General features: G+C 73.1%; 49 protein-coding genes (2 of these 49 cut by a window edge). 34 read left to right on the forward strand and 15 right to left on the reverse strand.

Annotation, left to right across the window (positions count from 1 at the left end; translation table 11 throughout):
- On the reverse strand, nt 1–41 hold the 5' portion of the coding sequence (locus AC3ANM_RS16400; RefSeq protein WP_488285481.1) for a glycosyltransferase family 2 protein. The gene continues 640 nt to the left of window position 1, outside the view; the window shows 41 of its 681 coding nt (coding positions 1–41); its start codon is at nt 39–41; the stop codon falls past the left edge of the window.
- 222 nt (nt 42–263) lie between these two features.
- Here AC3ANM_RS16400 and AC3ANM_RS16405 point away from each other — a divergent pair, with 222 nt between their 5' ends.
- Together AC3ANM_RS16405 and AC3ANM_RS16410 are read left to right on the forward strand one after the other, a co-directional pair.
- On the forward strand, nt 264–2,963 hold the full coding sequence (locus tag AC3ANM_RS16405) for an FG-GAP-like repeat-containing protein (RefSeq protein WP_488285482.1): 2,700 nt from the start codon (nt 264–266) through the stop codon (nt 2,961–2,963).
- Entirely contained in the window at nt 2,950–4,998 is a 2,049-nt protein-coding gene (locus AC3ANM_RS16410; protein ID WP_488285483.1) for a SpoIID/LytB domain-containing protein, read from the forward strand. Before AC3ANM_RS16405 ends, AC3ANM_RS16410 begins: the two co-directional genes overlap by 14 nt.
- Before the next feature lie 77 nt (nt 4,999–5,075).
- On the opposite strand, the gene AC3ANM_RS16415 is transcribed toward AC3ANM_RS16410, so the two are convergent.
- Both AC3ANM_RS16415 and AC3ANM_RS16420 read right to left on the reverse strand, forming a co-directional pair.
- Nucleotides 5,076–5,720, reverse strand: a complete 645-nt coding sequence (locus AC3ANM_RS16415) for a CoA transferase subunit B (protein ID WP_488285484.1) — start codon at nt 5,718–5,720, stop codon at nt 5,076–5,078.
- 3 nt (nt 5,721–5,723) lie between these two features.
- Complete coding sequence (locus AC3ANM_RS16420) at nt 5,724–6,503, reverse strand: CoA transferase subunit A (RefSeq protein ID WP_488285485.1); 780 nt, start codon at nt 6,501–6,503, stop codon at nt 5,724–5,726.
- Nucleotides 6,504–6,706: 203 nt separating this feature from the next.
- Between AC3ANM_RS16420 and AC3ANM_RS16425 the strand changes: the two genes are divergently transcribed.
- Together AC3ANM_RS16425 and AC3ANM_RS16430 are read left to right on the forward strand one after the other, a co-directional pair.
- On the forward strand, nt 6,707–8,422 hold the full coding sequence (locus AC3ANM_RS16425) for a peptidoglycan-binding domain-containing protein (RefSeq protein WP_488285486.1): 1,716 nt from the start codon (nt 6,707–6,709) through the stop codon (nt 8,420–8,422).
- Between the two features lie 45 nt (nt 8,423–8,467).
- On the forward strand, nt 8,468–10,177 hold the full coding sequence (locus AC3ANM_RS16430) for a substrate-binding and VWA domain-containing protein (RefSeq protein ID WP_488285487.1): 1,710 nt from the start codon (nt 8,468–8,470) through the stop codon (nt 10,175–10,177).
- Between the two features lie 5 nt (nt 10,178–10,182).
- Here AC3ANM_RS16430 and AC3ANM_RS16435 read toward each other — a convergent pair whose 3' ends face one another.
- Entirely contained in the window at nt 10,183–10,887 is a 705-nt protein-coding gene (locus AC3ANM_RS16435) for a TIGR03089 family protein (RefSeq protein WP_488285488.1), read from the reverse strand.
- Between the two features lie 32 nt (nt 10,888–10,919).
- On the opposite strand from AC3ANM_RS16435, the gene AC3ANM_RS16440 reads away from it, so the two are divergent.
- On the forward strand, nt 10,920–13,082 hold the full coding sequence (locus tag AC3ANM_RS16440) for a hypothetical protein (RefSeq protein ID WP_488285489.1): 2,163 nt from the start codon (nt 10,920–10,922) through the stop codon (nt 13,080–13,082).
- Nucleotides 13,083–13,226: 144 nt separating this feature from the next.
- Here AC3ANM_RS16440 and AC3ANM_RS16445 read toward each other — a convergent pair whose 3' ends face one another.
- Nucleotides 13,227–15,716 (reverse strand): bifunctional YncE family protein/alkaline phosphatase family protein, encoded by a 2,490-nt coding sequence (locus AC3ANM_RS16445; protein ID WP_488285490.1) that lies wholly within the window; start codon nt 15,714–15,716, stop codon nt 13,227–13,229.
- 132 nt (nt 15,717–15,848) lie between these two features.
- Between AC3ANM_RS16445 and AC3ANM_RS16450 the strand changes: the two genes are divergently transcribed.
- Genes AC3ANM_RS16450 through AC3ANM_RS16465 form a run of 4 tightly spaced genes read left to right on the forward strand, consistent with a single transcriptional unit; the run spans nt 15,849 to nt 20,762 of the window.
- The gene (locus AC3ANM_RS16450) at nt 15,849–17,078 is read left to right on the forward strand and encodes a glycosyltransferase family 2 protein (protein WP_488285491.1); all 1,230 of its coding nucleotides are present in this window, start codon (nt 15,849–15,851) and stop codon (nt 17,076–17,078) included.
- Between the two features lie 13 nt (nt 17,079–17,091).
- Nucleotides 17,092–18,972 (forward strand): glycosyltransferase family 4 protein, encoded by a 1,881-nt coding sequence (locus AC3ANM_RS16455; protein WP_488285492.1) that lies wholly within the window; start codon nt 17,092–17,094, stop codon nt 18,970–18,972.
- Nucleotides 18,973–19,953, forward strand: a complete 981-nt coding sequence (locus AC3ANM_RS16460; protein WP_488285493.1) for a lysylphosphatidylglycerol synthase domain-containing protein — start codon at nt 18,973–18,975, stop codon at nt 19,951–19,953.
- An 11-nt stretch (nt 19,954–19,964) separates the two neighbouring features.
- Nucleotides 19,965–20,762 carry a class I SAM-dependent methyltransferase gene (locus AC3ANM_RS16465; protein WP_488285494.1) on the forward strand — a complete coding sequence of 266 codons (798 nt, stop codon included), beginning with the start codon at nt 19,965–19,967 and terminating at the stop codon, nt 20,760–20,762.
- A gap of 150 nt (nt 20,763–20,912) precedes the next feature.
- Here AC3ANM_RS16465 and AC3ANM_RS16470 read toward each other — a convergent pair whose 3' ends face one another.
- Nucleotides 20,913–21,659, reverse strand: coding sequence for a DUF3105 domain-containing protein (locus AC3ANM_RS16470; RefSeq protein WP_488285495.1), 747 nt, complete (start codon nt 21,657–21,659; stop codon nt 20,913–20,915).
- A 99-nt stretch (nt 21,660–21,758) separates the two neighbouring features.
- Here AC3ANM_RS16470 and AC3ANM_RS16475 point away from each other — a divergent pair, with 99 nt between their 5' ends.
- Complete coding sequence (locus tag AC3ANM_RS16475) at nt 21,759–22,697, forward strand: DNA-3-methyladenine glycosylase family protein (protein ID WP_488285496.1); 939 nt, start codon at nt 21,759–21,761, stop codon at nt 22,695–22,697.
- Nucleotides 22,698–22,720: 23 nt separating this feature from the next.
- On the opposite strand, the gene AC3ANM_RS16480 is transcribed toward AC3ANM_RS16475, so the two are convergent.
- The 5 genes from AC3ANM_RS16480 to cofD form a co-directional block, all read right to left on the reverse strand.
- On the reverse strand, nt 22,721–24,367 hold the full coding sequence (locus AC3ANM_RS16480) for an MDR family MFS transporter (RefSeq protein WP_488285497.1): 1,647 nt from the start codon (nt 24,365–24,367) through the stop codon (nt 22,721–22,723).
- The gene (locus tag AC3ANM_RS16485) at nt 24,364–24,903 is read right to left on the reverse strand and encodes a MarR family winged helix-turn-helix transcriptional regulator (protein ID WP_488285498.1); all 540 of its coding nucleotides are present in this window, start codon (nt 24,901–24,903) and stop codon (nt 24,364–24,366) included. The genes AC3ANM_RS16480 and AC3ANM_RS16485 overlap by 4 nt, the downstream gene beginning before the upstream one ends.
- A 178-nt stretch (nt 24,904–25,081) precedes the next feature.
- Nucleotides 25,082–25,558, reverse strand: coding sequence for a MarR family winged helix-turn-helix transcriptional regulator (locus AC3ANM_RS16490; RefSeq protein WP_488285499.1), 477 nt, complete (start codon nt 25,556–25,558; stop codon nt 25,082–25,084).
- A gap of 63 nt (nt 25,559–25,621) precedes the next feature.
- The gene (locus tag AC3ANM_RS16495; RefSeq protein ID WP_488285500.1) at nt 25,622–26,695 is read right to left on the reverse strand and encodes a coenzyme F420-0:L-glutamate ligase; all 1,074 of its coding nucleotides are present in this window, start codon (nt 26,693–26,695) and stop codon (nt 25,622–25,624) included.
- Nucleotides 26,692–27,678, reverse strand: coding sequence for a 2-phospho-L-lactate transferase (gene cofD / locus AC3ANM_RS16500; RefSeq protein WP_488285501.1), 987 nt, complete (start codon nt 27,676–27,678; stop codon nt 26,692–26,694). Before cofD ends, AC3ANM_RS16495 begins: the two co-directional genes overlap by 4 nt.
- Before the next feature lie 306 nt (nt 27,679–27,984).
- On the opposite strand from cofD, the gene AC3ANM_RS16505 reads away from it, so the two are divergent.
- The 3 genes from AC3ANM_RS16505 (at nt 27,985) to AC3ANM_RS16515 (ending at nt 32,933) form a co-directional block, all read left to right on the forward strand.
- Entirely contained in the window at nt 27,985–28,254 is a 270-nt protein-coding gene (locus AC3ANM_RS16505; RefSeq protein ID WP_488285502.1) for a WhiB family transcriptional regulator, read from the forward strand.
- A 90-nt stretch (nt 28,255–28,344) separates the two neighbouring features.
- Nucleotides 28,345–31,479 (forward strand): glycosyltransferase family 2 protein, encoded by a 3,135-nt coding sequence (locus AC3ANM_RS16510; RefSeq protein ID WP_488285503.1) that lies wholly within the window; start codon nt 28,345–28,347, stop codon nt 31,477–31,479.
- Nucleotides 31,476–32,933: a DUF5719 family protein gene (locus AC3ANM_RS16515; RefSeq protein ID WP_488285504.1), complete on the forward strand. Its 1,458-nt coding sequence runs from the start codon at nt 31,476–31,478 to the stop codon at nt 32,931–32,933. The genes AC3ANM_RS16510 and AC3ANM_RS16515 overlap by 4 nt, the downstream gene beginning before the upstream one ends.
- A gap of 5 nt (nt 32,934–32,938) precedes the next feature.
- On the opposite strand, the gene AC3ANM_RS16520 is transcribed toward AC3ANM_RS16515, so the two are convergent.
- Nucleotides 32,939–33,385, reverse strand: a complete 447-nt coding sequence (locus AC3ANM_RS16520) for a metallopeptidase family protein (protein ID WP_488285505.1) — start codon at nt 33,383–33,385, stop codon at nt 32,939–32,941.
- A gap of 59 nt (nt 33,386–33,444) precedes the next feature.
- Between AC3ANM_RS16520 and AC3ANM_RS16525 the strand changes: the two genes are divergently transcribed.
- The 18 genes from AC3ANM_RS16525 (at nt 33,445) to AC3ANM_RS16610 (ending at nt 52,706) form a co-directional block, all read left to right on the forward strand.
- Nucleotides 33,445–33,807 carry a DUF3499 domain-containing protein gene (locus tag AC3ANM_RS16525; protein ID WP_488285506.1) on the forward strand — a complete coding sequence of 121 codons (363 nt, stop codon included), beginning with the start codon at nt 33,445–33,447 and terminating at the stop codon, nt 33,805–33,807.
- Between the two features lie 10 nt (nt 33,808–33,817).
- The gene (locus AC3ANM_RS16530) at nt 33,818–35,245 is read left to right on the forward strand and encodes a phosphomannomutase/phosphoglucomutase (RefSeq protein ID WP_488285507.1); all 1,428 of its coding nucleotides are present in this window, start codon (nt 33,818–33,820) and stop codon (nt 35,243–35,245) included.
- Entirely contained in the window at nt 35,245–35,466 is a 222-nt protein-coding gene (locus tag AC3ANM_RS16535) for a Trm112 family protein (RefSeq protein ID WP_488285508.1), read from the forward strand. The genes AC3ANM_RS16530 and AC3ANM_RS16535 overlap by 1 nt, the downstream gene beginning before the upstream one ends.
- 15 nt (nt 35,467–35,481) lie before the next feature.
- The gene (locus tag AC3ANM_RS16540; RefSeq protein WP_488285509.1) at nt 35,482–36,675 is read left to right on the forward strand and encodes an SIS domain-containing protein; all 1,194 of its coding nucleotides are present in this window, start codon (nt 35,482–35,484) and stop codon (nt 36,673–36,675) included.
- Nucleotides 36,676–36,787: 112 nt separating this feature from the next.
- On the forward strand, nt 36,788–37,813 hold the full coding sequence (locus AC3ANM_RS16545) for a cation diffusion facilitator family transporter (protein WP_488285510.1): 1,026 nt from the start codon (nt 36,788–36,790) through the stop codon (nt 37,811–37,813).
- A 99-nt stretch (nt 37,814–37,912) separates the two neighbouring features.
- On the forward strand, nt 37,913–39,346 hold the full coding sequence (gene ahcY / locus AC3ANM_RS16550; protein WP_488285511.1) for an adenosylhomocysteinase: 1,434 nt from the start codon (nt 37,913–37,915) through the stop codon (nt 39,344–39,346).
- 267 nt (nt 39,347–39,613) lie between these two features.
- A complete protein-coding gene (gene mtrA, locus AC3ANM_RS16555) occupies nt 39,614–40,291 on the forward strand; it encodes an MtrAB system response regulator MtrA (RefSeq protein ID WP_488285512.1) in 678 nt (225 codons plus the stop codon).
- A gap of 3 nt (nt 40,292–40,294) precedes the next feature.
- Entirely contained in the window at nt 40,295–42,034 is a 1,740-nt protein-coding gene (mtrB, locus tag AC3ANM_RS16560; protein ID WP_488285513.1) for an MtrAB system histidine kinase MtrB, read from the forward strand.
- Entirely contained in the window at nt 42,031–43,800 is a 1,770-nt protein-coding gene (locus AC3ANM_RS16565; RefSeq protein WP_488285514.1) for an LpqB family beta-propeller domain-containing protein, read from the forward strand. Before mtrB ends, AC3ANM_RS16565 begins: the two co-directional genes overlap by 4 nt.
- A gap of 276 nt (nt 43,801–44,076) precedes the next feature.
- Nucleotides 44,077–44,268 (forward strand): Flp family type IVb pilin, encoded by a 192-nt coding sequence (locus AC3ANM_RS16570; protein ID WP_488285515.1) that lies wholly within the window; start codon nt 44,077–44,079, stop codon nt 44,266–44,268.
- A gap of 77 nt (nt 44,269–44,345) precedes the next feature.
- Entirely contained in the window at nt 44,346–44,540 is a 195-nt protein-coding gene (locus tag AC3ANM_RS16575) for a Flp family type IVb pilin (RefSeq protein ID WP_488285516.1), read from the forward strand.
- 153 nt (nt 44,541–44,693) lie between these two features.
- A complete protein-coding gene (locus tag AC3ANM_RS16580) occupies nt 44,694–45,206 on the forward strand; it encodes a TadE/TadG family type IV pilus assembly protein (protein WP_488285517.1) in 513 nt (170 codons plus the stop codon).
- On the forward strand, nt 45,191–46,369 hold the full coding sequence (locus AC3ANM_RS16585) for a pilus assembly protein TadG-related protein (RefSeq protein ID WP_488285518.1): 1,179 nt from the start codon (nt 45,191–45,193) through the stop codon (nt 46,367–46,369). Before AC3ANM_RS16580 ends, AC3ANM_RS16585 begins: the two co-directional genes overlap by 16 nt.
- Nucleotides 46,370–46,400: 31 nt before the next feature.
- The gene (cpaB, locus tag AC3ANM_RS16590; protein WP_488285519.1) at nt 46,401–47,162 is read left to right on the forward strand and encodes a Flp pilus assembly protein CpaB; all 762 of its coding nucleotides are present in this window, start codon (nt 46,401–46,403) and stop codon (nt 47,160–47,162) included.
- A 12-nt stretch (nt 47,163–47,174) separates the two neighbouring features.
- A complete protein-coding gene (locus AC3ANM_RS16595; protein WP_488285520.1) occupies nt 47,175–48,404 on the forward strand; it encodes a CpaE/TadZ family protein in 1,230 nt (409 codons plus the stop codon).
- Nucleotides 48,401–49,774 carry a TadA family conjugal transfer-associated ATPase gene (locus AC3ANM_RS16600; RefSeq protein WP_488285521.1) on the forward strand — a complete coding sequence of 458 codons (1,374 nt, stop codon included), beginning with the start codon at nt 48,401–48,403 and terminating at the stop codon, nt 49,772–49,774. The genes AC3ANM_RS16595 and AC3ANM_RS16600 overlap by 4 nt, the downstream gene beginning before the upstream one ends.
- A 5-nt stretch (nt 49,775–49,779) precedes the next feature.
- Entirely contained in the window at nt 49,780–51,783 is a 2,004-nt protein-coding gene (locus AC3ANM_RS16605) for a type II secretion system F family protein (RefSeq protein ID WP_488285522.1), read from the forward strand.
- A complete protein-coding gene (locus AC3ANM_RS16610; protein WP_488285523.1) occupies nt 51,780–52,706 on the forward strand; it encodes a type II secretion system F family protein in 927 nt (308 codons plus the stop codon). The genes AC3ANM_RS16605 and AC3ANM_RS16610 overlap by 4 nt, the downstream gene beginning before the upstream one ends.
- Before the next feature lie 12 nt (nt 52,707–52,718).
- Here the strand turns inward: AC3ANM_RS16610 and AC3ANM_RS16615 are convergent, their stop codons facing one another.
- The gene (locus tag AC3ANM_RS16615) at nt 52,719–53,363 is read right to left on the reverse strand and encodes a response regulator transcription factor (protein WP_488285524.1); all 645 of its coding nucleotides are present in this window, start codon (nt 53,361–53,363) and stop codon (nt 52,719–52,721) included.
- Nucleotides 53,360–54,460: a sensor histidine kinase gene (locus tag AC3ANM_RS16620; RefSeq protein WP_488285525.1), complete on the reverse strand. Its 1,101-nt coding sequence runs from the start codon at nt 54,458–54,460 to the stop codon at nt 53,360–53,362. Before AC3ANM_RS16620 ends, AC3ANM_RS16615 begins: the two co-directional genes overlap by 4 nt.
- Before the next feature lie 209 nt (nt 54,461–54,669).
- Here AC3ANM_RS16620 and AC3ANM_RS16625 point away from each other — a divergent pair, with 209 nt between their 5' ends.
- From AC3ANM_RS16625 to AC3ANM_RS16635, 3 genes are all read left to right on the forward strand, one after another.
- Nucleotides 54,670–55,458: a ComF family protein gene (locus tag AC3ANM_RS16625; RefSeq protein WP_488285526.1), complete on the forward strand. Its 789-nt coding sequence runs from the start codon at nt 54,670–54,672 to the stop codon at nt 55,456–55,458.
- A 261-nt stretch (nt 55,459–55,719) separates the two neighbouring features.
- Nucleotides 55,720–56,358, forward strand: coding sequence for a ribosome hibernation-promoting factor, HPF/YfiA family (gene hpf, locus AC3ANM_RS16630; protein ID WP_488285527.1), 639 nt, complete (start codon nt 55,720–55,722; stop codon nt 56,356–56,358).
- 89 nt (nt 56,359–56,447) lie between these two features.
- Nucleotides 56,448–57,170 (forward strand): response regulator, encoded by a 723-nt coding sequence (locus tag AC3ANM_RS16635; RefSeq protein ID WP_488285528.1) that lies wholly within the window; start codon nt 56,448–56,450, stop codon nt 57,168–57,170.
- Between the two features lie 69 nt (nt 57,171–57,239).
- Here the strand turns inward: AC3ANM_RS16635 and AC3ANM_RS16640 are convergent, their stop codons facing one another.
- Nucleotides 57,240–57,498, reverse strand: partial view of a methyltransferase family protein gene (locus tag AC3ANM_RS16640; protein WP_488285529.1) — the 3' end only. 476 nt of this gene lie beyond the right edge of the window; only the last 259 of its 735 coding nucleotides appear in the window; its start codon lies off the right edge, out of view; the stop codon is at nt 57,240–57,242.

Consider the following 57,498-nt stretch of genomic DNA (forward strand, 5'->3'; position numbering starts at 1 on the left):
GGTATGACCACCCACGTGTCGTCCACGAATCGTCCCGTCATGGTGTGCAACTTCCGGGCCAAGTGTAGGCAGCGTCAGGTAACGGGCAGGCGACACCCTCGTCAATCGCCTGCGACGGGAGGGACCGGTGGGGCATGGTGTGAGTTCTATTACGTTTGTTGCTTTTGACCCTGGGGTGACCACTTGTGCGACCGCTGAAGACCAAGACCGTTGACCCGCCTCGGACCCGACGCCGTCGGACCAGATCGTGGCAGGTCGCCACCTTGGCCGCCGCGCTCAGCGCAGCACCCTTGCTCACGATCCACCTGCCCGCCCTGGGCAGCACCCGCCCCACCCCCCACCCGGTGAAGGCCTCCCGCCACGAGGTGGCCCTCCAGCGGACCTCCCTGGCCGCCGTCCGGCAGGCCGGACCAACCCGGCCCGAGGCCGGCGTCACGGACCCTGCCCGGACCGCCCGCGCCGCGGCCGTCGCCGCGCCCCAGGACGTCACCGACGGCGTGTCCGTCGTAGGGGTCACCTGGCCGCACGGCTCCGACGTCTCGGCCACGGACCAGTTCCAGATCCGCACGCTGACCGGCTCGGTCTGGAGCGCGTGGGAGACCCTCGACCGCGACGCCTCGCACCACCCCGACGACACCGGGGCCGCCGGTGCCGAGGGCCAGCAGGCCGAGGACGGCACCCAGCCCTACGTCGTGACCGGTGCCTCGAAGTTCGAGGTGCGCGCCCTCGCCAGCGACGGGACCGCCCCGACCGGGGCCCACGTGCAGGTCATCGACCCCGGCACCTCGAGCGCCGACGCCACCGTCGGGGCCCCGCAGGGCGGGACCGCCGGCTCGGCTGCGGCGGCCGCCGCGAAGCCCACCATCTACACCCGCGCCCAGTGGGGGGCCGACGAGAGCCTGCGCAAGGGGTCGCCGTCCTACGGGCAGACCCAGGTGGCCTACGTCCACCACACCGACAGCGCGAACAACTACACCGCCGACCAGGTGCCGGCCATCATCCGCGGCATCTACGCCTACCACGTCAAGAGCAACGGCTGGGACGACATCGGCTACAACTTCCTCGTCGACCGGTTCGGCCGGATCTGGGAGGGCCGCTACGGCGGCATGGACCGGGCCGTCATCGGCGCCCACACGCTGGGCTACAACTCGTGGTCCTTCGGGGTGTCCGCGATCGGCAACTTCGTCTCGACCTCGCCGTCGCAGGCCCTGGTCGACGCCATCACGCGCGTCGTCGCCTGGAAGCTCAGCCTCGCCGGCGTCCCCGCGACCGGCACGGTCTTCGCCAAGGACAAGACGTTCAACCGGATCTCCGGGCACCGCGACGCCTACCAGACCACCTGCCCGGGGCAGTACCTCTACAACAAGCTGCCGGCGATCCGCAGCGCCGTCGCCGCCCGCATGGGCAGCATGTCCAGCGCGTGGCTCACCCGGGACGTCGACCACGCCGGCGGTCCAGACCTGGTCAGCTACCCCGCCGGCGCGGCGGGCCAGTCCGTCCTGCTGCGCGGCGCCTCGACGCAGCCAGTCATCGGCGGTCACACCGTCGGCACCGGCTGGAACGGCCTGCGCTCCATCGCGGCCTCTGCCGACTTCACCGGCGACGGCAAGCCCGACGTGCTCGCCATCGACCCGGTCCGGGGCACCCTGCGGGTCTACCGCGGCGACGGCCACGGCGGCTTCGCGGGCTCGACGGCCAAGGGCACCGGCTGGGGCGGGGTCAACCGGCTCATGCCCACCGGCGACCGTGACGGCGACGGGCACAACGACCTCGTCGGCACGAGCTCCGGCGGCCGGCTGGTGCTCTACTCCGGGGACGGGCGCGGGTGGATCCGGTCGAGCACGGTCATCGGCCGCAGCGGCTGGGACGCCATGCGCTGGGTCGTCCCCGTGGGGGACGTCACCGGGGACGGCTTCCCCGACCTGTATGCCGTGCGCGCCAGTGACGGTGCGCTCCTGCTCTACCCCGGCACGGCCGGGGGAGGCCTCGGCGCGGGCGCCGTCCGCGGTGGCGGCTGGGGCTCGTTCTCGCCGGTGGTCGGCGGGGACATCGACCAGGACGGCCGGGCCGACCTGCTGGCCCGGGCCAGCAACGGGACGATGCGCTCGTACTACGGCACCGGCGGTGGGTCCTTCTACCGCTCGATGATGTGGGGCCACGGCTGGAGCGGGCTGAGCCAGCTCTCCACCGGGGTCGACTGGGACGGCGACGGCCGGGTCGACGTCCTCGCCGTCAACAGCGCCACCAACGGCGGGGCGCTCGTCCTCTACCCGGGCACCGGGGCGCGGGACTTCTCGGCGCCCCCCGTGGGCCTGACGCTGCCGGCCGGGGCGGACCTGGCCCGCGTGGTCGGCGACGTGAACGGTGACGGCTACGCCGACGTGGTCGTCCGCGACCGGTCGCTGGACCGGCTGCTGCTCTACCCCGGCCAGTCCGGCGGTCGGGTCGGATCCCCGGTCGTCCTGGGGACCGGCGGCTGGGACGCCATGACCCTGATCGAGGCGGCCGGCGACCTCAACTACGACGGGGTGCCCGACGTCATGGCCCGCAGCGGCACCGGCGCCCTGTACCTCTACGGGCTCACGCGCGGCATGGCGTTCAAGCCGCGCACCACCATCGGCAACAGCGGCTGGGGCGCGATGACCAGCGTCGTCGGCGTCGGCCGGTTCAACGCCGACTACAACGCCGACGTCGTGGCGCTGCGCACCAGCGACCACACCCTGCTGCTCTACCGGGGCAGCGGCCCGACGCCGCTGCTCGACTCGACGACCCTGGCCACGCACCAGAACGACCTGGTCCAGCTGGTCGGCAGCGGGGACTACAACGGCGACGGTCGCGCCGACATCATCGCCCGCAGCGCCTCCGGGGCGCTGTGGCTCTACACCGGCAGCGGCACGGGGGGCCTGACCGGCTCCCGCCAGCCGCTGCGCGCGGGGGAAGGAACCATCCATGTCATCGGCTAGTCGCAGGCGCCCGGGGGCGCTCCTGCGGATCTCGGCGCTCGCCGTCGGGGCCGCCCTGGCTCTCGGCACGTCCATCGTCACCGCCGGGTCGGCCCACGCCGACGAGGTCTACAACCGGCCGGCCAACGGCGTGCTCAGCCTGGCCGGCCACGGCTGGGGCCACGGCCACGGCTTGTCCCAGTACGGCGCGTACGGCGCGGCGCAGGCCGGGCTGACGTGGGACAAGATCATCGGGTTCTACTACAACGGCTACCCGGTCGTCAGCATGGGCAACCCGACGATCCGCGTCTCGGTGCCCAGCGCGTCCGGGTCGGCCTCGACGGCCGCCGTCAAGGCCGCCGACGGCCTGACCGCCACCTTCGGCGACACCACGATCAAGGCGGTCACGCTCCCGGCGAAGAACTACCAGGGCGTGGCGATCACGGACTGGGCGGTCTACGGCGCCACGAGCAAGCAGGCGGTGCTGAAGTACCACCTGGCCACCGGCGAGTGGGTCGGGCCCTACCGCACCGACAAGACCGGCCGGATCAACCTGTCCAACCCGAAGGCCGGCTGGGTCGACGCCGGCCGTGGGGTCTACCGCGGCACGCTCAGCGGCATCGTGACCAGCTCCAGCAGCAAGGCGGTCACCTCCGTGCTGGCGCTGAGCATGGACAACTACCTGCGCCGGGTGGTGCCGAGCGAGTCCCCGGCCTACTGGCCGGGAGCGGCCCTCCAGGCCCAGGCCGTGGCGGCCCGCAGCTACGCGGGCTACTACGTCAACCACCCCCGGAGCAGCTACTACAACATCTGCGGAACCGACGCGTGCCAGGTGTTCGGAGCCTCCGCGGAGCAGCAGTCGACCGACGCGGCCGTCTCCTCGACCAGTGGCAAGGTGGTCTCGGACGGCACCGGCAAGCCGGCGTTCACCGAGTTCAGCTCCTCCAACGGCGGTTGGGCGGCCGACGGCGGCAAGCCGTGGGCGGTCGCCCATGCCGACAAGTACGACGGCGCGGCCACGACCTCCAGCGGGGCCCGGGCCAACCCGTACTTCCTGTGGTCGAAGGACGTCAAGGTCAGCACCATCGAGGCCGCCTGGCCCTCGATCGGGTCGTTCCAGCGGCTGCGGATCACCCAGCGGGACACCCACGGCGACTGGGGCGGTCGCGTGCTGCAGGCCACCCTCGAGGGCTCCAGCGGCAGCATTGACGTCACCGGCGGCGAGCTGCGCTCGGCCCTGGGCCTGCGCTCGGAGTGGTTCGTCCCGGTCAACGTCGTCTCCGACCCCTCCTTCCCGCGGGACGTCACCGCGGACGGCCGGCCGGACGTCGTCGCGGTCCAGGCGTCCTCGGGGGCCCTGCTCGCCTACCCCGGCACCGGCTCCGGCGGGTTCCTGCCCACCCGCACGCTCGCCCCCTCGGGCTGGGGTGGCTACACCAAGGTGCTCACCGCCGGTGCCTGGACCGGGCACTCCCTCTCGGACCTCATGGCCACCACCAAGGACGGCACGCTGTGGCTGGTGTCGGTCGGCCAGACCGGCACCGTCTCCAGCCCGCAGCGGATCGGCACCGGGTGGGGAGGGATGGACACGATCTTCACCCCCGGCGACTTCGACGCGGACGGGCACGCCGACCTCATCGCCCGACGTCACTCCGACCAGGCGCTGTTCCTCTACCGCGGCAACGGCTCGGGCGGTTTCCTCGGGGCCCGTCAGATCGGCTGGCACTGGGGCGCGTTCACGGCCCTGGTGAGCCCCGGCGACTTCACCGGCGACGGACGCTCCGACATCCTCGCCCGCCGGCCCGACGGCAACCTGGCGCTCTACGCGGGCAACGGCACCGGTGGGCTGTCGGCGGGCAAGGTCATCGGCTGGAACTGGAACGGCATCACCGCCATGACCTCGCCCGGCGACTTCTCCGGTGACGGCCGGGCCGACCTCATCGCCCGCACCACCACCGGCGCGCTGGTCCTCTACCTCGGCGACGGCAAGGGCGGCTGGAGCGGCTCCCGCCAGATCGGCACGGGCTGGACCGGCCTGTCCACCATCGCGCCGTAGCCGACCACGCGGCATACGACGGAAGGGCCCCCGCGGGTGCGGGGGCCCTTCGTCATGCAGGCGGTATGCCGGGTGGCTCAGCCCTGCTGCAGGTCCACCAGCAGCTCGGGCTCGGTCTTCTCCCGGACCTCGTCCTCGGTCACGCCGGGGGCGAGCTCGCGCAGGACCAGGCCCTTGTCGGTCACGTCGATGACGGCCAGGTCGGTGATGATGCGCTGCACGACGGCCTTGCCCGTGTAGGGCAGGGAGCAGTCGCTGACGATCTTGTAGGAGCCGTCCTTGGCGACGTGCTCCATGAGGACGATGACCTTCTTGGCGCCGTGGACCAGGTCCATCGCGCCGCCCATGCCCTTGACCATCTTGCCGGGGATCATCCAGTTGGCGATGTCGCCGCCGGCGGAGACCTGCATGGCGCCGAGGATGGCGGCGTCGACCTTGCCGCCACGGATCATCCCGAAGCTGGTCGCCGAGTCGAAGAACGAGGCGCCCTTGCGCAGGGTGACCGTCTCCTTGCCGGCGTTGATCAGGTCGGGGTCCTCCTCGCCCTCCCACGGGTAGGCGCCGACGCCGAGGATGCCGTTCTCGGACTGGAGGACGATCTCGACGTCGTCGGGGACGTAGTTGGGCACCAGGGTCGGCAGGCCGATGCCGAGGTTGACGTAGTCGCCGTCGGCCAGCTCGAGGGCGGCGCGGGCGGCCATCTGCTCACGGGTCAGTGCCATGGGTCAGGACTCCTTCGACCGGACGGTGCGGCGCTCGATGCGCTTGTCGGCGGCCTGCTCGGGGGTGAGGGGGAGGACGCGCTGGACGAAGATGCCCGGCAGGTGCACCTGGTCGGCGTCGATCTCGCCCGGCTCGACGAGCTGCTCGACCTCGGCGATGGTGACCCGACCGGCCATGGCGGCGAGCGGGTTGAAGTTGCGGGCGGACTCGTGGAAGACGAGGTTGCCGTGGCGGTCGCCCTTCCAGGCGCGCACGAGGCCGAAGTCGGTGACGATCGCCTCCTCGAGCACGTAGGTGCGGGTCTCCCCGCCGCCCATGGCGAAGTCGCGGGTGTCCTTGGCGGGGGAGGCCTTGGCGACCGAGCCGTCGGCGTTGTAGCGCCAGGGAAGGCCGCCCTCGGCGACCTGGGTGCCGACCCCGGTGGCGGTGTAGAACGCCGGGATGCCGGAGCCGCCCGCGCGCAGCCGCTCGGCCAGGGTGCCCTGGGGCGTGAGCTCGACCTCGAGCTCGCCGGAGAGGAACTGCCGCTCGAACTCCTTGTTCTCCCCGACATAGGAGGAGATCATCCGGCGGATCCGCTTGTCCTTCAGGAGGATCCCGAGGCCCCAGTCGTCGACGCCGCAGTTGTTCGAGACGGCTTCGAGGTCGGTGACGCCCCGGTCGTGGATCTCCTTGATGAGGACCGTGGGGATGCCGCAGAGGCCGAAGCCCCCGACGGACAGGGAGCTGCCGTCGACGATCCCGTCGACGGCTTCGGCTGCGCTGGAGACGACTTTGTCCATGGCCGGGACTCTAGCGTCGGCACCGGGGTGCCGGTGCGGCCCCGGCGCCCACCGCCCCCGGGGCCGGGGTGTGGCCCGACCACAGGGCCGCCCCGGCGGGAACTACAGGGCTGTAGTTCGGCCAATCCGCTTGTCCCGCCCGGAGCGGGACGGGATAACTGATCCGGATGGTGCTCGTGGGATCGCTGTGAAGGAAGTGGCGCATGGACAACAAGGCCCGGCTCGTCGCCGTCGGCGGGGCCGCCATCGCCATGCCGGTCCTGGCGGTGTGGGCGGCGGGCAGCGCCGAGGCCGCGACGTCCGCGCCGGTGCCCGCGCCGCCGACCACGTCCCTGCCCGCGGCGCTCGACGTCCAGGTGCCGTGGCAGCCGCAGGACTCCTGCGACCCGGTCGACAAGCCGGGCGTGCGCGCCTTCGGTGACCTGATGCTGGCGACCTACAAGTCGGGCAGCTACGGGGTCAGCCGCTACTGCGCCACCGACACCAGCGAGCACTACGACGGCCGGGCGCTGGACTGGATGCTCAGCGTCAACAACCCCGACCAGAAGGCCATCGCGGACTCGGTCACCGCCTGGCTCAGCGCCAACGACGGCGCGATGGCCCGGCGCTTCGGCATCCAGTACATCATCTGGAACCAGCACATGTGGCGCGAGTACGACCCCGCCCGCGGCTGGGCCCCCTACAGCGGCAGCGACCCGCACACCAGCCACATCCACTTCAGCTTCACCTGGGACGGTGCCATGAAGCGCACCTCCTGGTGGACCGGGGTGCCGATCACCGTCCCCGACCAGGGACCCTGCCGGGTGTATGCCGGTCAGCCGGCTCCCGTCTACACCTCCCGCAACACCCAGCCCTGCCCGGTCAGCCTCCCCGCCGCCCCGACGTCGGTGCACGCCCTGGCCTTCATCGGCCAGAAGAGCGCCGACATCGCGCTGGCCCAGCGCCTCCTCGGGGTCACCGACGACGGCGTCTTCGGCAGCGGGACCCGCGCGGCGGTGCTCGCCTGGCAGCGCAGCCACGGCCTGCCGGTCACCGGAGCGCTGGACAAGGCCACCTGGGCCCGGCTCGCCCCGGGCACCCCGGTGGCGACGACGCCTTCTCCCGCGCCTGCCCCCACGCCGGCTCCGTCGCCGACCCCCTCCGTGCCGACCACGCCGGTCGGCTCCGGTGGCTACCCGACCTTCCGGCAGGGGCAGACCAGCCCGACCATCGCCATTGCCCAGCGGGCGCTGGGCGTCACCCCCGACGGGGCGTTCGGGCCGATGACCCTCAAAGCCCTCGTCGCCTGGCAGACCAGCCACGGCGTGCCCGTGACCGGCGTGCTCGACGCCGCCACCTGGGCCCGGCTCGCGCCCGCCGGCACTGCCACCCGGCCCGCCCCGGCCCCGGCACCGGCCCCCGCGCCGAAGCCGCCGACCGGCAGCGGGAGCCAGGCCGCGTCGGGCTACCCCACCATCCCGGCACCCACGTCCACGGCGGGGCGCACCCCCTACACGGCATACAAGGCCACCGTCCTGCGGACCGGGTCCACCGGCGCGGCGGTGAAGCTGCTCCAGCACGCCCTCGGCGGCGGGCTGAAGGCCGACGGCGCGTTCGGCCCGCGGACCACGGCCGTCCTGCGGGCCTGGCAGCAGGCTCACCACCTGCACGTCACCGGCACGACCGACCGGGCGACCTGGGACGCGCTGGAGCGCCGGGACTTCCCGCTGGTCCAGTGGTGGAACACGGTGCTGCGCAAGGGATCCCGCGGTCCGGCGGTCGTGGCGTTGCAGCGCGCGCTGCACCTCGAGCCGGACGGCGTGTTCGGCCCCGTCACCGAGGTGACTGTCCGGTATGCCCAGGGAAGGGCTAATCTCGCCCGAACAGGCGTTGTGGCGACCCTCACATGGCGAGCGATCGAAGCTCAGATGCACCGGTAGGGACAGCCCGCGCGCGGCACCACCCAGCAGGAGCACCACCCACGCATGTCAGGCACCCACGGCGCCCCTTCGCGCCGCTCCACCCGTCGTCAACGCCAGCGCAGCGCACGCAGCCTGAAGGTCATCGCGGGGGCCGTCCCCGTCGTGCTCGTCGGCGCCGGCCTGGCCCTCGTCGTCGCGAAGGGGGGCGTCCAGGCCACCCTCGACGCCGCCGCCTCGACGTGCGCCAACCCCACCCACGTGCGCGTGAGCACCACCCCGGAGTTCCTCCCGGTCCTGCGCAAGGTCGCCCAGGGAGTCGAGGACTCCTCCGCGGGTGACGCAGGCTGCCCGGCCTACGACGTCAGCGCGCTCGCGCCCTCGGCGGCGGTCTCCCGGATCGCCGCCGACGGCACCGACCGCCCCGACGTGTGGGTGCCGGACTCCTCGATCTGGGTCGCGCGGGCCAACGCCCAACTGGCCGGCGACACCCTGCCCGAGCCGGTCACCGTCGCCCAGAGCCCGCTCGTCGTCGCGGTGCCCGCCTCCCGGGCCGCGCACTACGCCGGCGCCGGTGTGCCGTCGTGGCAGCAGCTGCTCGGCGGTGACGTGCCGGCCCAGATGAGCGACCCGGGGGCCTCGACCACCGGGCTGCTCGCGCTGACCACGGTGCGCAGCGCCCTGGGCACCTCCCCGGAGGTCCAGCAGGCGATCGGCGCGGCGATGATCAAGCTGTCCCGCACCTACGCGAGCAACACCGACGAGCTGTTCGCCCAGGCCGCCAGCAAGCGCGCCGCCGCGCCGGGCTTCCCGGCCAGTGAGCAGCAGGTCCTGCGCTACGACGCCGGCCACCCCGAGGCGCTGCTGATGCCGGTGATCCCGACGCCGGGCACCGGCCGGCTGGACTACCCCTTCGTCTCCCTGCCCTCGCGGCAGTCCGCCGTGGCCAAGGCGGTCCTCGCGCTACGCAACGCGCTGACCTCCGACAGCGGCCAGCGCGCCGTGCAGGCCGCCGGCTTCCGCACCGCCGACGGCAAGGGCGGCCCCACGCCGACGCCCGGCGTGAACACCCCCGCGCTCAAGCTCCTGCCGGCGCCCACGCTCAAGGACGTCGACGCGGCGCTGAGCACCTGGAGCGCCGTCTCGACCGAGATGCGCATGCTCGCCGTCCTGGACGTGTCGGGCTCGATGACCGAGCAGCAGGGCGGGGTCACCCGCATGGCCGTCCTCCAGGGCGCCACCGACACCGCGCTGCGCGTCTTCCCGCCGCGTTCGCAGGTCGGCCTGTGGGCCTTCTCCACCGACAAGGACGGCCCGGGCAAGGACTGGAAGGAGCTCGTCCCGATCGGTCAGCTCGACGCCCGCGAGGGTGCGGCCACCCACCGCGACGCGCTGCTGAAGGCCAACGCCGGCATCAACACCCTCGTCGGCGGCAACACCGGCCTCTACGACACCGTGCTCGCCGCCTACGAGCGGGTGAAGCAGGGCTGGGACCCGACCCGGATCAACTCGGTCGTGCTGCTCACCGACGGCCAGAACGACGACCAGCAGGGTCTGTCGCTGGACCAGCTGATGGCCAAGCTCAAGGCCGAGTCGGACCCGACCCGGCCGATCCCTGTGATCACGATCGGCATGGGCCCCGGCGTGGACGCCTCCGTCCTGGACCAGATCTCGCGGGCCACCGGCGGCAAGTCCTACCTGGCCAGGCAGCCGCAGGACATCAAGAAGGTGTTCGTCGAGGCGCTGCTGCAGCGCGGCTGCCGGCCCAACTGCTGAGCACCTCAGCGGGGGTCGAGCGTGACCCCCTCGGCCGCGAGCCGGTCCGGCATCCGTGCCGGGTCCGGCTCGCGGACGAGCACGACCGACCCGTCGACCGCCCACGCGGCCAGCGTGGTGCGCAGCACCGCGGCGAGGTCGCCGGTGGCCAGCACCCGTGCGCCCGCGGGCCAGTCCGGGGCCGGCACGACCTGCCCGTATGCCGTGTCCTCGCCGCCCGCGACCAGAGCGAGGTCCTGCGGTCCGGGGGAGTCCCACGGGCTGAACGCATCGGCATACGTCGCGAGCTCGCGGGCCTCGTCCATGGCCCCGGCCGGCACCGGGTTCGGGTGGGAGCGGGCCAGGGCCGCCAGGGTGACCAGGACGGCTTCGCCGCCGGCCGCGAGGCGCTGCGGGTCGTCGGTGACCATGACGTCGGCGTCGCCGGGGCCGTCGACGGTGACGGTCGCGCCGACCGACCACGCGGCCAGGGCCCAGTAGAGGGCGCGCCAGTGCGGGGGCAGGTCCAGCGCGACGGTCGTGCCGGGACCGGCGTCGAGCTCCTCCTGCAGGGCGTTGGCGGCCTTGGAGACCCAGTTGGCGAGGACCTTGCCGGACAGCTCGATCCGCTCACCCCGGGTCAGGCCGGGAGCGTCGTCGTAGAAGGTGACCCGCGGGCGGGCCGGGTCGGAGGCGAGCAGGTCGGCCAGGAGCGAGGCGGGGGTACGCACGCGGGCAGCCTACGGGCGATAGCGTCACCGTCGTGAAGGCCACCGAGTTCGCCCGCCGTGCCGACGCCGTCATCTCGGGGGCCACCCTGGAGAGCGTGGGCGAGGACTCCGGCGACGTGCCGCTGCTGCGCGGTGAGCGCGTGGCGGCACGGGCGATGACCCGGGTCCTGGTGACCGTCGCGCTGCTGATCGTCCTCGGCGGTGCGGCGTGTGCGCTGCTGGCGCCGTTCGGCCTGTGGCTGCCGCTGGTCGCCCTGCCGCTGCTGCTCGTGCTTGCCGTCGTCGCGGCCCGGGTCAGCCGCCTGGCCTCGGCCCGCACGGTCCCGGTGTGGGCCGCCGCGGCGATCGTCGCGCTCGCCATCGGCTCCACGGTCTGGGCCGGGCTGACCCACTCCGAGCAGGTGCTGCCGCGGCGCGACCCGGGCAGCTACCTGCAGTCGGCCACGGCCCTGGCGACCACGCACCGCCTGCCGCTGGAGGTGCCGCCCGGCACGATCGGCGGCGCCGGGGTCCTGCGGGTGCCGGGCGTCTCGCTGGAGAGCCCGGCCTTCTTCCAGGTCGGCACCGCCGACGACCCGGCCGTGCAGCCGCAGTTCATGGTGGGCACCGCGGCGTGGTACTCCGTGGGCTACTGGCTGGCCGGTCCCGCCGGGGCGCTCTGGCTCAGCGCGCTGCTCGGCGGTCTCGGCGTCCTGGCACTGGGGCTGCTCACCGGCTCCGTGGTCGGTCCGCGGTGGGGGCCGCTCGGCGCGCTCGCGACCGCGATCTGCTTCCCGTTCCTGCACATCGACCGCTCGACCTACTCCGAGCCGCTGGCCGTGGTCGTCCTGGCCGCCGGCCTGCTGCTGCTCGTCGAGAGCACGCGCAAGGGGGCTCGCGGGCACTGGCAGCACGCCCGCCAGCTGGGCTTCCTCGCCGGCCTCCTCGTCGCGGGCGGCGGGCTGATGCGGGTCGACGCCCTGCGCGAGTCGATCCTGCTGCTGCCGGTCGCGGCGCTGCTGGTCATCCGCCGCGACGGTGGCGGCTGGCCGCTGCTCGCGGGGGCCGGCGTCGGCACGGTCGTCTCCTTCGCCGCGGGGCTGGGACTGTCCGACCAGTACCTCGGCAGCATCGCCGGGTCGCTGCTGCCCCTCGTCGCCCTCGGCGTCGCGATGGCGGGGCTGTGTGCCCTCGTCGTCGTGCTGGCGCGCCGCGGGGTGCGGCTGCCGGACAGCATACGGCGGTGGCTGCCCGCGGCCGGTGCGGTCCTCGTGCTGCTCATCGGCGCGGTGCTGGCCTCGCGTCCGCTGTGGCAGACCGTGCACCAGTCGGCCGCCGACCCCGGCTCGCACGTCGTGGCCGGGCTGCAGTCGCGGCAGGGGCTGCTGGTCGACGGCGGCCGCACCTACGCCGAGCAGACCCTGGCGTGGACCTCGTGGTGGGTCGGGCCGGCGGCGCTGGTCATCGCCTTCGTCCTGCTCGCGGGCGCGGCGCACCGGCTGGCCCAGGCGTGGGTGCGGGACGAGCCGCTGCCGCGGTGGTTCGGACCGTTCCTCGTGGCGTTCCTGTCGGCGGTGCTGACGTGGTACCGCCCCGGCATCACCCCGGACCACCCGTGGGCCGACCGCCGGCTGATCATCGTGCTGCCGCTGGTCATCGTGTCGGTGGTGGCCGCGGCGGCCTGGCTGACCCGGTGGTCGACCCGGCACCTGCCGCCTGCGGCGCTCGTGGCGAGCAGCGTCATCGTCTCCTCGGCGCTGCTCGTGCCCGAGGCCATGGCCACCTGGTCGCACGCCGGGGAGCGGGTCGAGCACGGCGAGCTCGCCGCCGTGCAACGGGTCTGCGGGACGTTCGCGCCGGGCGACGTCGTGCTGTCGGTGGACGACCGCGCCGCCAACGAGTGGGTGCAGGTGGTGCGAGGCCAGTGCGGGGTGCCGTCCCTGACGCTCACGACCGCGGTGCGGCACGACCCCGCGGCCCGGGGCCAGGCGGTGGCCGCCGTGGCGAAGGCGGTCACGGCCGGTGGTGGCCGGCTCGTGCTCCTGGCGGCCGACTCCGACGCGCCGCTGAGGGCGCCACTGCCCGGCGGGGTGCGGACCGGGGAGCCGGTCCAGGCCGTCGACGTGACGGTGCGCGAGGACGCCCGGCTGCTCGAGCGGCGCCCGGACCACCTGGTGTCGCTGCCGATCCAGGTCTGGCTGGCCTCGGCCCGCTGAGGGAAACCGCCCGACGTGGAGGGTTGTCAGGGTCAGGACCCCGACAACCCTCCACGTTGATCCGGCGGGAGCCAGAAGCGCCCGGTGGGAGGTCGTACCTCCCACCGGGCGCCTTCGTGTGCCGATCCTCAGACCGGCGGGGCCTCAGCCGTCGGAGTCACCGCCGGCCGGGGCGGAGCCGGAGCCGATCACGTGGTGCTGCGGCGCGGGCATCGGTGAGCCGGAGCCCTTGACCGAGGCCCAGATCGCCTTGTTGAACTCCTGCTCGTCGATCTGGTCCTCCTTGCCCAGTGACTGCGCGCCGGACTGGGCGGCGAGCGGGGCCGTCGCACCGTTCGTCGTGGTCATCGGGTAGCTGGGCTTGATGACCTCGTAGGGCCGGTCGTTCGGCGTCGCCGTGAACGAGGCGCTCATCGGCGTGGAGTAGGCGTCGAACTGGGTCAGCGGGCCGACGCCGGCGAGCAGGCCGATCGTGCGCACCATCGACGCGGTGTTGTAGAACGTCGAGTCCACGCGCCCCGTCTGGGTGTACGGGCTGATCGCCAGGGCCAGCGTGCGGTGCGCGTCGACGTGGTCGGGACCGTTCTGCGCGTCGTCCTCGGTCACGAAGATCGCCGTGCTCTTCCAGTCCTTGGAGTGCGACACGGTGTCGACCAGGCGCCCGAGGGCGTAGTCGTTGTCGGCCACGTAGGCCTTGGGCGTCGGCGCACCCGCCTTGGTGCCCGCGGTGTGGTCGCTGGGGAGGCGCACGAGCTGGACCTTGGGCAGGGAGGAGGTCGCCTCATACTGCTTGAACTCCTTGACCCACTCGTCGACCCGGCCGGTCGTGCCGCAGGCGGGGCTCAGGGCCTTGAAGGTCCCCGAGGAGTCCGGGCAGGACAGGTCGAAGCCGCGGTATGCCGTGTCGGTGTGCGCCTGGAGCACCGGGTCGGCGGCGTGGACGCCCGAGCCGGACAGGTCGACGTAGAACCCGTAGTTGCGGAAGGAGATGCCCTTCTTCGCCAGGCGCTGCCAGATGTAGGTGTCGTCCGGCTGCTGGCCGGCGATCTCGGGGTCGGCGTCCTCGCTGGGGTAGGGCGCCTTGCGGCCGGAGTAGTTGGCCGGCCACTGCTGCTCGGCGTAGGGGTTCGAGGTGGCCGAGGCGACCCAGTTCCAGCCCTGCGCGCTGACCTCGGCGTCGGCGTAGAAGTTGTCGATCGTGGTGAACCGGCGCGCCAGCGCCCGGGCGTTGGGCGCCGACTCGTCACCGAAGAGGTTCAGCTTCGGGTCGCCGTTGCCCTTGCCCAGGCTGCCCATCTCCTGGTCGAAGGTGCGGTTCTCCTTGACCACGTAGATGACGTGCTTGATCGGCGTCGGCCCGCCGGGCGTGCGCGGGATGACCGCGCCCTGCGCCTGGTCGGCCGCGTTGTTGCGCCGCACCTGCGCGGTCCAGCGGGCGAGCTGCTCCTGGTCGGGGGCGTCGACCGTCGAGAGCGTGCCGACCATCATCGAGCCGGAGTACTGGTCCGGGGAGGTCGGGGCGCTCGACTCCGGGTCGGGGTGGCCCGGCCCGTCGTTCGGTCCGGCGCCCAGGCCCTTGGCGTTGGTCACGAGCAGCTGCCCGTCGCGCCAGGCGACCGACGTGGGGTACCACCCGGTCGGCACGAGCCCGGCGACCGTGCCGCGCGCGAGGTCCACGACGGCGACGTCGTTGTTGCCCGAGCTGGTGACGAACAGCCGGCGGCCGGCCGGGTCGAGGGTCATCCCGCTGGGCGTCGTTCCGACCGGTGCCCCCTTGTATGGCGAGAGGCTGAGCGTGCGGCGGACCGTCGCCGTCGCGACGTCCACCTCCGAGACGGTGTCGGCGTCGCTGTTGCTGACATAGAGGGAGCGACCGTCGGGCGAGAGCACCGAGCGGTTGGGGTGGAGGCCGACCTTGACCTGCCCGGTGACCTTCGGCGTGCCGCCGGTCAGGTCGACCACGTCGACGCTGGAGGCACCCTGGTCGGTGACGAACGCCTTGGTGCCGTCCTTGGTCACCGAGACCCACAGCGGGCGGTGGCCGGCCGGGACGGTCGAGGAGGTGCCGGTCGCGGTGTCGATGACCGAGACCGCGTCGCCGAGCTGGTCGGCCACGACGAGGCGCTTGCCGTCGGGGGTCACGGCAAGGCCGGCGGGGAAGAGGGTGACCTTCTCGCCGGCCGGGTTGGTCGTCGGCAGGCTCAGCGGCGTGCCCTCGACCAGCTTGCCGTCCTGAAGGTGCAGGACTCGGACCTTGGAGTTGGCGGCGGCGCTGGCGTAGGCCGTCCGCCCGTCCGGGCTCCACGCCAGGCCCATGTAGAGCGACTCGGGGCTCTTGTAGGGCAGGGTCTGCTCGACCCGGTGGCTGGCGGCGTCGACCAGCTGGAGGCTCTGCGTGCCCTGGCCGTCGTTGCTGACGAGCAGGTGCTTGCCGTCGGGGGAGAGGGCGGAGGTCAGCGGCAGGTCCCCGAGCCGGGTCTGCTGCCCGGCCGGGGTCACGCGGAAGCCGACGGGGGTCACGGCGGTGCCGTCGGGCCGCGGCCCGGCGAGCTGGGTGGCGGCGGCCACGGCCGCGCCACCACCGACCACGGTCAGCGCGACGGCGCCGACGACGAGTGCGGGAGATCGTCTCATGCGCCGGACCGTAGGAAACCGGGACGAACCGGACACGACGCCGACGTGAACGCGGACGGGCAGGGAGCCGACGCCCGGGTCTTCGTGGCTGGGGGAGCGCACCCGGCGGTCGCGGGTAGGCTCACCCGCGAGATGAACGAGCACACCACCTCCACGCAGCCCGGCGCCGAGCGCGGCGTCGACCCCATCGACGCGCAGACCCAGGCCCTGCCGACGACCTCGGCCCTGCCGCCGGTCAGCCCCGAGCAGGTCGAGCACTCCGCCCCGCCCCGCGTGGGCGACGAGCCGACCCTGCGGATGGAGGTCCCGCCGGCCAGCGCGACACCGGCCCCGCCGGCGCCCGCCGAGCCGGTCGCCTCGACGCCGGCCAGCGCGACACCGGCCCCGCCGGCGCCCGTCGAGCAGCCGACCCCCGGCCCCGCCGCCACCCCGGTGACCGAGACGGCAGGTGAGCCGACCGCGGGCCGCGACGGCGCGCCATACGTGACGATCGTGCTGCCCTGCTTCAACGAGGGCGAGCACGTGCTCCAGGAGATCGACCGCATCTCCGCGGCGATGGAGGCCAGCGAGTTCACCTACGAGCTGCTGTGCATCGACGACGCCTCGACCGACAACACCCTGCAGGTGCTGCACGACGCGGCCACGCGCTACCCGCACATCCGGGTGATGCCGTTCCGCCGCAACGGCGGCTCGGGCACGGCGCGCCGCATCGGCACGCAGCAGGCCCACGGCGAGATCGTCGTGTGGACCGACGCGGACATGACCTACGAGAACGAGCGGATCCCCGAGCTGGTGCGGATCCTGCGCGACGACGACACCTACGACCAGGTCGTCGGCGCCCGCACCACCGAGGAGGGCACCCACAAGTGGGCCCGCGTCCCGGCGAAGTGGCTCATCCGCAAGATCGCCGAGAAGCTGTCCAACGAGAAGATCCCCGACCTCAACTCGGGCCTGCGCGCGTTCCGCCGCGAGGTGTCGCTGCCCTACCTGCGGCTGCTGCCCCCCGGCTTCTCCTGCGTCACGACGATCACGCTGGCGTTCCTGCACAACCAGCACGACATCAAGTACGTCCCGACGTCCTACGCCAAGCGCGCCGGTGTCAGCAAGTTCCACTTCGTCAACGACGCCTACCGCTACATCCTGCAGGTGCTGCGGATGGTCATGTACTTCAACCCGCTCAAGGTGCTGCTGCCCCCGGCGCTGTGGATGGTCGGCATCGGCCTGGTCAAGGCGGTCGTGGACATGTTCCGCCACCCGTTCTACTTCCCGGCCAGCACCGTCCTGCTCGTCGTCAGCGGCCTGATGATCGGCTCCCTCGCCCTGCTCGCCGACCTCGTGGTGCGCTCACGAGACGGCGTCTGACCCGGGCCGGGCGATGAGCGACTCCACCCTCAAGGTGGCCGTGGTCGGCCCGACCCACCCCTACAAGGGAGGCGTCGCCGCCCACACCACGACACTGGCGCACCACCTGGCCGAGGCCGGCCACGACGTGACGCTGGTGTCCTGGTCGCACCTCTACCCCAGCAAGCTCTACCCGGGCGAGCAGGCCGTGCCCGGCGGCGCGCCCGACGTGCCGCCGTTCCCGCGCACCGTCCGGGCGCTGTCCTGGGCGCGGCCCGACACCTGGGTGCGCACGGGCCGCCGGCTCCGCGGCTTCGACGCGATCGTCGTCGTGCACGTGATCCCGGCGGTCATCCCCGCGCACCTGGCCCTGCTGCGCGCCGCCGGGGTCGGCCGGACCTCGAGCACGGGCCTGGGGCCGCGCTCGGTCGTCATCGCCCACAACGTCCTGCCGCATGAGTCGCACCCCGGAGACAGCGCCCTGATGCGCTCGCTGCTCTCGCGCGTCGACGCCGTGCTCGTCCACAGCGCCGAGCAGGCGCGCCTCGCCCACGACCTCGGCGCGCCGCGGGTGTCGGTCGCCGCCCTGCCGCCGCACCTGCCGGGCGGCCCCGCCGAGCCCCGCGAGCCGTATGCCGGGCCGGCCCGCCTCCTCGCCCTGGGCATGGTCCGCGAGTACAAGGGCGTCGACGTCCTGCTGCGGGCCCTGACCCAGGTCCCCGACCTGACCCTGACCGTCGCCGGGGAGCTCTGGGGCTCCAGCGGCGAGCAGGTCCGCCAGCTCGCGCAGGACCCGCGGCTGCGGGGCCGGGTCAGCATCCGGGCCGGCTACGTCCCCGCCGAGGAGCTCGCCGGGCTGCTCGCCGCGCACGACGTGCTGGCCCTGACCTACCGCCACGCCACCGCCTCGCAGAACGCCCTGCTCGGCCAGGCCCACGGGATGCCGGTGCTGGCCTCGGACGTCGGCACCTTCGGCGCGCAGGTGCGCGACGGCGTCGACGGCCTGCTGGTGCCCCCGGACGACGAGGCCTCCCTGGTCACCGCGCTCAAGCGGCTCAGCGACCCCGACGAGGTGGCCCGGCTGCGCGCCGGCGTCCGCCCGCCGGACCTGTCCAGCCCGTGGGCCACCTACGTGGGCATCCTCGAGGCCCTGGCCTCGCCGAGCTCGATGGCCGCCGATGACGTCGAGGAGGTCACCCTGCCGCCCACCTCGGTCAAGGAGCGGCTGCTCGCCCCGGTCCGCACCGCGCTGGCCAACCGTCGCCCGCAGATCACCCTGACCCGCACCGACCTGCCCGAGTGGGTGCGCCCCAGCGACGTCCTCGCCGACGTCGCCGACGCCGAGGAGGCCAGGACGTTCGCCCGCGAGCTGGGCCTGCCGCGGGCGGGGGAGGCCATCGCCGCCTGGGCCGCCCTGGGCGCGCTCGCCGCCGTGGTGCGCCTCGGTGACGACGGCCACCACACCGCCGTCATCCTCGACGAGTCCGGCAGCCGCTCGCCGCTGTCCCGATGGGCGCGGGCCATCGGCTTCGCCCCGGTGGAGCTCGAGCTGACCGGGCCGCGCTCGTCGGTGGCGGTCCTCGACGTGGACACCGGCTCGCTGGACGTCATCACCCGCCTCCACCCCTCCGGCTGCGACGCCGACGACGTCGACGAGGCGTTGAGCCAGGCCTCCTGGGCGCTGCGCTCCGGCGGCCTGCTCTCGCTGACCCTGCCGCTCGGCCCCGCCACCGCCGAGGGGGCCGTCGGTCCCGCGGAGGTGCGGGGCGTCCTGGCCCGCTCGCACGACCTGGGCTTCGTCCTCGTCGGCGACCTCGACGGGGAGATCGGCGCGCGCATGCGCGAGGCGAGCAGCGGCGCACGACGCGAGGACGCGGCATACGCGCTGGTGCGCCTGACCTTCCGGCGGCGCTAGGTGCCGCTGCCCCGAGCCCGCCTGCTGGGCCTGCTGCGGCTCGGCATCGCGCTCGTCATCGTCGCGGCCGTCGTCTGGGCCGTCGCGCAGAACTGGACCGCGGTCTCGCACGACCTCGGCAAGGTCGACGCGTGGTCCCTGGCCGCGGCCACGGCGCTGGCCGTCGTCGGGCCGGTGCTGACCATGCTCGGCTGGCGGGTGCTCATGGCCGACCTCGGCTCGCCGCTGCACGTGGCGCCGGCCGGGGGCATCTTCTTCATCGGGCAGCTCGGCAAGTACCTGCCCGGCTCGGTGTGGAGCGTGCTGGCGCAGGCCGAGATGGGCACGCGGCTGCACATCCCGCGGCGCCGCTCGGCGGTCGTGGGGCTGCTCGGCATCGGCCTGTCGATCCTGACCGGGCTGCTGGTCGGCCTGCCCGCCGCGCCGCTGCTGCTGCGCACCAACGGCTCCGGCGGCTCGCTGTGGCTGCTGCTCGGGCTGCCGCTGCTGGTCATCCTGTGCTGGCCGCCGCTGCTCAACCGGCTGATCGCCATCGGCCTGCGGGTGCTGCGCCGCGAGCCGCTGGAGCACGAGCTGTCCGGGCGGGCGCTGCTGCTGACGGTGCTGCTGTTCGTCCTGGCGTGGCTGACCTTCGGGCTGCACGTGTGGGTGCTGGCCCGCTCCGTCGGCGGCCCCGCGGCGGCCTCGGGTGACGTGGTGCTGGCCTCGCTGAGCGGCTACGCCCTGGCCGCCTCGCTGGGCATGCTGGCGGTCGTGGTGCCGGCCGGCGTCGGTGTGCGCGACGGGCTGCTCGCCCTGATGCTCGGGGTGAGCCTGCCCTCGTCGGCGGCCACCGCGGTCGTGCTGCTGTCGCGGTTCGTCATCACGTTCGCCGACGTGCTGGTCGCCGGGGCCGGGTGGGCCTACGCGCGCTCCCACCGGCTGGTCTCGGCCCACCCGGGCGAGCAGGTCGATGCCGGGTCCGCCGCGGCCACGGACTAGGTTGGTCGACCATGGCAGGTGAGCGGACCGAGCAGCTGGCGTACTCCGAGCAGATGGCGGCGATGCTCGACGAGCAGGCCCGGCGGCGCAAGGCCGCCAAGATCCTGGCCGTCCTGCGCCACGCCCTCGGCCGCGAGGACCTGACCGGGCTCGACGCGGTCGACGTGGGCTGCTCGGCCGGGTTCATCGCCGACGAGCTGGCCCTGGCCGGGGCCCGCACCCACGGCCTCGACATCGACGTGCCGGGACTGTCCAAGGCCGCGGCGCGCTTCGGCGACCGGGTCCAGTTCGTCTGCGCCAACGGCGAGCGGCTGCCCTTCGCCGACGGCAGCGTGGACGTCGTCGTGCTGAACCACATCTACGAGCACGTCGTCGACCCCGAGGCGGTCGTCCGCGACATCTTCCGGGTGCTCTCCGACGACGGGGTCCTCTACCTCGGCCTCGGCAACCGGCTCGGCATCATCGAGCCGCACTACAAGCTGCCGTTCCTGTCCTGGCTGCCCTACGGCCTCGCCGACCGCTACGTCCGGGCGTTCGGCCGGGCCGAGCACTACTACGAGCGGTTCCGCACCCGGCGCGGCCTCCAGGCGCTGTTCGCCGACTTCGACGTGTGGGACTACACGCTGCCGGTGCTCGCCGACGCACCGGCGTTCAGCGGCGACGACATGGTGCCGGGCGTGGTCGGCCGGCTGCCCGAGCGGGCGCTGGCCGCGACCCTGCCGCTCGTGCCCACCTACATCTGGGTCGCGTTCAAGACCCCGCACCGCCCCGCCGGCCGCGCCCTCAAGGTCAGCCCCCGCCACGTCTGACCCGGCTTTCCCCCACCGGACGCACGAAACGGCCCGAATCGCTGCCCCAAGGGGCACGATTCGGGCCATTTGCTGCGTTCGGTCACCTGAACCGGTGCGGCGGTCGCCGGTATGCCGGGTGGTCGCCACGGGGGCGACCACCCGGGTGCGTCACTGGGCGTTGGCCTCCGGCGCGCTGGTGTGCGGGAACTTCTCGATGAACTGCTTGACGACGGCCCCGGAGATGTCGCCGCAGAGCTGGCGGTGGCCGGCCTGGCTCACGACGGTGCCGTCGGGCTTGACCGTCGCCGACCAGTGGGACAGGGCGTAGAGCTTGCCGGCCGGGAACGCGCCGTACTTGGGGTCCCACGGCGAGGCGATGAACTTGTCCTTGGCCCACGAGGTCTGGGGAGCCATCTCGGCGATCTGCTTGACCACCGCGACCTTGGCGGCCGGCGCCTTCGGGTCGTACCAGAGGACCGTGTAGCCGTGCTCGAGGTTGTGCACCAGCGTCTCGATCCGGGGAGCGTCGCTGCCGGTGTAGAAGTGGGTGCCCTCGAGGTCGGGCTGGGCGAAGTGCTGGCCGAACGACGGCGGCACGGTGGAGTACTTCACCGAGGTGATGTTGGCCTTGGGCGTGCCCGGCCCGACGTGCTCGCCGTTGCCGGAGGCGGGGTCGGTGGTGGCGGGGGTGCAGGACGCGGCGGCGGCGCTGACGCCGAGCGAGGCGATGGCGTTCTCGGGCTGCTTGCTCTGCCCGTCGATGACGGCGTAGGCGATCACGCCGGCCAGCACGAGCAGCAGGGCCAGGCACCCGGCGATGATGGCGAGCTTGGTGCGGCGCTCGCGCGACTGCTGGGCTCGCTGGATCTCGGCGAGGCGCGCCTTGCGCTCCTGGCTGACCTGCTTCTTGGCCACGTGGGGTTCCTCGGTGCTCGTGCGGTGGTCGGACGTCGGCGGGAGTCTACGTGCCCCACCCGTGCGTCACCCGTCGGTGGGCTGGGCGACACTGGGTCGGTGAGCCCGTCGAGCGACACCGGCGCCGCGCCGCGCGAGCGCACCTGGAGTTCGGCGCGCACGCTCAACGTGGCCGCGACGATCAGCGGCCTGCGCCGGGGCGGCGGCGACCCCACCTGGCGCCAGGATCCCGACGGCTGGACCTGGCGCGGCATCCGCACGCCGGAGGGGCCGACGACCCTGCGGCTGGGCCAGCGCGGCGACGGGTCGGTCGAGGCCCAGGCGTGGGGTCCCGGCGCGGCGTGGGTCCTCGACGCCCTCCCGACCATGCTGGGCGAGGACGACGACGCGACCGGCTTCGTCGCGCTCCACCCGCGTGTGGCCGAGGCCGCCCGCCGCTTCGCCGGCTGGCGCGTGCCGCGCACCGGCCTGGTCCTCGAGGCGCTGATCCCGGCCGTCATCGAGCAGAAGGTCACCGGCCAGGAGGCGTTCGGCTCCTACCGCACCCTCGTGCACCGGTATGGCGAGCGCGCTCCCGGCCCGGGCGCCCTGCGGGGGCTGTGGGTGCCCCCGGCGCCGGCGACCTGGGCGCAGGTCCCGTCCTGGGAGTGGCTGCGCGCCAGCGTCGACGGCAAGCGCTCCGCCGCGGCCGTGCAGTCGGCGCGCGCGGCCGGGCGCCTGGAGCAGTGCGTGGCGATGACCCACGAGGACGCGCACCGGAGGCTGCGCGCGATACCGGGGGTCGGGGTGTGGACCGCCGCGGAGGTGCGCCAGCGCGCGCTCGGCGACCCCGACGCGGTCAGCTTCGGCGACTACCACGTGGCCCGGAACATCGGCTGGGCGCTGACCGGCGTCGAGGTCGACGACGACGGGCTGGCCGAGCTGCTGCAGCCGTGGACAGGCCACCGCTACCGCGTGCAGCGCCTGCTCGAGCTCACCGGGGCGATGCGGCCCCGGCGCGGCCCGCGGATGGCGCCCCGGACCCACCTGCCACGTTAGGCGGGTGGGTCCGGGGTCGGGCGTCAGACCCTGGCGGCGGCCGGCTCCGGGGTGGAGTCCTGCACCGGCTCGGGGTCACGCACCCCGGACGCCCCCGAGGCGGCCTCCTCGACCGTCTCGCTCAGCCGGATGCTGGTGCGCAGCGGCACCTCCTTGACGAAGAGCACCGCGAGCAGGGCCACGACCGCGACCACGGCGCTGATCGCGAACACGTGCCCGGTCGCGTCGCCGTAGCTGGCCCGCACCAGCGTGCGCAGCGGCGCCGGCAGGGCGCCGAGGTCCAGGCCGGCCGAGCCCTCCTGCTTGGCGGCGGCGGCCGCTGCGGCCCCGCCCAGGCGCTGCAGCCCGGCGGTGACGTTGTCCTGCACCCGGGTGGCCAGGACGGCGCCGAGGACCGAGACACCCACCGCGCCGCCGAGCGTGCGGAAGAAGGCGACCGTGGCCGAGGCGGCACCGATGTCGCGGACGTCGACGGTGTTCTGCACGGCGAGGACGAGGTTCTGCATCATCGCGCCGAGGCCCAGGCCCATGACGGCCATGTAGACGCTGGCCCGCCACAGCGGGGTGGTGTGGTCCAGGGTCGCCAGGCCGGCCAGGCCGGCGACCAGCAGCACGCCGCCGCCGACGAGGAAGCCCTTCCACCGGCCGGTGCGGCTGATGACCTGGCCGGCACCCGTGGAGGACAGCAGCAGGCCGAGCATGAGCGGCACGGTGAGCAGACCCGCCTTGGTCGGGGAGTCGCCGCGGGCGACCTGGAAGTACTGCCCGAGGAAGGTCGTGCCACCGAACATCGCGATGCCCACGGCGACCGAGGCCACGACGACCAGCGCCGCGGTGCGGTTGGCCATGACCCGCAGCGGGACGAGCGGCTCGGGGACGCGCAGCTCGACCACCGTGGCCAGCGCGAGGGCGAGCAGCGAGCCACCGAGGTAGGCCGCGCTCTGCCAGGACACCCAGTCGAAGTCGGTGCCGGCGAAGGTGACCCACACCAGCGGCAGACTCGCGCCGATGGCGATGAGGACGCCGCCGAGGTAGTCGATCCGGGGCGTGCGGCGCTCGGTCGTGAGGTGCAACGTGGCCTGCAGGACGACCAGGGAGATGACGGCCAGCGGCACGCAGACGTAGAAGCACCAGCGCCAGCCGAGCGGGCTGTCGACGATGACCCCACCGAGCAACGGGCCGCTGACCGTGCTCACGGCCATCACGGCGCCCATGTAGCCGGAGTACCGGCCGCGGTCGCGCGGGGCGATCATCGCGCCCATGATCGCCTGCACCAGCGCGGTCAGGCCGCCCATGCCCAGGCCCTGCACGACGCGGCAGCCGATGAGGAAAGGCACCGACTGGGACAGGCCCGCGGCCACCGAACCGGCGACGAAGACGAGGATCGACAGCTGCACGAGCAGCTTCTTGCTGAACAGGTCCGACAGCTTGCCCCAGATCGGGGTGCTGACCGTGGTGGCCAGCAGGGCGGCGGTGATCACCCAGGTGTACTGCCGCTGCGTGCCGTGCAGGTCGCCGATGATCGTCGGCAGCGCCGTGGCCACGATCGTCGAGCTGAGCAGCGCGGTGAACAGCGCCGCCAGCAGGCCGGTCATCGCCTCCAGCACCTGCCGGTGGCTCATCGGCTCGCCGGCGCGCGCCTGGGGTGGACGGGTCGTGGTGGTGCTCATGCGGTGATCTCCTCGGAGGGCACAGGGGTCTCGGACAGCGCAGGGGTGGGGGAGTGGGGTTCCTCGGCGGGCAGGTCGAGCCACGCGGGGCGGCTCACCAGCGGCGCGGTGGTCAGCGACGTGCTCAGCCGGTCCATGAGCCGGGCGGCGGTGCGGACGTCGTCCTCGTCCCAGCCGTGCAGCACCTGCCCGAGCACGGCCACGCGGTCGGCGTGGAGCACCTCGAGGTGCCGCCGTCCGAGCGGGGTCAGCGCCAGCCGCCAGGCCCGGGCGTCGTCGGGGTCGTGGCCCCGCTCGACGAGGCCGGCGCGCTCCAGCGGGGTCACCTGCCGGGAGATGACCGACGGCGCCACGCACAGCCGCTGGGCCAGGTCGCCGGGACGCGCGGGGCCGTCATACAGGGACTTGAGCAGGGCCAGGTGCGTGGTCGACGCGCCGAGCACCTGGGACTGACGGTGCGCGACGGCGCGCGTGGTGCGCATCAGCTGGCTGAGCGAGCCGAGCAGCTCGGCCGCCGCTCCGTGGTCAAGGGGCATGACCTCTCCTTGTTGGTTTCGCTATGCAACTATATTCAAACAAGTTGCTTCACGCAACCAAATGCGGGGTATGCCGTGACCCCGGCTCCCAGCCCCACGCCGGCCCGGTCCTCCCGACCGATGCGGGAAGGGGTGCGCGGGGTGTCGGCGAGGGGGCGGCGCGGGCGCCGGGCGGACGTCAGCCCAGGTCGTCGTTGAGCCGGCGCAGCAGCCGGCCGAGCTCGGCGACGTCGCGCGCCGGCCACTGGGCCAGCTGGGCCGCCACGCGCTCCCGGCGACCCTGGCGGGAGCGGTCCAGGGAGCGCTCGCCGGGGGCGGTGAGGCGCAGCAGCCGGGCGCGGGCGTCCTCGGGGTCGGGGACGCGCTCGATCAGTCCGAGCCGCTCCAGCTCGCCGAGGTTGCGGCTGGTCGTGGACTTGTGCAGCTGCAGCGCGGCGCTGACATCGGTGGCCCGGACGCCGCCGGGGTGCGCGGCGACCAGGTCGTGCATGGTCACCAGCGTGGCGTAGCCCGCGGCGTCGAGGTCGGGGTGGATGTCGGTCGCCATGGAGTGCTGCGCGGTGCGGGCCCGGCGCAGCAACCGGGTCAGCTCGCGCTCCACCTCGCCCAGGGCGGGCGTGCCGGTGGTCGGGCCGTCGGCGTCCGGGCTGGTCACGGCGGCAGGATACTGACCGTCGGCCTCGCGCGAGCCCACCCGGGGGCCCGGCGGCCGGGCCCCTCAGCCCGGGGTGTCGACGAGGCGGACGGTGACCCGGGCGCCCTCGCGGCAGACCCGGGCGTCCAGGCCCTCGCCGCGCAAGGCGGTCACCAGCCTGCTGGCCAGCAGGCCGAGGGCGAACGCGTCCTCGCCGCCGAGCTCCACCTCGTCCGTGCCGACGTCGGCCGAGCCGTCCGGCGCCTCGTGCAGCGCGACCCGCACCGCGCGCGCCACCTTCGTCGCGCGGTCCTCGGGCCAGGCGGCCGGGATGCCGACCTCGGTGGCCTCGGGCGAGCCGGCCAGCACGCCGAGCGCGGCGCGCACGGCCTCGGCCCGGCCCAGGCCGAACCAGTCCTCGCGGCCGGTGCGCACGACCGACGCAGCCTCGGGACCTCGATCGCCCGCGGCGCCGGCGTCGGCCAGGACCAGGCCGCTGCCCCGCACGAGCGCCACCGGCACGGCCCGGTCCTTGCCCTTGACCAGGTCGGCGGCCGCGGCCAGCTCGTCGGCGAGGCACCGCACCGTCACCTGAAGTGGCCGGCCGTCGGCGTCGACCCCGCCGCGCAGGTCCTCGATGACCTGGACCCCGGCCGCGCCGAGGGCGAAGTCGGTCTGGCCCGCCCGCCAGGGGCGGCCGGCGGTGTCGCTGAGCACCAGCCCCAGCGCCACGGGAGACCCCCATTCCGCGACGACCTCGGCCCGCAGGGCCCGGGCCTCGGCGTCCGGGTCCCGGGGCAGCAGCAGCACCTCGTCGGAGTCGCCGGTGTTGGACGCGTCCACGCCGGCGGCTGCCATCACCGGGCCGGCCGCGGACTCCACCACCCTGGCGACCCCGGTCGGCGTCACGCGCTCGGCGACCACCCGCCGGGACTCCCCGGCGATGATTGCGTCCCGGTCGGCGGCCGGGGCGGTCAGCCCCCGCGCCTTCGAGACGACCTTGCTGGAGACCACGAGCACGTCACCGTCGCGCAGCTCCAGGCCGGCGCCGCGCAGGGCGCTGACCACGAGGGCAGCCAGGTCGTCGCCGGCCCGCACCTCCGGCACGCCGGGGACGGGCGCCAGGGTGAGGGGAGCGGCGGCGGTGGGGTCCGTCATACCGAGGGGGTGGGGCGCAGGTCGAGGGCGAGCTGCAGGGCGGCGCCGGCGATGTCGGCCGCGGCGTCCACGTCGCTCATGAGCAGCGGGCGCGCCTGCACCCGGAGCCGGCCCGGGGAGGCGGCGAAGTCGGCGTCGGCCTCGTCCACGAGCCAGCCGTCCAGGAAGTCGGCGTAGAGGCCGGCCACCGCCTTGGTGGTCGACTCCACCCCGATCGCGGTGAGGCAGGCGTCGGCGTGGCCACGCACCGGGGCCCCGCCGATCAGCGGGGAGACGCCGACCACGGGGGCCGTGGACCCGCGCAGGGCGTCCCGCACCCCCGGCACGCCCAGGATGATGCCGATCGAGACGACCGGGTTGCTCGGCGGCAGGAGGATGACGTCGGCCTCCCGGATCGCGTCGAGGACGCCGGGAGCGGCCACGGCGCGGTCCATGCCGGCCGCGACGAAGCGCTGGGCCGGGACGGCGGCGCGCATCCGCACCCACCACTCCTGGAAGTGCACCGCGCGCGGCCCGTCGCCCTCGTCGACGACCACGTGGGTCTCGACGGGGGAGTCGGTCATCGGCAGCAGGGTGATGCCCCGGTCGGGCAGGCCCCAGCGGGCGGCCAGGCGGGTCGTGACCTCCGAGAGCGAGACGCCCTGCCCGAGCCACTGGCTGCGCACGATGTGGGTGCCGAAGTCCTTGTCCCCGAGGCCGAACCACTGCGGGGTGGCGCCGTAGGCGGCCAGCTCGGCCTGCACGGCGTGGGTCTCCCCGGCCCGGCCCCAGCCCTGCTCCTCGTGGATGCCCCCGCCGAGGGTGTAGAGGACGGTGTCGAGGTCGGGGCAAACCCGTAGCCCGAAAAGGGTTATGTCGTCGCCGGTGTTGCCGATAACGGTGATGTCGGCACCCGACAAATGGGGCGTTCGGTCCAGATGGGCCCGAAGTCCTCGCAGGAATCGGGCGCCGCCGACGCCTCCGGCCAGAGCGGTGATGCGCATGGCGGGCAGTCTCTCAGGCCCGCGAAAGGTGTTGAACCGCGGTCGGTTTGTCCCCTCGTCGAGGGGGTACGTCAGGGGTTCGGGATATGTCGGTCCTGTGAAAAGGCCGAATATCAGAGAACGGCTTGACTTGGGCGTATGACACGCGTGTAATTCCAGTGTTGTCTCTTTACTGGACAGAACCGATGATCCAATCGAGTTGGCGCGGGGGAATCAAGACCTCGCCAATGAGACTCAGGTCACATTGGGGGCAGTTCGGCAGGGCGGTCAACGCGAGTGCTGGCGGAGTTGGGTCGAGGAGGGGCCGTGCACGAGCTACAGCTGATCACCACCATCGAGATCGACGAGGACGGCGGCGAGTTGTCCTGGCAGGAGCGCGCCCTGTGCGCTCAGACCGATCCCGAGGCGTTCTTCCCGGAGAAGGGTGGGTCCACCCGCGAGGCCAAGAAGGTCTGCGTGGGGTGCGACGTCCGGGGGGAGTGCCTGGAGTACGCCCTGGCGCACGACGAGCGGTTCGGCATCTGGGGTGGGTTGTCCGAGCGTGAGCGCCGCAAGCTGAAGAAGCGCGCGGTCTAGTCGCCTCCTGGCGACTCCGCCCCCGTGCCCATGACGCTGGCGCCACCGCACGCAGCATCGTCCACGTCGTCGGCGACCCCGGGTGCCCCGGTGGTCACCGCGGTCCTCGTCATCCACGACGGGGCCAGATGGCTGGCCGGCTGCCTGGACGCCATCGCCGGCCAGGCACGGCTGCCCGACCGGCTGGTCGTGGTCGACACGGGCTCGCGCGACGACAGCGCCGCGATCCTGGCCGGCCACAAGGGGATTCACGACGCGGTCGCCGACCTGCAGGTGGTCTCCACCGGGCGCGAGGTCACCTTCGGTGAGGCCGTATGCCGGGTCGTCGCCGACCTGCCCGAGGCCGCCTCCGCGGCCGACTGGCTCTGGCTGCTGCACGACGACAGCGCCGCCGGGCCCCGGGCCCTGGAGCTGCTCGTGGACACCGCCCGCCGCTCCTCGACGGTCGGCATCGCCGGCCCCAAGCTGCTCGCCTGGGAGGACCCGGGCCGGCTGCTCGAGGTCGGGCAGCACGCCACCCGCTCCGGTCGCCGGGCCGACGGCGCCAGGCGGGGGGAGGCCGACCAGGGCCAGCACGACCATCGCACCGACGTCCTGGCCGTCAACACCTCCGGGATGTTGGTGCGCCGCGACGTGTTCGCGGCCGCCGGCGGGTTCGACCCCGCCTTCGGCCTCTTCGGCGACGACCTCGACCTGTGCTGGCGGGCCCACCTCGCCGGGCATCGGGTCATCGTCGTGCCGCGGGCCACGGTCCGCGACGCCGCGGCCTCCACCCGCGGCCTGCGCGACGAGCACCTCGACGAGCGCGCGGCCCGGCGCCTGGCGCGCCGGCACGCCCGGCAGGTCGCCCTGGCCCGCTGCACCTTGCCGCTCGCCCCGCTCCTGGCCCTGTGGGTCACGCTGACCTCCGTGCTCTCCGGGGTCGCCCTGCTGGCGGTCAAGCGCCCGCGCCGCGCCCTGCTCGAGCTCACCGACGTCGTGGCCGTGCTCACCCCGTGGCGGGTGCTCGCGGCACGCTGGCGCGCCCGCGGGCAGCGGCAGCTGCGCCGTCGCGACCTGCACGGCCTTTTCGTGCCGCCGGCGGCCGCCCTGCGGCACACGCTGGACGCCGTCCACGACGCCATCGCCCTCGGCGGCCCGGCCGCACACGTCCCCGCCTCCGGGGCCGACCCGGTCGAGAGCGGCCCGGTCGCCGACGAGGCCGAGGACCTGGCCGTCCTCGGCCCGACCTGGCCGCAGCGACTGGCCCGGCACCCCGGCGTGGTCGCCGTGCTGCTGACCGTGGGCGTCACGCTGGCGGCCTGGCGCTCGCTGCTGCACGCCGGCGCCCTGTCGGCCTCGAGCGGAGGACTCTCCGGCGGTGAGCTGCTCCCGGTGTCCGCCGACGCCTCGTCGCTGTGGCACCTGTGGCTCGACGGGTGGCACGGCCCTGGCCTGGGCACCTCGGCCGAGGCGGCGCCGTGGCTGCCGGTCCTGGCCGCGGTGACCTGGCTGCTGAGCTGGCTTCCCCCCGTCGGCGCTGCCGCGTCCCCGGCGTCGGTCACCCTCACGTGGCTGGTGCTGGCAGCCGCCCCGCTGGCGGCGGCCACGGCATACCTCGGCGCCCGGGTCCTGACGCGGGCGCGGTGGCCGCGCGCCTGGGTGGGGCTCGCGTGGGGCGGCCTGGCCACCCTCACCGACGCCGTCGGCCACGGGCGGCTCGGCGCGGTCCTCGCCCACGTGCTCCTGCCGCTGGTCGTGGCGGGACTGGCCTGCGTCGCCCGCCGCACCGCGTCCGCGTCGGTCACGGCGTCAACGGCCCTGGCCGTCGCCGTGCTGCTCACCCTCGACCCCGCCCTCGGGGTCCTCGCCCTGCTGGCCACGACCGTCCTGCTCGTCGTCGGGCCGGGGTCACGCCGCCGGCTGCGCGCCCTGGCGATCCTCGCCGTCCCGGTGGGGCTGGTGGGCCCCAGGCTGCTCGAGGTCCTGGCCGACCCCCGGCTGCTGCTGACCGGACCCGGTCTGGCGGTGCCTGCGGGCGCGGCCACCCCCGCCTGGCAGGTCGCGCTGCTCCAGCCCGCCCCCGCGGCCCTGCCCGCCCTGCTCGTGGCCGGGCCGCTGGTCCTCGCCGGGCTCGCCGGCCTGCTGCGCCGGCAGGGCGCCTCGTGGGCCATGTCCGTGCTCGGGCTGACCGCGCTGACCGGGCTGGCCGCCGCCCTGGCCGCGCCGCACGTGGTCGTCGGCCGGTCGGCCGCCGGGGCGCCGCTGACCCCGTGGCCGGGCACCGGCATCGACGTCCTGGCGCTAGCCCTGCTGGCTGCGGCGGTGCTCGGCCTCGACGGCCTGGGCCACCGGCTGGCCCGTCACGGCTTCGGCTGGCGCCAGGTGCTCGCCGCCCCCACGATCGCTCTCGCCATCGCCGGGGTCCTCGGCGCAGCCGTGCTGCTGGTCGTGGGCCGGCTGCCCGGCCCGCTCCACGTCGGCGGCGTGAGGGTGCCGGCCGTCGCCGCCGACCAGGCCCACAGCGCGCTGGCCAACCGGCTGCTCGTGCTGACCCCGCAGGGCGGCGACCTGACCTACCGGCTGGTGGGCGCCGAGGCGTCCGACCCGGTCCGCGACGCCGGGGCACCGGCCCGCACCGAACCCGCCTCGCTGAGCAGCGACGTGCAGCTCGTCCTTGCCGACGCCACCCCGGCCACGGCCAACCAGGCCCACGACCGGCTGGCCGACCTCGGCGTCGGGTTCGTCGGCTACCGCGGCCCGTCGGCGAGCCCCACCGTCCGCCGTCTCGACGGGACGGCCGGGCTGACCCGGCTCGGCGACAGCGAGGGCATGGTCCTGTGGCGGGTCCTGCCGGCCCAGGGCGCCGCCGCCGACAGCTCCGTGCCGCCGGCACGGGTGCGCCTCGAGGACGCCGCCGGCCACGCGCTCGACACCGTTGACGTCAGCGGCGACCACGGCGCCCTGTCCGCCCGGGTCGCCGCAGCCGCCGCGCCGCGGCGCGTGGTCGTGGCCGAGCCGGCCGCCTGGTCCCGGCACGCCACGGTGCGCTTCGCCGGACGCCCGCTCGCTGCGGTGCCGGGAGCCACCGAGCCGACCTACGCGCTGCCGGCCACGGCCGGACGTCTGACCATCATCGTCGACCCGGGCCACGCGCGCTGGCGGCTCGGCCAGCTCGCCCTGCTGGCGCTGGTCGCCTTCCTCGCCGTGCCGATCGGCACCCGACGCTCCCGGAGGGCCTCATGATCGGCCTCACCCGCGCCGCGGTGGTCGCCGCCGCCGGCGCCGGGCTGGTCGTGGCGGCCGCCCAGGCGCCGACCTTCGACCTGGCGCCCGCCCGTGCGGCTGCGGCGGTGCGTCCCGCCAGCAGCGCGGTGGCCTCGACGTCGGTGGTCTGCCCCGGCCCGGAGACGCTCGGCGTCGACGGGGTCGCCGCCGGGCACCAGAGCACCGCGGTCGTGGCCACCACCGTCCCGGACGCGCTGCTGCCCGACGCGGCGACCCGTGGTGGGGTCGGCACCCTGACCACCCGGCCCCTGCCGGCCGGGGTCAGCACCCCGTCGGCCGGCGCCCGCGGGGCGGGGCTGTCGCTCACCGTCACCACCCCCCGGTCGGTGCTCGTCACCGGCTCGGGCTCGCTTGCGGCCGGTGCGGTGGGGGCCCAGCGCACCCTGACGACCAAGGGCGACGCCCGCGGGCTGAGCGGGTCGCCGTGCGTGGAGTCCGGCGAGCAGGCGTGGCTGGTGGCCGGCGGCGGTGAGCCCGGGCGCCAGGAGCGCCTGGTCCTGGCCAACCCCGGTCCAAACCCGGTCCAGGTCGACCTGACCGTGCTCGGCACGGCGGGCCCGATCACCGCGCCGGGCTCGCGTGGCATCGTCGTGGCGCCCTACGGCCGCACGGTCGTCCTGCTCGACTCCCTCGCCGGCACGGAGAAGTCGCCGGTCGTGGGGGTCGAGGCCCAGGGCGGCGACGTGGCGGCCGTCCTGAGCGACAGCTGGCTCGACGGCATCGTGCCCCGCGGCGGCGACGACGCCGTGCCGACCGCGCCACCGGCGCGCGAGCAGGTCGTGCCCGGCGTGGCCGTCGCCGGCCGGGCGATGCTGCGCCTGGCCGTGCCGGGGACGAGCGAGGCGGTCGTGCGCCTGCGCCTGCTCACCCCGGACGGCCCCCAGCCCCTGCCCGCCGGTGGGGTCGTGCGCGTCCCGGCCGGGAGCAGTGCCGACCTCGCCCTCCCGGCCCTGCCGGCCGGCGCCTACGCCGTGCAGGTCGACGCCGACGTGCCGGTGCTGGCGGGAGCGAGCGTCGAGCGGCGCAAGACCCCCGCGGGGCCCTCGGACCTGGCCTGGACGGCCGCATCGGCGCCGCTGCGCGGGCTCGCCGGCGCCGCCCTGGTCCCCGGTGCCGGGGCGACGAGCGAGGTGCAGCTGGTCGGCACCGCGCGACCGTCCGTGGTGACGGTCAGCACCGTCAGCCCGTCCGGGGAGGTCTCCAACGACACGGTCGCCGTGCCCGCCGACACGGTCGTGACCCGTCCTGTCACCGGTGCCACGTCGGCCTGGCTCACGCCGGTCTCCGGCGCGGTGCGTGCCGCCGTCGTGTCGACCGTCGCCGACGCCGCCGGGCCGATGGTCAGCACCAGCCCGATGTCCTCGCTGCCCCTGACGACGACGCCGACCACGGTGCGCGAGGCCAGGGACTGAGGGACTCAGGCAGGGCCGTCGTCGAAGCCGGGGTCCCAGCCCGGGTCGAGCTCGGCCGGGTCGACGCCCAGCATCGCCGCGACCTGCTCGACGACGACCTCGTTGACCAGCAGGGCGAGCTCGCGGGCGTCGTCGGCGCGGGTCTCCACCGGGCGGCGGTAGATGACGATGCGCGCCGGCATCCGCCCGCGCGCGGCGAAGAGCCGGCCCAGCGCGACGTCGGCGGACTCCCACGGCGCCGGGTCGCTCGGGGGCACGTCCTCCACGGCGAACTCGACGTCGCCGAAGTCACGGCCGAGGCGGTCCTCCAGTCGCGACGCCGCGTCCAGGACGAGCTCGTCGAAGCGTTCGGCGCGGCTGCGCATCGCCGGGACCGGCGGCCACGCCATCGGCCCGCGAGGCCCGCGACCGTGACGGTTGCGGCGCCGGGAGGAGGGTCGCGTCGGGCTCACGTGACCACATTACGGCGTGCCGGATTCGTCTCGGCGGCGCCGCGCACTACAGTCCCCCCGTGAGTCTGTCGCGCCAGTGTTCCCGCACCGCCTGTGCCAAGGGGGCCGTCGCGACCCTGACCTACGTCTACTCGGACCAGACCGCCGTCCTCGGTCCCCTCGCCACCTACGCCGAGCCACACACCTACGACCTGTGCGCCGAGCACGCCGAGCGGCTGACGGCCCCGCGTGGGTGGGAGGTCGTCCGGCTGGCAGGGGAGTTCGTGGACCCGGGCCCGAGCCAGGACGACCTGCTGGCCCTCGCCGACGCGGTGCGCGAGGCCGGCAAGCCCCGCACCCCGGCGCCCTCGAGCGCCCCCGACGCCGACGGCACGGTCGAGGTCGGCCGACGCGGCCACCTGCGGGTGCTGCGCGATCGGTAGGGTCGGGCGCGTGAGTGTGCCCCGCCTGTCCGACTTCATCAAGGCCTACGACGTCCGCGGTCTCGTCCCCGAGCAGCTGAGCGAGCCGGTGGCCACCGCCATCGGCTCGGCGTTCGCCCAGGTCATCGCCGGCCCCGAGGGTGCCTCCTCCATCGTCATCGGGCACGACATGCGCCCGTCCTCCCCGGACCTCGCGCGCGCGTTCGCGGTCGGCGCGGCCGCCCACGGCCTCGACGTGACCCTCATCGGACTGTGCTCCACCGACGGCCTCTACTACGCCAGCGGGGCGCTGGACGTGCCCGGCGCGATGTTCACCGCCAGCCACAACCCCGCGCAGTACAACGGGATCAAGCTCTGCCGCGCCGGCGCGCGCCCGGTGGGCCAGGACTCGGGCCTGGCCGAGATCCGCGACCTGGCGCAGTGGCTGCTGGAACGCGGCGAGGTCCACCACCTGGGCGGCTCGGACCGGATCGGCACGATCACCGAGTGCGATCTGCTGGCCGACTACGCCGGCTTCCTGCGCGGGCTGGTCGACCTGTCCGGCTCCCGGCCGCTGAAGGTCGTCGTCGACGCCGGCAACGGCATGGGCGGGCACACCGTGCCCGCCGTGCTGGGCACCGCGGCCGGGCTGCCCGAGCTGCCGCTGGAGGTGGTCCCGCTCTACTTCGAGCTCGACGGCACCTTCCCCAACCACGAGGCCAACCCGCTGGAGCCGGAGAACCTGCGCGACCTGCAGAAGGCCGTCGTCGAGCACGGCGCCGACCTCGGCCTGGCCTTCGACGGCGACGCCGACCGCTGCTTCGTCATCGACGAGTGCGGCGAGCCGGTCAGCCCCTCGGCCATCACCGCGCTGGTCGCCAGCCGCGAGATCGCCAAGGAGCGCGCCGAGGGCCGGGAGGCGCGGATCGTCTACAACGTCATCTCCTCCGCCGCGGTGCCGCAGATCATCGCCGAGGAGGGCGGACAGTCCGTTCGCACCCGGGTGGGCCACTCGTTCATCAAGGCGCAGATGGCCGAGCACGACGCCGTCTTCGGCGGCGAGCACTCCGCGCACTACTACTTCCGCGACTTCTGGTTCGCCGACACCGGCATGCTCGCGGCGATGCACGTCCTCGCCGCCCTCGGCGAGCAGGACGGGCCCCTGTCGCAGCTGGCCGAGCGCTACAGCCGGTATGCCGCGTCCGGCGAGATCAACTCCACCGTCGCCGACGCGGTGGCCACCACCGCGACGGTGCGCCAGTGGGCGCAGCGGCAGGACGTGGAGCTCGACGAGCTCGACGGCCTGACCGTCACCCACCGGGGCGAGCCGATGTGGTGGTTCAACCTGCGCGCCAGCAACACCGAGCCCCTGCTTCGGCTCAACGTCGAGGCCTTTGATGAGACAACCATGCAGCACGTGCGCGACGATGTGTTGTCGCTCGTGCGAGGAGGACAGTGATGACCCAGGACCCGTCCGGCGCAACCGGCCCCGCCGCCCAGATCGAGCCGTGGCTGCGGGAGATCCTGCGCTGCCCCCAGTGCCACTCCGCCCTCGTCGACGGGACCGGGCCGACCGGGCCCGAGCTGCACTGCACCGACGCGGCCTGCGCCCGGGCCTACCGCGTCGACGACGGCATCCCGGTGCTCCTGGTCGACGAGTCCCGTTCTCTCGCAGGCTGATCCGGCGGCGCCGACATGCCTCCCTTCCTGGATGAGTCGCTGATCGACGACGTGGAGGCGATCGCCGAGCGCGACACGCGCCAGACGCTGCGCGCCCTCGCGACCGCCGGCGCCCAGGTCCGGGAGGCGATCACCCTCTCCCGCGAGGGAGGCATCGACCGGGTGGCCAGCGGCGAGCGGCCCCGGTCGGTGCTGGTGGCCTCGCTGGGCGGCTCGGCGGTGGTCGCGGACGTGCTGGAGCTGCTGGCCGAGCCCGGGTCGCCGGTCCCGGTGACCGTGCGGCGCAACCTGCCGCTGCCCGGCTGGGTCGGCCCGCTCGACCTCGTGGTCGCGGTGTCCCTGTCCGGCCGGGCCCAGGGGCCGGTGGCGGTGGCGGCCGAGGCCGCCCGCCGCGGGGCCTCACTGCTGACCGTGGGCGCCCCCGGCTCCCCGCTGGCCCAGATCTGCGCGGCAGCCCGCGGGGTGCACATCGACGTCCCCCAGGGGCGCACCTCCTCGCGCACTGCGCTGTGGTCGCTGCTCACCCCGGTCATGCTCGCCGCGGACGGCCTGGGCCTGATCGACTGCGCCGAGCAGACGCTGCTGGAGACTGCCAACCGGCTCGACGAGCAGGCCGAGGCCTGCCGCCCGTCGTCGGAGTCGTTCGTCAACCCGGCCAAGATCCTGGCCGTCCAGCTCGCCGAGTCGATCCCGGTGATCCTGGGCGACGGGCCGCTGAACGGGGTCGCGGCCGCCCGGGCCGCCTCGATGCTGGCGCGCACCGCCCGGATCCCGGCCTCCTACGGCGAGCTGCCCGACGCCGCCTCCCAGATCGTGGCCAGCTTCGACGGGCCGTTCACCGCCGGCGGCGGGCGCGGGGTGGGGGAGCGCGAGTCCGCCCCGGACATCTTCGCCGACCCGTTCCTGGACGGCCCCGCGCAGCCCCGGCTGGGCCTGCTGATGCTGCGCGACGTCGCCCCCGAGGTGCTGACCCCCGAGGCCGCCGAGGTGCAGGAGCTCACCGACGCCGTGATCCAGACGGCATACGACGCGGGCGTGCGGGTGGCGACCGCCGTCACCGAGCCCGGCCACCCGCTGACCCGGCTCTCCGGCCAGATCGCGCTGACCGACTTCGCCGCCACCTACCTGGCGATCGGCCTCGGGCTGGACCCGGCCGTGTCGCCCCACGTGGCCGACCTGCGCGACCGCCGCGACAACACCGGGGGATAGCCGCCGGGGTGGCGGGCGCTCGGGCGCCTTGGCCCGGGAGATGCCGCCTGAATGCGGGCTGGACGCCACCTGTGTGGCGGGTCGCGACCACCGGCGCTCTAGGCTTCGACCCATGGCACACGAAGGTGGCGGCAAGGCGATCGTCGCGGCACTGGCGGCAAACCTCGGCATCGCGGCGACGAAGTTCCTCGCGTTCCTGGTGACGGGGTCGAGCTCGATGCTCGCCGAGGGGGTGCACTCGGTGGCAGACTCGGGCAACCAGCTGCTCCTGATCATCGGCGGCAAGCGCAGCAAGCGGGAGGCGACCCCGGCGCACCCGTTCGGCTTCGGCCGGGAGCGCTACGTCTACGCCTTCATCGTCTCCATCGTGCTGTTCAGCGTCGGCGGCCTGTTCGCGCTCAACGAGGCGTGGCACAAGTGGGGCCACCCCGAGGCGATCGAGGGCCGCTGGTGGTGGGTGCCGCTGGCGGTGCTGGTCGTCGCGATCGGGCTGGAGGGCTTCTCCTTCCGCACCGCGGTCCGCGAGAGCAACCCGCTGCGCGGCAAGCGCACCTGGGCGCAGTTCATCCGCACCGCCAAGGAGCCGGAGCTGCCGGTGGTGCTGCTCGAGGACTCCGCCGCGCTGGTCGGCCTCGTCTTCGCCCTCATCGGGGTGGGCCTGACCCTCATCACGGGCAACGGCCGCTGGGACGCCGTCGGCACTGCGGCGATCGGCCTGCTCCTGGTCTTCGTCGCCGGCGTGCTCGCCATCGAGATGAAGTCCCTGCTCATCGGCGAGGCGGCCCGCCCGCAGCAGCTCCAGGCCATCACCGACGCGCTGGAGAACGGACCGGAGGGCGCCATCTCCCGGGTCATCCACCTGCGCACGATGCACCTCGGCCCGGAGGAGGTGCTCGTCGCGGCCAAGCTCGCGGTCGGGCGCCTGGACCGCGGCGAGGAGATCGCCGAGGCGATCGACGCGGCGGAGCGGCGGGCGCGCGAGGCGCTGCCCGGCATACAGCTGGTGATGTACCTCGAGCCCGACATCGACCGCGGGGCCCAGGACCGGGCGCAGTGGGACAACGCCCCGGTGGCGGCGGACTCCACCTACGTGCCGGACGAGCCCGGGGAGGTTCGGGACATGGGGCACAGTCGTTAGACTGTCCCCTTGCCGGCGTGGGTGATGACCCCGCAGATGAAGGCCCAGATGGGCGGCGCCGGGTCAGCAAACCAGAGACATCCAAAGGGAGTTCTACGCATGTCCTTTGACTTCAAGGTTCGCGACCTGAGCCTCGCCGAGGCCGGCCGTCACCAGATCCGCCTGGCCGAGCACGAGATGCCCGGCCTCATGGCGCTGCGCGAGGAGTTCGGTGCGCAGCAGCCGCTCAAGGGTGCCCGCATCGCCGGCTCGCTGCACATGACCGTGCAGACCGCCGTGCTCATCGAGACCCTGACCGCCCTCGGCGCCGACGTGCGCTGGGCCTCCTGCAACATCTTCTCCACCCAGGACGAGGCCGCCGCGGCGATCGTCGTGGGCAAGGGCACGCCCGAGGACCCGCAGGGCGTCCCAGTCTTCGCCTGGAAGGGCGAGAGCCTGCCGGAGTACTGGTGGTGCACCGAGCAGATCCTGACCTGGCCCGGCCAGGACGGCCCGAACATGATCCTCGACGACGGTGGCGACGCCACCCTGCTCGTCCACAAGGGCGTCGAGTTCGAGGCCGCGGGCGCCGTCCCGGCCACGGACGAGAACGACTCGGCCGAGTACCGCGTCATCCTCGACGTGCTGCGCGCCTCCCTCGCGAGCGACCCGCAGCGGTTCACCAAGATGGCCGCTGGCATCAAGGGCGTCACCGAGGAGACCACGACCGGCGTCCACCGCCTCTACGAGTTCGCCCAGACCGGCGACCTGCTCTTCCCGGCGATCAACGTCAACGACTCGGTCACCAAGTCCAAGTTCGACAACAAGTACGGCACCCGCCACAGCCTGATCGACGGCATCAACCGCGCCACCGACACCCTGATGGGTGGCAAGGTCGCGGTCGTCCTCGGCTACGGCGACGTGGGCAAGGGCTGCGCCGAGTCGCTGCGCGGCCAGGGCGCCCGCGTGGTCATCACCGAGGTCGACCCGATCTGCGCGCTGCAGGCGGCGATGGACGGCTACCAGGTCACCACGCTCGCGGACGTCGTCGAGACCGCCGACATCTTCATCACGGCCACCGGCAACAAGGACATCATCACCGCCGGCGACATGGCGAAGATGAAGCACCAGGCGATCGTGGGCAACATCGGGCACTTCGACAACGAGATCGACATGGCCGGCCTCGAGCGCGACAAGAGCATCGAGAAGGTCGAGATCAAGCCGCAGGTGCACGAGTGGCGCTTCGCCGACGGCCACTCCGTCATCGTGCTGTCCGAGGGTCGCCTGCTCAACCTGGGCAACGCCACCGGCCACCCGAGCTTCGTCATGTCGAACTCGTTCGCCAACCAGACGATCGCCCAGATCGAGCTGTTCACCAAGAACGAGGACTACGCCAAGCAGGTCTACGTCCTGCCGAAGATCCTCGACGAGAAGGTCGCCCGGCTCCACCTCGACGCCCTCGGCGTCAAGCTCACCGAGCTGAGCAAGGACCAGGCCGAGTACATCGGCGTCGACGTCGCCGGCCCGTACAAGCCGGACCACTACCGCTACTGAGGCGGCAGGTGGGGTCGCGCGGCTGAGCCGCGCACCCGGCATACCGGCAGGACCGCGGTATCGCGCGCAGCGGGCGGTGAGGGCGACCTCACCGCCCGCTGTGCTCTCCCGGGCGTCTGGGTGCGTGCCGCAGGCGGGCCTGGGGGTAGGGCGCTGAGCGGGGGAGTCTCTACCGGCCGGTAACCGGACGGGGACGTCCCCACCGTGAACTCAGGGTGCGTGTGCGACGATTCACCCGATGAACGCACACGGTGAAAGGAACAACCGGTGAAGGGCAGGATCCTCGTCGTCGATGACGACCTCGCGCTGGCGGAGATGCTCGGCATCGTCCTGCGCAACGAGGGGCTCGAGGTCGTGCACGTCGCCGACGGCTCCTCCGCGATGACGGCCTTCCGCGACAGCCGGCCCGACGTGGTGCTGCTCGACGTCATGCTGCCCGGCATGGACGGCATCGAGGTGTGCCGCCGCATCCGGGGCGAGTCCGGCGTGCCGATCGTCATGCTCACCGCCCGCAGCGACACGGTGGACGTCGTCGTCGGCCTGGAGTCCGGCGCCGACGACTACGTCGTCAAGCCGTTCAAGCCGCAGGAGCTCATTGCGCGGGTGCGTGCCCGGCTGCGCCGCGGCGACGAGCCCGAGCCGGAGCGCCTGGAGATCGGCGACCTGGTCATCGACGTCGCCGGCCACTCGGTCAAGCGTGACGGGCAGCCGTTGTCGCTGACCCCGCTGGAGTTCGACCTGCTGGTGGCGCTGGCGCGCAAGCCGTGGCAGGTGTTCACCCGCGAGGTGCTGCTCGAGCAGGTCTGGGGCTACCGCCACGCCGGCGACACCCGCCTGGTCAACGTCCACGTGCAGCGACTGCGCTCCAAGATCGAGCGCGACCCCGAGCACCCCGAGATCGTCGTGACGGTGCGCGGCGTCGGCTACAAGGCGGGCCCGGCCTAGCCGATGTCCGAGCCGAGCCGCCCGGCGCCAGCCTCGCCCTCCCGGTTCGAGATCCATCGGACGCGGGCGCTGCGCGCTGTCGGCTGGGCCGGCTCCCGGGCGCGCACGGCCGTCCTCGGCTCGGGGCGCTGGCTGACGCACCAGTGGCGCGGGTCGCTGCAGTTCCGCGTCATCTCGATGACGATGCTGCTCGGCCTGGTCGTGGTGCTGCTGCTCGGCTCCTACCTCTACCAGCAGATCGCCGACGGCCTGGTCGCCGACCGGGTGCGCTCGGCCTCGGAGGAGGCGGCCCAGGGGACACGGGCGGCGCAGGCGCGCTTCGACGCCGCCGACCGCACCGACCCCACGAGCCTGAGCGTCCTGGCGACCGACCTGGTGCAGCAGCTGGCATCGCCGGGGGCGGACCACACCCGCGACGTGATCCTCACGCGGTCGCTGCGCAACACCCGCAGCGCCGTCGTGGCGACCCGGCTCTCCGGGGACGTCGGCCTGCCGAGCGTGCCGGCCGAGCTGCGCGAGGCGGTCTCCTCCGACGCCACCCACCAGCACACGCAGATCATCGCGACCAGCTCCGCGAGCACCGGGGCGGAGGTGCCGACGGTCATCGTCGGCTCGCAGGTCTCGCTGCCCGTGGCGGGCAGCTACGAGCTCTACTTCGTCTTCCCGATGGAGCGTGAGCAGGCCACCCTCAAGGTGGTCGCCCAGACGTTCACCCTCGGCGGTATCGCGCTGGTCCTGATGGTCGGTGCCGTCGCCTACGTCGTCACCCGGCTGGTGGTCGACCCGGTGCGCCGCGCCGCCGAGGTCGCCGAGCGGCTCGCCTCCGGCGGGCTCCACGAGCGGATGCGCGCCCGCGGGCAGGACGACCTGGCCCGGCTGGCCAAGTCGTTCAACGCCATGGCCGAGAGCCTGCAGAAGCAGATTCGCCAGCTGGAGGACCTCTCCCGTGTCCAGCAGCGCTTCGTCTCCGACGTCTCCCACGAGCTGCGCACCCCGCTGACCACGATCCGCATGGCCGGCGACCTGATCCACGACTCCCGCGACGACTTCGACCCCTCGGTGTCCCGCTCGGCCGAGCTCCTGCACGACGAGCTGGACCGGTTCGAGTCGCTGCTGGGGGACCTGCTCGAGATCAGCCGCTTCGACGCCGGCGCCGCGGCCCTGGACATGGAGGCCACCGACCTGCGCGACACCGTGGCGCGGGTGGTCGAGGCGACGGTGGCGATCGCCGAGCGGCGGGGCAGCACCGTCGGCGTGGAGGCCCCGCACAAGGCGTGCGTCGCCGAGATCGACCCGCGCCGGGTGGAGCGGATCCTGCGCAACCTCGTGGTCAACGCGATCGAGCACGGCGAGGGGCGGCCGGTCGTGATCCGGGTGGCCTCCAACGCCACGTCGGTGGGTGTCACCGTCCGCGACCACGGCGTGGGCCTGCGGCCAGGCGAGGCGGCGCTGGTGTTCAACCGGTTCTGGCGGGCCGACCCGGCGCGCGCCCGCACCACCGGGGGCACCGGCCTCGGGCTGGCGATCGCCCTGGAGGACGCGCACCTGCACGACGGCTGGCTGCAGGCCTGGGGTGAGCCGGGCCGGGGGTCCTGCTTCCGCCTCACGCTGCCCAAGCGGGCCGGCGTCGGGATCGAGCGCTCCCCGCTGCCGCTCACGCCCGAGGACGAGCGCCCGGCATCGGCCCAGGGCATCGGAGGGCCCTACCAGCAGCTCAAGCCCCCGGCCGAGGCACCGCGGTGAGCCGGCGGGCCCTCGTCGCCGCCGTGGTCGGCGTGGTGCTCAGCCTGGTCCTGGGCGCCTGCGGCGGCCTGCCCACCACCGGGCCGGTGCGCGAGGGCCTGGCGGTCGGGGGGCCGCCGGTCGAGCCGGTGCGGGTGCTGCCCGACGGGCCGGCGGCCGGCGCAACGCCCGAGCAGATCGTGCGCGGGTTCCTGCGGGCCGCGGCCGGCTTCGACGACGACCACGCTGTCGGGCGCTCGTTCCTGGTGCCCAACGTGGCGCAGAACTGGATCCCCGACAACGGGGTCATGGTCTTCCCCAGCGAGTCCGGGCTGACCTTCGCCTCGGTGGGCCCGGACCGGGTCAAGGTCACCTCCCCGGTGAGCGCCACCATCGACCCCGCCGGGCGGTTCCGCGAGCTCCCCGCGGGGACCACCACCAGCGCGACGTTCACCTTGCAGCAGGTGTCCGGGCAGTGGCGGATCACCAGCACCCCCAAGGGCTTCGGGCTGTGGCTGAGCGAGGCCGACCTGGAGCGCCTCTACCGGCCCTTCGCCGTCCACTACGCAGTGCCCTCGACCCGGGTGCTGGTGCCGGACATCCGGTGGTTCCCGCTGACGGCGGGCCTGGCCACCACGCTGGCCCGGGCCCAGCTCGACCCGGTGCCGGACTACCTGCGCGGCGCGGCGATCTCCGGGGTGCCCGAGGCGACCCGGCTCGCGGTCGACGCGGTCCCGGTGGAGAACGGCCGGGCCTCGATCGACCTGTCGGTCAGCGGCCTGGTCGCCGACGCCGAGCTGCGCCGGGCGATGTGGGCCCAGTTCGTGGCCACCGTGACCCAGGCGCCGTCGGTCCTGTCGGTCTCCCTCGTCGTCGGCGGGAGCAAGGTGGACCTGCCAGGCGTGCCCGAGGCGCCCACGAGCGTCGTGGCCGTGGGCTACCCCGACGTCGACGCCTCGGCCACGGCGAGCACGATCGTCATCCGCCAGGGCACGGCTCTGCACCGGCTCGACCCCGGACGCCTAGGGGCGCCCGGCGACCCGCCCCGGGCGCCGGCCGCCCCCGTCGGTGAGCTGCCCGCGATACCGCTGGGGTGGGGGCCGCTCGCCCTGTCCCACGACGGGGGCGAGCTGGCCGCCGTCAGCACCGACGGCTCCACCCTCGCCCGGTGGCGGGGGGCCAAGCAGACGCTCGTGCCTGCGTTCGCGGGGCAGCTCACGCGGCCGGCCTACGACGGCCGGGGCGGCCTGTGGGTGGCGGGGACCAAGGACGGGGTGACGCGGGTCTACGTGATCGACGCCGCCGCGGGCGCGACGACGCCCCGGCCCGTGACGGCCGGCTGGCTGGCCGGGCGCCAGGTCGTGGCGCTGCGGGTGGCCCAGGACAGCGCGCGGGTGGCCGTGGTCTCACGTGACGCGGCCGGTGGAGACGCCCGGGTGGACGTGGCCGGCATCGTGCGCGGACCGGACGGCCGTGCCCGCAACCTCGCCGCGCCGCTGCGGGTGGGGGCCTCCCTGACGGCGGTGCACGACGTGACCTGGCTGGACGACCGGACCCTGGCGGTGCTCGGGTCCGCTGGCAGGACCGACCCGCTACGGCCCTACCTCGTGCCTCTGGGTGGGCCGGTCAGCGCCCTGGCGCCGGTCGAGGGTGCGGTCTCGCTCACCAGCACGGGCGGGCCGCGCGGGCTGTTCGTCGTCAACAGCCGCGGTCAGGCACTCACGCGGGCGGGCAACGGGTGGGTAGTCGAGGCGAACGCCTCGGACGTGGTGGTCCCGGCCGGCTGAGCTTAACCGGCAGCGAGGTCGTCGTGCGATCTCCATTTTCTGCTCTTCTCTGCCGATCCTGAGCATTCACAACGTCTTTCGTCGGTCAGAGCACGTCGGTGCTTCCTCGGTGGTGGTGGCGTTGGCATCCCCCGTTCGGGGGATGCCGCTGCGCCTGATCAGCCCCCGGACGCGGACGCATCGGGCGATGTCGACGGATCCCCTTCAGCGACAGTCTCTTCTTGTCGTCGGGACGCCCGCCCCGGCGCCCCGGATGTCCTGAAAGGGGACCCTGAAATGACCCGCTACATCGCCAAGTTCCAGACCAAGCTCGCCTCCGTCATGGACTCCCGTGAGGAGGGCGCGACTGCGGTCGAGTACGGCCTCATGGTCGCGCTGATCGCCGTCGTCATCATCGGCGCGGTCACCCTGCTGGGTACGAACCTGTCGGCCCGCTTCAACGCCATCGCCACCGCGGTCGGTGCCTGAACCATCCAAACGATGCCGGCCGTCGGGGCGGACCGCAAAGCCCGCTCCGCGGCGGATCTTCTGAAAGGGGACTAGGAATGCTCCGTTACATCGCCAAGATGCAGACCAGGCTCGCCGCTGTCATGGACGCTCGTGAAGACGGCGCCACCGCGGTGGAGTACGGCCTCATGGTCGCGTTGATCGCTGTCGTCATCATCGGCGCGGTCACGCTCCTCGGCACCAACCTGAGTAACAGGTTCACCGACGTGTCCACCGCTGTCGGCGGCGCCTGAGCTGCGCAAGACGAGCATGGCGTCATTGGTGGCGAGCCAAGTGGTCGGTGCGGCGCGTACGTCGCACCGACCACAGCGCCGCACACCAACGTCGCCGGCCGCTGGCTCGATCGCCGGCCCTGGCGCTTCCACTGAAACGTCTTTGTCGGACTCGTGCTCGTCGGCTTCCAGACGCTCTTCCTGACTGACCTTCATGAAATGCGAGGTGCCGCGATGGCCAAGCGAACAGCGGGCCGGCTCGGCCTGGGTGGGGTCGCCCACCGAAGGCACATGGACCAAGGGGCGGCGGCCGTCGAGATGGCCCTCATCCTGCCGGTGCTCCTTTTTGTTCTCATGGGACTGATCGACTTCGGGCGCGCCTACAACGCGCAGCTCCAGCTCAGCCAAGCTGCGCGCGAAGGAGCTCGTCTCGCCGCCCTCGGGGGTTACACCCCGAGCCAGATCCAGACACGGGTGCAACAAGCCGCCCCGGCCCTCACGGGAGCGTCGCTTCCTGCTGTGTCGATGGGGGGCTCCTGCCCCGGACCTGGCAACGCGACGGTCACGGTGACCTCCGGGTTCACCTGGATTACCGGCATCAGTGCGATGTCGACCTTCTTCGGTGGGACCTTCACCGGTCCCAACACCCTCTCGTCGACGGGAGTCATGCAATGCGCGTCCAGCTGAGCATCCTTCGCCTGGCCCGCACGGTGAGACGACACGTCGATGCGCGTCTCCAGGGGCGCGACAGCGGAGCGGTGGCGACCATCGTGGCCCTCCTTGTCGGCGGCGGCGTCGTCCTCGGTTGCGCCGCACTGACCATCGACACCGGGTCCCTCATGTGGGAGCGCCGGCAGCTGCAGAACGGAGCCGATGCGGCCTCGTTCGCTGCAGCTCGTACCTGTGCCGCGACGACGAACTGCAGCCCTACAACCGCGTCCCTGACCCCATTGGCCAGTGCGAACGCCAGCGATGGGGCGAGCAACGTCGACAGCGTCTGTGGCAGCAGCACTGCCATCGCGACCAACCCGTTGCTTCCCCTGTGCCCGAGCTATGGTGCCACCCCGCCGCTTGTGCAGTGCCCCACCGTGCCATCGGCGTTCGCCGGCGCCCCTTATGTCGAGGTGCGCACCAGTACACGCACCGCGAGCGGATCGACGATCCTGCCGCCCTACCTGGCCCAGACGTTGGCCGGGGGAAGCTACACGGGAGGGACCGTCCGGGCCTGTGCCCGTGCCGCGTGGGAAACCCCGAGTGGCGGCACCGTCATCCCTCTCACGATCTCCACCTGCGAGTACAACAACTACACCGCCAACGGGACGAGCCTTGTGCCGCCTCCCCCGTATACCTCGGGCTACCCGGTAACCCCGCTCGTCTACGAGCACGCCATCTACTTCCACAACACGACGGGTGCCTCGCACTGTCCCGCAGGGCCAAGTGGGTTCGACCTGGCCGGCGGCTTCGGCTGGCTCAACAGCTCGACGAACTGCGCCGTGACGATCTCCGCCACGGGCTGGGTCGACGACAAGACCGGGACATCCGAGCCGAATGACTGCCACCTGGAGACCATGACCGGGCGGACCGTCTACCTGCCGATCTACGTGCAGACCAACGGCCTGACGGGCAACAACGGTCAGTACCTCATCGATGGGTTCGCGGCTTTCTACCTCACCGGCATGCGGTTCCCCGGAAACGACATCAACTCAGTCGTCACGGGACGCCGGCTGTGCATGCCTCCCGACACCTGTATCTATGGCTGGTTCACGACGGGACTCATCCCGCGCGGCCAGTTCTCCACCGGTAGCACCCCCACCCCTCGCGGCGCCACCACCGTCGTCGCCGCCGGATGACCGGCCCGAAACCAGAGAAGAGTTGAGTCACATGGGTCGTCGAGTTCTCGCCGTTGTCGCTGCGACAGTGGTCGCCCTGGTCGGCGTTGTCGCCGTCCTCCTCTACGCCAAGGGAGCCGACTCACGCGCCGTCGCGGGGCAGAAGCCGGTTGATGTCTTCGTTGCCCAGGAGGTGGTGCCGGCAGGCACCACTGCTGGTGATGCCGTCGCGAACGGGCTGATGGCCCGAACCCAGGTGGCCGCCAAGGCCGTGCCGCCGGGGGCGCTGACCACGGTCGACGACAAGACGTCCAAGCTCCTGGCGCTCAACGACATCGCCCCGGGTGAGCTGGTCCTGTCCAGCCGCTTCGGCACGACGCCCCTCGGCCAGAAGGCGCTCCAGGTTCCCGACGGGCAGGTGGCACTCGCGGTGCAGCTGTCCGACCCGGCCCGCGTCGGCACCTTCGTCACCCCCGGCTCCCACATCGTCATCTACGGGACGTGGCCCGGTCAGGGCAAGGGCAACAACAGCAACGCCCCGAAGGTCACCAGAGTCCTGCTTGACGACGTCCTCGTCATCGCGGTCGGGAACTCCTCGCTCACCCCGGTCCAAGGAGCATCCCCCCAGGCTCAGGCAGATCAGAGCTCCTCCGGCCAGGCGCCGACAGCACTCGTCACCGTGGCGCTGCCTCCGGAGAACGCCGAGAAGCTCGTTCACGGTGTCCAGACCGCTGACCTCTACCTGGGTCTGCGTGGGACCGACGCGAAGGTGGGCACGGCAGCTGTCACCGACACCACCCTCTTCGCCAAGTGATCGGGACGCGACATGACGATCCTCTGGGACCTGGATCCCCACGCAGCTGACACCTACCGCTACGCGCTGGGCGAGGTCGAGCGCCTGGACACCGCACCCCTGGTGCTGCGGGCCCTGGCGTCAGGGACGCACGAGCTGCTCGTGGTCGTCGGCCCGGACGTGGACCTCCAGGCGGCCTGTGACCTTGCCGAGCAGGTGCGCCTGGACCGACCAGAGGTCGGTGTGGTGCTGCTACGTCGCCGCCTCGACGTGACGGTCATGGGTCAGGCCTTGCGATCGGGCGTCCGGGAGGTCGTCCAGGCCGACGACCAGAACGCCCTCGCCGAGACCTGCCGGCGCAGCGTGGAGCTCTCCCAACGTCTGCGTGGCGCTTCCGGGGCGACCTCCAGCGAGGGGAAGGTGGTGACCGTCTTCTCCGCCAAGGGTGGGGTCGGCAAGACCACCTTCTCGACGAACCTCGGGGCCTACCTGGCTTCCACGGGTCTGCGAGTGCTGCTGGTCGACCTCGACCTCGGCTTCGGTGACGTCGCCATCAGCCTCCAGCTCATGCCCGAGCGGTCGATGAGCGACGTCGTGGCCATGTCGGGACGACTGGACGAACAGGGTCTGGCCTCGGTCGTCACCCGACACGACAGCGGTCTCCACGCCGTGTGTGCCCCCAGCGAGCCCGGCGATGTGGACCGCATCTCCGGGGCGACCGTCGGTGAGCTCATCAGGGTGGCCCGCCGCATGTACGACGTCGTCCTGGTCGACACCCCGCCGGCGTTCACCGAGCACGTGCTGGTCGCCTTCGACGCCAGCGACGCCCTGGTGCTGATCGCCACCCTGGACGTCCCGGCACTGAAGAACCTTCGCGTCACCCTCGACACCCTGGACCTCCTCGGGAACCCACGAGACTCACGTGTCATCGTGCTCAACCGCTCCGATGCGAAGGTCGGCCTCAATCACGACGACGTCGTCCGGGTGCTCAAGCAGCCGATCGCCGTCAGCGTACCGAGCAGCTCCAATGTGCCCGCCTCGATCAACAGGGGTGTGCCGATCGTGCTGAGCGAGCCCAGGCACGCCGTCAGCGCGGCCATCCGGACCCTGGTCGAACGCCACCTGCGCCCGCTGCTCGGCAGCGAGGCCGACGTGACCGCCACGAGCACCCACCCCGCCGGCTCTGGCGCCGGCGAGGCACCCCCCAACCCGCCGCGCACGCGTCGCGAGCTGCGGTTCCTGCACCGAGGAGGCAAGCGATGAGCCTGGCTGATCGACTCGACAACGTCCGGCGTGGCCCGGTGCACCCACAGGGTCACGAGGGGGTGAGCCACCTGCCGCTGGCCCGGCACCGGGCGCAGGACCCGTTCGCGGCGGTGAAGGCGAGCGTGCACCAAGCGCTCCTCGAGTCCCTCGGGCCGCAGCTTTACGACCCGCACCTCGAGCAGTCCGAGCTCGAGCAGCGGGTGCGGCACAGCCTGCAGTCGGTGCTTGACGCCGAGCAGACGCCCCTGTCCGCGGCCGACCGGACCCGCATCGCCCAGGAGGTGACCGACGAGATCCTCGGTCACGGCCCCCTGGAGCCGCTGCTGCGGGACAACGAGGTCACCGAGATCATGGTCAACGGCCCGGACAGCATCTTCGTCGAGCGGGCGGGCCGGATCTACCCCGTGGAGGCGCGGTTCACCAGCGACGCTCACCTGCGCCGCACCATCGACAAGATCGTCGGCCGGGTCGGCCGCCGGGTCGATGAGAGCAGCCCGCTCGTGGACGCCCGGCTTGCGGACGGATCCCGCGTCAACGCGGTCATCCCGCCGATCGCCCTCGACGGCAGCCTGCTCACCATCCGCAAGTTCTCGGCGGACCCGTACACCGACCGGGACCTCATCGCCTTCGGCACGATGACCCCGCAGGTGCGCGACTTCCTCGAGGCCTGCGTGAGAGGACGCCGCAACATCGTCATCAGCGGCGGCACCGGCTCGGGGAAGACGACGCTGCTCAACGTGATCTCCAGCTTCATCCCCGAGGACGAGCGGATCATCACCATCGAGGACGCCGCCGAGCTCCAGCTGCACCAAGAGCACGTGCTGCGTCTGGAGTCCCGCCCTTCCAACATCGAGGGCCGCGGCTCCATCCCGATCCGTGAGCTGGTGAAGAACTCACTACGCATGCGGCCCGACCGCATCGTCGTCGGCGAGGTCCGTGACGGCGCCGCGCTCGACATGCTTCAGGCCATGAACACCGGCCACGACGGCTCGATCACCACCGTCCACGCCAACAGCCCTCGCGACAGCCTGTCCCGGCTGGAGACGATGGTGCTGATGGCTGGGGTGGACCTGCCCGTGCGGGCGATCCGAGACCAGGTCTCCAGCGCGGTCAACCTGATCGTGCAGCAGGCCCGACTCCAGGACGGCAGTCGGCGCATCGTGGCGATCACCGAGGTGGAAGGGATGGAGGGCGACGTCATCACCCTCCAGGACCTCTTCCAGTTCGACTACTCCGCCGGCCGGGACGAGCAGGGCCGCTTCCGCGGCACCCTGCGCAGCACCGGCCTCCGGCCCAAGTTCACCGAGCACCTCAAGGACCTCGGGGTCGAGCTCAACCCCGCGATGTTCATCCGGGGTGCGGGGTGACCCCGGTGAGGCAGCGCATCTGGCCGCTGCGGCTTCCTGCGTCGGGGGCGCGCGCTCTCATCGCCTCCGCCATCACGGTGCTGGCCAGCTGGGGCGGCGGCTCCGCAGCCCTGGCCGCCCCTGCCCCGGCGCCGGTCTCGCTGAGTGACGTGGTCGTGCAGCCCGGGTCCGTCTCCGCGCTGCTCACGGTGCGCGACGACGGGCGGCCGGTCTCCATCGCCCCCGGCTCGGTCACCGCCAAGGTTGGGTCGACCCAGGTTCCCGTGACCGTCCAGCCAGTCACGGCCGGCCGCCGGGTCACGACCCTCCTCGTCGACACCAGCGGCTCCATGGGGGTGTCGGGCATGGCCACCGTGGCCCAGGCCGCGAACGCCTTCCTGGACTCCGCTCCCAAGGACGTGCTGGTCGGCCTGGTTGCCTTCTCCGACACACCCCAGGTTGTCCTCGCCCCGACAGCTGACCGGGCCGCGGTCCGCCAAGCGATCGGAGCTCTGAAGTCCAAGGGCGAGACGACCCTCTACGACGGAATCTTCAGCGCCATCGGCCAGCTCGGCAGCAACGGGGACCGAAGCTTCGTCCTCCTCAGCGACGGGGGCGACACCCGGAGCAAGCACACCCTCGCCCAGACCACCCAAGCGCTCGCCGCGTCCGGCGTGCGGGCCGAGGTCGTCGGCTTCAAGACCGACGAGAGTCAGGGCACGGTGCTCGCAGGTCTGGCGCGGGCGGCCCACGGCAGCGTCGCCGCGGCCGGCAACCCCACCGCGGTCGATGCCGCCTTCACGGCCGCGGCACGAGCGCTCAGTTCCCAGGTCCGGCTCAGCCTGAAGACGCCCAAGGGCGTCTCCGGCCAGCAGGACGTCGCGGTCTCGGCCAGGGTCAACGGCCGTGTGGTCACCGCGACGACCCGGCTGGATCTCGGCGTCCCAACGCCGGAGGCTCCCGCACCCGCCGTCACCGCCGCCGCGCCCGCGCCGGCACCCCTTGCCGCGGCCGCCCCGGTGACGCTGCGGCTGCTGGGTATGCCGTGGCAGCTATCGGCTGCACTCGGTGCCCTGTTTGTCGGCCTGGTGGGACTTGTCCTTTCACTGATGTCACCGATGCTGAAGTCCGCGAAAGCCCGCCGGGTCGAGTCCATCGAGCACTACGTGAACGGCACCACCCCGGCGGCTGCCACCGCGGACGCACCTTCAGCGACCCACCTGAGCCAGACCCTCATCGGCCTGGGCGAGAAGGTCATGGAGGGCCGGGAGTCGACCTCGCGGACGATGGCCCTGCTCGAGCGAGCTGACCTGCCCTGGCGGGCGGGGGAGTGGGCCGTGCTGCGGGTCGTCGCCGTGGTCATCGGCATCGCCGGCGGGCTGCTGCTGCTGCACGAGAGCCCCTCGCAGATGGTGTTCGGCATCGCGCTAGGGGTGGTGGCCGGGCTGGTCCTGCCTTCGTTCTTCCTGCGCTTCGCCGCTCGCCGCCGGGCCAAGAAGTTCGAGGCACAGTTGCCGGACGTGCTCAACCTGGTGGCCAGCAGCCTCTCGACCGGGTTCTCGCTGCTCCAGGCACTCGATGCGGTCTCTCGCGACGCCGCGCAGCCGGCGGCCAAGGAGTTCTCCCGGGCCCTGGCGGAAACCCGGATCGGCGCCGACGTCGACGAGAGCCTCGAGCGTATGGCTGTCCGGATGGACAGTGACAACCTGCGCTGGACGGGCATGGCCATCCGAATCCAGCGTCAGGTCGGCGGCAACCTCGCCGAGACGCTGCGGACGACGGCGGCCACGCTGCGTGAGCGGGAGTCCTTGCGCCGGCACGTGAGAGCGCTGTCGGCGGAGGGCAAGCTCTCGGCGTACATCCTCATCGCCCTGCCGATCGGGCTATTCCTGTACATGAACCTGACCAACCACCAGTACGTCTCGCTGCTGTGGACCAACATCCTCGGCATCATCATGCTCGGCGTGGGGGTCGTCTTCCTGGGCGTCGGCGTCTTCTGGATGCGCAAGGTTGTGGAGGTGGAGGTATGAGCTCGTCAATGTTCCTCATCGTCGGACTGATCGCCATCGGGGGAGCCGTCGCCACCTTGGTGCTGGCTTTCGCCTTCGATGCCGGAGCGCCGACCGGCGTGGCACGGGGCCTCGCTCTCATCGAGAACGGCGTCTCCCGGGCCGAGGTGGGCAAGCACGAGCTGCCGGCATCGGAGCGGCTGCTCAAGCCGTTCCTCAGTGGGACCCGTGGGCTGGCCTTGCGACTCTCGCCGTCCGGCACTCACGAGCGCCTCCAGCGGTTGCTCGACCTCGCCGGCAACCCTGGGACCTGGACCGTGGAACGGGTCCTCGCCTTCAAGGGTGCCGGCCTGGTGAGCTTCGCGGTCCTGGTGCTCCTGTGGACGCGGTTCAGTCTCGTCGGCGTCGTCGTGGCTGTCGGCGCGGGTGCGGCGGGGTTCTTCCTCCCCGACATCCTGGTCTACAACCTCGGGGTGAAGCGGCAGGACGAGCTGCGCCGTGGCCTGGCCGATGCCCTCGACATGCTCACCGTCTGTGTTGAGGCAGGCCAGGGTTTCGACGCGGCATTGCTCCAGGTCGCACGGGCCACGGAGGGTCCCGTTGCGGGGGAGTTCGCCCGGGTACTCCAGGAGATCCAGATCGGCAAGCCACGCGGCGAGGCGTTCTCGTCCCTGGCAGCTCGCACGCGGGTCCAGGAAGTGAGCACCTTCGTCAGCGCGCTGGTCCAGGCGGATCGGCTCGGCCTACCGATCGCCAACGTCCTGCGCGAGCAGTCGGTGCAGATGCGGCTGATCCGACGTCAGCGGGCGGAGGAGAAGGCGCAGAAGGTGCCGGTGAAGATCCTCTTCCCGATGCTGCTGTGCATCTTCCCCGCTCTGTTCATCGTCATCATCGGGCCGGGCGTGATCCGCATCATCGGGCTCTTCTCGCACATGGCGCACTGACGACGGCAGAAGTCAGCGCTGGCGGTCCGGCTCGGTCTTCACCAGACCGAGCCGGACCGCCGCCATGATGGCGCCGGCCCGGTTATGAGCGCCGAGCTTGTCGTAGAGCTTGGTGACGTGGGTCTTGACCGTCGACTCGCTCATGAACAGCTCTCGCGAGACCTCGGCCACGGACGCGCCGTCGACCAGTCTCTCGAGCACCTCGGTCTCGCGCGGGGTCAGCTTCGGGACGGTGGTGTTGGCCTGCCGGCGCAGGGCAGCAGCCAGGCCGTTGGCCGTGAAGGAGTCCGGCGCCGTCGCAGCCCGGCGCACCGCGTCGACCACTTCGGTGGAGGAGGCGCTCTTGAGCACCAGCGCCGTGGCCCCGGCATCGAGCGCCTCGAGCAGGGTGTCGTCGTCGTTGTGCATCGTCAGGACGACGATCCCCAGGCGGGGGTGGGCGGCGCGGGCGGCCCGCACCAGCGCCAGGCCGCTGCCGTCGGGGAGGGAGACGTCGACGAGCATGACGTCGGGCTGCTTGGCGGCCAGCAGCGTGCGCGCGTCGCTGACGGAGGAGGCCTCACCGACGACCGCGAGGTCGGGCTCGGCCTGGATCACCCGGGACACACCCTCGCGGACGAGGGTGTGGTCGTCGATCACCACGACGTTGGTGCTCATGATCGCAGCCCGATCCTTTCCGCCTGGTGACGGTCCGCGCCCCCCGTATCGGCCGGGCTGAGCTCGAGGGTGAGCTCGACCCCACCGCGGGGAGCGTGTCCGATGAATATCACGCCGCCGAGCCTCGCGAGGGGGTGATCGGAGAAGTCGCGGGATGGCAGGGAGCTCTCGCCGTCGTGGCTGAAGCGAAGGCTGACGTGCGGGGCGTCGATGCGCACGGTCAGGTCCACGACGCTCGCGCCCCGGGCGTGGCGCACGTCCGCCAGCAGCTCCAGGACGAACCGGAACAGCAGGTCGTGCACCTGCGCCGGCAGGGCCAGCCCGCTGTCCTGGACCTGCGCGTTGACCTCCAGGCCGGTGATCTCGGCGAACTGCTCGACCCGGGCCTGCACAGCCTCGGCGAGGCCGGCGTCGGGGTCCACGACCACGGTCAGGTCGGCCATCTTGAGCCTCAGGTCGGCCAGGATCCGGCTCAGCTCGCCACGGACCTCGCCCAGCGCCTCCTCGAGGGTTGCGTCGGAACCCCCGTCAGCGCGGGAGGCCTGCCGGCGGGTGAAGTCGATGCGGTAGCCGAGGGCGACCAGCTCCTGGGCCAGCCCGTCGTGCAGGTCCTGCGCGAGACGCCGGCGCTCGAACGCTGCGACCCGGTCTCCCACGCCCGCGACGTCCAGGGCGCGTGTGAGCGCCTCGGCCTCGCCCGCCACCGCGGTGGCGACCGTCGACAGGTCCGACACGTCGAACGGTCGGCTTCCCTCGCGGTCGGCGACCACGACGGCCGCGCGGTGGCCGCGCGCGTCCTCGACGGGCACGGCCAGGAGCGAGCGCGGGCCGTCGGGGGAGTCCCACGCGGCAACCTCGCCGGGGCCACCGCGCCAGACCCGGCCGACGCACAGGTCGGTCTCGCGGGGGTCCGGCCAGGGAGCCTGTTCGGCCCCGACGAGGGCCAGCACGACGGCGGGGTGGTCGGCACCTCCCGCCAGGACGCCCAGGCGCAGGTCGCCCAGCTGGTCGGCGACCTCGTCGAGGAGCCGCTCGGCAACATCGGTGGGCGCCTCGGGCGGCACCGCAAGATCACGGCGGTCGGCGGATCCGGTCATCGGGTCTCGCACCTGCTCAGGTCACCCCCGCAGTCAGGACTGTCGGTCGTCGTTTGCGTCCACTCTCATGGTGGCGCGTCAGGCAGCCTGCTGTCCGGTCAATCAGCCATCCGGCCGGTTTTCCCCATGCCCCCCTCACGCCCCCGCGTCGTCCACAGGCTCCCGCGCGGGGCTGGCCCGCGCAACCGCGCACGGCCGAGGATGCCTCCATGGGGTATGCCGTGCGGCCGGGTCCGCGGGCCGTGCGCCTGCGGAACGCGGCGTCGGCCTGGTCCGCCCTCGTCGACCTCGCGCTGCCCCGCAGCTGTGGTGGCTGCGGGGCGGCCGGCCGTGCGTGGTGCAACCGGTGCGCAGACGACCTGGCGGGGTCGGTCGCGCTTGGAGGGGCCCAGCCGTGGGCACCGACCCCGTGCCCGCCGGGGATGCCGGTCACCTGGGCCGCGGCGCCGTACAGCGGCGCGCTGCGCGACGCGCTGGTCGCCTACAAGGACGGCGACCGCCGCGACCTGGCCGCCGTCCTGGCCCCGGTCCTGGCCGGAGCGGTCATCCGGGCGGTCGAGCAGGACGGGCGGGTGCGGGCCGTGCTGGAGGCCGGCAACGGCCCGGTGCTCGTCGTCCCCGTGCCCTCCTCCGCGGCAAGCGTCCGGCGTCGTGGCGACGCCCCGCTGCAAGGACTGCTGGACCACGCCGTCCGCATCGCCGACCCCGGCGGGCAGGGCCTGCTGCCCGCGCCGGCGGTGCGACTACGGCGACGGGTGGCCGACCAGGCCGGCCTGGGGCACGCGGCGCGGGCGGCGAACCTGGAGCACGCGATGGAGGTGCGCCGTCGCTGGGCGCCGGTCGTGGCCGGGGCGACGTGCCTGGTGGTGGACGACGTGCTCACCACGGGCGCCACGCTCGTCGAGGCGAACCGCGCACTGCGCCGCGCCGGAGCCCGCCACGTCGTCGCGGCGACGGCTGCCGCGACCCGGCGGCACGGCATACCGGGGGTGTCCTGACCGTGGGCTGGGTGTCAGGTCAAGGGATCCGGTGGATCCGTCCAACCCGTGGCCGTTCCCTGTGTCGCTCCGGGCGATAGTGGTCTAGCGTTCCTACATGGCCCCCACGGTCGCCGCTCAAGCGGTCGCACCCGGTCGTCGCTCCAGCAAAGCGGGCGGCGGCGAAGGGGCTGAGGTTCCTCCCCGCGGGAGGTGGTGCCGCGCCTGAAAGGGCCCGCGCAGGCCCCTCTGTGATACCGCGAAATCCCAAGGAGGACACCTGTGGAGATCGTCGTCACCGGACGGCACGTCCAGGTCTCGGACCGTTTTCGTCGACACCTGGATGACAAGCTGGCCAAGGTTCCCCAGCTCGCGCCGCGCGTGCAGCGGCTCGATGTTGTCGTGACCCATGAACCCAACCGGCGCCAGTCCAAGGCCTGTGACCGGGTCGAGATCACCTGCCACGTGAAGGGGCCCGTCGTCCGGGCCGAGGCGTGCGCAGATGACAAGTACGCCGCCCTCGACGTCGCGATGGACAAGCTCCTCGAGCGACTACGGCGCGCGCACGACCGCAGGCGGGTCCATCGAGGACGACATGTCCCTGAGTCCGTCGCGCAGGCCACTGCGCGCCTGGCGGACCTCCCGTCGCTCAACGGAGCGTCAGGCGGTGCGCCCGAGGCCGAGACCGAGGCCGTCCCCGCCGAGGGCGAGTCGCCGATCGAGGTCCGCGAGAAGGTGCACGCGACGGCGCCGATGAAGCTCGACCAGGCCCTCTACGAGATGGAGTTGGTCGGCCACGACTTCTACCTCTTCCATGACGCCGAGACCGACCGGCCCAGCGTGGTCTACCGACGACGCGGCTGGTCCTATGGCGTGATCCACCTCGACATCGACGAGATGGCCGAGGAGCGCGTGGGCTGAACGCCCCGAATCCTCCAGATTCCTCAAGAGGTGCCCCTCCTTGTGCGGGAGGGGCACCTCGCTGGCGTTTGCGTGCCATGATGACGCTCGTGACGACCAACGGCCTCTCTCCCGTGACCGGCGCCGGCACGCCCTTGTCCCGCAACGGTGAGGCGATCCGGGTCCTGGTGGTCGACGACCACGTCCTCTACCGACGCGGCCTCGAGCTCGTCCTCGGCCAGGAGGAGGACATCGACATCGTCGGCGAGGCCGGCGACGGCCACGAGGCGATCCGGCGCACGGAGGAGCTGCTCCCCGACGTCGTGCTGATGGACGTGCGCATGCCGCGCCGTTCCGGCATCGAGGCCTGCACCGCCATCAAGGAGCTCGTGCCCTCCACCAAGATCGTCATGCTGACGATCTCCGACGAGGAGTCCGACCTCTACGAGGCGGTCCGGGCCGGCGCCAACGGCTACCTGCTCAAGGACGTGCCCGGCGAGCAGATCGCCGACGGCATCCGCGCCGTCTCGACGGGGCAGTCGCTGATCTCGCCGTCGATGGCCTCCAAGCTGCTCTCGGAGTTCGCGCTGATGATCAAGCGCCACGAGGAGCGCCCGGCGATGCCGGTGCCGCGCCTGACCGAGCGCGAGCTCGAGGTGCTCAAGCTCGTCGCGCGGGGCATGGCCAACCGCGACATCGCCAAGGCGCTGTTCATCTCGGAGAACACCGTCAAGAACCACGTGCGCAACATCCTGGAGAAGCTCCAGCTCCACTCGCGCATGGAGGCGGCCATGTACGCCGTCCGCGAGAAGCTGCTCGACCTGCCCGACTGAGCGCCTGACGCCCATGACGAAGGGGCGGTGACCGGACTCCGGTCTCCGCCCCTTCGCTTCCTCGGGGGGTCAGTGGGCGGCCGCGCCGCCTCGACGCCACATGCGGCTCACCGCGAGCGGCACGAGCTGGGGGGTCTGGCGCTGGTAGTCGCGGTAGTCCGGGAGGACGGCGGCGAGGATCTCCTCCTCGTGGGCGACGCGGTACAGCTGCAGACTCACGATGAAGGCCCAGACAGCGAGCCCTACCCAGTTCGGGCGCAGGAGCACGGTGCCCAGCATCGCCGTCAGCTCGCCGGTGTAGAGCGGGTGACGGACCACGGCGTACGGG

It is taken from the genome of Oryzihumus sp. JJN4-3R, assembly GCF_057747915.1.

Excerpts from the sequence above, each read along its gene's own strand:
- AC3ANM_RS16620 (WP_488285525.1), bottom strand. The coding sequence starts at position 54,460 with ATGACCGGATCCGCCGACCGCCGTGATCTTGCGGTGCCGCCCGAGGCG.
- AC3ANM_RS16425 (WP_488285486.1), top strand. The coding sequence starts at position 6,707 with ATGGACAACAAGGCCCGGCTCGTCGCCGTCGGCGGGGCCGCCATCGCC.
- AC3ANM_RS16445 (WP_488285490.1), bottom strand. The coding sequence starts at position 15,716 with ATGAGACGATCTCCCGCACTCGTCGTCGGCGCCGTCGCGCTGACCGTG.
- AC3ANM_RS16410 (WP_488285483.1), top strand. The coding sequence starts at position 2,950 with ATGTCATCGGCTAGTCGCAGGCGCCCGGGGGCGCTCCTGCGGATCTCG.
- AC3ANM_RS16625 (WP_488285526.1), top strand. The coding sequence starts at position 54,670 with ATGGGGTATGCCGTGCGGCCGGGTCCGCGGGCCGTGCGCCTGCGGAAC.
- cofD (WP_488285501.1), bottom strand. The coding sequence starts at position 27,678 with ATGCGCATCACCGCTCTGGCCGGAGGCGTCGGCGGCGCCCGATTCCTG.
- AC3ANM_RS16585 (WP_488285518.1), top strand. The coding sequence starts at position 45,191 with ATGCGCGTCCAGCTGAGCATCCTTCGCCTGGCCCGCACGGTGAGACGA.
- AC3ANM_RS16485 (WP_488285498.1), bottom strand. The coding sequence starts at position 24,903 with ATGCCCCTTGACCACGGAGCGGCGGCCGAGCTGCTCGGCTCGCTCAGC.
- AC3ANM_RS16535 (WP_488285508.1), top strand. The coding sequence starts at position 35,245 with ATGACCCAGGACCCGTCCGGCGCAACCGGCCCCGCCGCCCAGATCGAG.
- ahcY (WP_488285511.1), top strand. The coding sequence starts at position 37,913 with ATGTCCTTTGACTTCAAGGTTCGCGACCTGAGCCTCGCCGAGGCCGGC.
- AC3ANM_RS16495 (WP_488285500.1), bottom strand. The coding sequence starts at position 26,695 with ATGACGGACCCCACCGCCGCCGCTCCCCTCACCCTGGCGCCCGTCCCC.
- AC3ANM_RS16615 (WP_488285524.1), bottom strand. The coding sequence starts at position 53,363 with ATGAGCACCAACGTCGTGGTGATCGACGACCACACCCTCGTCCGCGAG.
- AC3ANM_RS16600 (WP_488285521.1), top strand. The coding sequence starts at position 48,401 with ATGAGCCTGGCTGATCGACTCGACAACGTCCGGCGTGGCCCGGTGCAC.
- AC3ANM_RS16595 (WP_488285520.1), top strand. The coding sequence starts at position 47,175 with ATGACGATCCTCTGGGACCTGGATCCCCACGCAGCTGACACCTACCGC.
- AC3ANM_RS16480 (WP_488285497.1), bottom strand. The coding sequence starts at position 24,367 with ATGAGCACCACCACGACCCGTCCACCCCAGGCGCGCGCCGGCGAGCCG.
- AC3ANM_RS16465 (WP_488285494.1), top strand. The coding sequence starts at position 19,965 with ATGGCAGGTGAGCGGACCGAGCAGCTGGCGTACTCCGAGCAGATGGCG.
- AC3ANM_RS16545 (WP_488285510.1), top strand. The coding sequence starts at position 36,788 with ATGGCACACGAAGGTGGCGGCAAGGCGATCGTCGCGGCACTGGCGGCA.
- AC3ANM_RS16455 (WP_488285492.1), top strand. The coding sequence starts at position 17,092 with ATGAGCGACTCCACCCTCAAGGTGGCCGTGGTCGGCCCGACCCACCCC.
- AC3ANM_RS16450 (WP_488285491.1), top strand. The coding sequence starts at position 15,849 with ATGAACGAGCACACCACCTCCACGCAGCCCGGCGCCGAGCGCGGCGTC.
- AC3ANM_RS16540 (WP_488285509.1), top strand. The coding sequence starts at position 35,482 with ATGCCTCCCTTCCTGGATGAGTCGCTGATCGACGACGTGGAGGCGATC.
- AC3ANM_RS16515 (WP_488285504.1), top strand. The coding sequence starts at position 31,476 with ATGATCGGCCTCACCCGCGCCGCGGTGGTCGCCGCCGCCGGCGCCGGG.
- AC3ANM_RS16420 (WP_488285485.1), bottom strand. The coding sequence starts at position 6,503 with ATGGACAAAGTCGTCTCCAGCGCAGCCGAAGCCGTCGACGGGATCGTC.
- AC3ANM_RS16570 (WP_488285515.1), top strand. The coding sequence starts at position 44,077 with ATGACCCGCTACATCGCCAAGTTCCAGACCAAGCTCGCCTCCGTCATG.
- mtrB (WP_488285513.1), top strand. The coding sequence starts at position 40,295 with ATGTCCGAGCCGAGCCGCCCGGCGCCAGCCTCGCCCTCCCGGTTCGAG.
- AC3ANM_RS16575 (WP_488285516.1), top strand. The coding sequence starts at position 44,346 with ATGCTCCGTTACATCGCCAAGATGCAGACCAGGCTCGCCGCTGTCATG.
- AC3ANM_RS16415 (WP_488285484.1), bottom strand. The coding sequence starts at position 5,720 with ATGGCACTGACCCGTGAGCAGATGGCCGCCCGCGCCGCCCTCGAGCTG.
- cpaB (WP_488285519.1), top strand. The coding sequence starts at position 46,401 with ATGGGTCGTCGAGTTCTCGCCGTTGTCGCTGCGACAGTGGTCGCCCTG.
- AC3ANM_RS16430 (WP_488285487.1), top strand. The coding sequence starts at position 8,468 with ATGTCAGGCACCCACGGCGCCCCTTCGCGCCGCTCCACCCGTCGTCAA.
- AC3ANM_RS16610 (WP_488285523.1), top strand. The coding sequence starts at position 51,780 with ATGAGCTCGTCAATGTTCCTCATCGTCGGACTGATCGCCATCGGGGGA.